The following is a 55,241-nucleotide window of genomic DNA, read 5'->3' as shown; positions in this document are numbered from 1 at the left end:
CAACTTCCCTCGTCGTTGCTCTTTTCGCGATGTTGGAAAAGCACTGCAGGACTAGTTTTTCAAAACTGGCCCCACAGTATAGGACGTTATACAGTTGAAGAGTCAGACTCCGCCGAGACCGCGGCGGGCGAGCAGCGGCTCGATCTCCGGGTCGCGGCCGCGGAACGCCCGGAAGGCGTCCATCGGGTCGATGCTGCCGCCCCGGCCCAGCAGGGTGCGGCGGAAGTGGTCGCCGTTCTCGCGGGTCAGTCCCCCGCTCTCGCGGAACCACTGGACGGTGTCGGCGTCGAGGACTTCGCTCCAGATGTAGGAGTAGTACCCGGCGCTGTAGCCGCCGCTGAAGATGTGCGCGAAGTAGGTCGTGCGGTAGCGCGGCGGGATCGCCTCGACGGCCACGCCGGCCTTCACGAGCGCGTCGGTCTCGAACCGCTGCACCTCCCCCACCCGGTCGTCGACGCCGAGGCCGTGCCAGGCCTGGTCGAGCAGCGACGCCGCGAGGTACTCGGTGGTGGCGAAGCCTTCGCCGTACTGCTGGGCGGCGAGGAGCTTGTCGACCTGCTCCTGCGGCAGGGCTTCGCCCGTCTCGTGGTGCTTGGCGTAGTTGGCCAGCACCTCCGGCCACAGCATCCACATCTCGTTGACCTGGGACGGGTATTCGACGAAGTCGCGCGGGACGTTGGTGCCGGAGAACGTCGGGTAGCGGACCGACGAGACCAGCGCGTGCAGGGCGTGGCCGAACTCGTGGAACGCCGTGACGACCTCGTCGAAGGTCAGCAGGGTCGGCTCCCCCGCCGGCGGCTTGCCGACGTTGAGGACGTTCACCACGACCGTCTTGCGGTCCAGCAGCTGCGACTGGTCGACGAAGGTGTTCATCCAGGCGCCGCCGCGCTTGGCGTCGCGGGCGTAGAGGTCGAGCAGGTACAGGCCGAGCGCGGTGCCGTCGGCGTCGAAGACCTCGAAGGTCCGGACCTCCGGGTGGTACTTCGGGAGGTCGTGCCGCTCGGTGATGGTCAGGCCATAGAGCTTGCTCGCGGCGAAGAAGACACCGTCGAGGTAGACGCGGTCGGCCTCGAAGTACGGCCGCAGGGCCTCGGTGTCGACGTCGAAGCGCTCACGGCGGACCTGGGCGGCGTAGAAGGGCCAGTCCGACGGCCGCAGCTTCGCGCCCGGCACGTCGGCTTCCAGCAGCTGCTGCAGCTCCGCGGCTTCGGCGCGGGCGTTCGCGACCGCGGCGGGCGCCAGCCGCTCGAGGAGCCCGGCCGCGGCTTCCGCCGTCTTGGCCGTCTCGTCGGCGATGACGTACGCCGCGTGGTTCGGGTAGCCCAGCAACGCGGCGCGCTCGGCGCGGAGGTGGACGATCTCGGCGACGACGCCGTTGTTGTCGAAGTCGTTGCCGCCGTTGCCCCGCGCCATCGACGCGGCGTGGATCCGCTCGCGGACGTCGCGGTCGCGCAGCGTTTCCAGCGGCGAGGCCTGGCTCGTCGGCAGGGTCAGCGGGATGACGTACTTGCCGTCCTCGCCGCGGGCGGCCGCCGCCTCGGCCGCGGTGGCGATCGCGCCCTCGCCGAACCCGGCCAGCTCCGCCCGGTCCCCGATGACGACGGCGAGCTCGTTGGTGTCCTTCAGCAGGTTCTGCTGGAACTTCGTCTGCAGCGTGGACAGCTGCGCGTTCAGCTCCCGCAGCCGGGCCTGCTCGGTCTCGCCGAGCCCGGCGCCGGCGCGGCTGAAGTCCAGGTGCCGTCGCTCGAGCAGCCGCCGCGACTCCCCGTCCAGGCCGAGCTCGTCCCGCTTCGCGTGCAGGACGTCGATGCGGGCGAACAGCTTCGGGTTCAGGTGGATCGCGTCGTGGTGGGCCGCCAGCTTGGGTGCGAACTCCGCCTGGATGGCCTGGATCTCGTCGGTGCTGTTGGAGCCGGACAGGTTGTAGAACACACTCGCCACGCGGCTCAGCAGCTCGCCCGCGCGCTCGAGGGCGACGACGGTGTTGTCGAACGTCGGCTCGGCGTCCTGCGCCGCGATCTGCTCGATCTCCGCGGCGTGCTCGGCCAGCCCGGCCTCGAACGCGGGCCGGTAGTGCTCGTCGGCAATCCGGTCGAAGGGCGGCAGGGCGTAGGGCAGCTCGCTGGGTGCGGCGAACGGGTTGTCCGGCGAAATCATCGGCGCAGGCTCCTGGTCGGGTGGGGCACTCGGTCCCGCCACCCTACGTGTTCCGCCGTCGCCGATGTCAGCGCTTTCCGGAGGTGGCCAAGCTCACGGCCCGGTGGTACCACCGACGACGGCGTCGCTGCTCGACGCGGCCTTTTTGCCCCGTTTCGGCTTGCGTTCCGGCTTCGGTTCCGGCGGCACGATGCCGCGCAGATCGCCCCCGTGGTCGTTGACCCGCATGACGAACGGCCGCGTCTCGGTGTAGCGCACGACCGAGATGGACGCCGGGTCTACGACGATCCGCTGGAAGGCGTCGAGGTGCTGCCCGAGCGCGTCGGCGAGGATGGACTTGATCACGTCCCCGTGGCTGCACAGGAGCCACACGGCGTGGTCACCGTGCTCGGCGGTGATCCGCCGGTCGTGCGCCCGCACGGCGGCGACCGAGCGCGCCTGCATCTGCGCTAGGCCCTCACCACCGGGGAAGACCGCGGCCGAAGCGTGCGCCTGCACGACCCGCCACAGCGGTTCCTTCGCCAGGTGCTTGAGCTCCTTGCCGGTCCAGTCGCCGTAGTCCACTTCGGATAGCCCGGGCTCGACGGTCTTCCCGAGGCTCCGGGCGGCGGCGAGCGGGCCGACGGTCTGCTTGCACCGCAGCATCGGCGAGACGACGAGCGCGGAAAGCGGCACCCCGTCGAGCCGTTCGACGAGCTTCTCCGCCTGGGCGCGGCCGGTGTCGTCGAGGTTCACCTTCGGGGAGCGCCCGGCGAGGATGCCGGAACCGTTGGCCGTCGACTTGCCGTGCCGGAGGAGGATCACCGTACTCACGGGACCCACCCTACGTGGGGGCCGATCACCCGGCCCCCACGCGGGCGCCGCTCAGTGGCCGACCGGGCCCGCGTTCGGGTCCAAGGCGCCGGTGAAGATCAGCACGAACAGCAGCACGCCCAGCGCCAGCCGGTACACCACGAACGGCACGAAGCTGCGCTTCTTGATGTAGGCCATCAGCCACGCGATCACGATGTACCCCACACCGAACGCCACCAGCGTCGCCAGGATCGTCGGGCCCCACTGGGCCGGTACCTCGCCCGAGCCGATGTCCTTCAGCTTGTACACGCCCGACCCGAACACCGCCGGCAGCGCCAGCAGGAACGAGTACTCCGCCGCCTCCGCGCGGGTGTAGCCCAGCAGCAGGCCCGCGCTCGTCGTGCCGCCCGAGCGGGACACGCCCGGGATCAGCGCGAGCGCCTGGGCGAAGCCGAAGCCGAGGCCGTGCGGGACCGTCAGGTGGTCGAGCGTGCGCTCCTGCTTCCCGATCCGGTCGGCGAGCAGCAGGATCAGGCCGAACACGATCAGCACGCTCGCCGTGATCCGCAGGTCGCGGAACGCGCTGTCGATCTGGTCCTGCAGCAGCAGGCCCAGCACCACGATCGGCAGCGAGCCGACGATGATCAGCCAGCCCAGGCGGGCGTCCGGGTCGCGCCGCCACTCCGGCTTGGTCAGCGAGAAGAACCAGGCCCGCAGGATCTTCCCGATCTTCGGACCGAAGTAGATGATCACCGCCAGCTCGGTGCCGATCTGGGTGACCGCCGTGAACGCCGCGCCCGGGTCGTCCCAGCCGGCCAGTGCCGCGACGATGCGCAGGTGCGCGCTCGACGAGATCGGCAGGAACTCGGTCAGGCCCTGGACCAGGCCCAGCACCAGTGCTTCGAACCAGCCCACGTCACGCCACCCCCGCCAGCTCGAGCGCCTCGGCGGCGGTGCGCAGCGCAGCGGCCGGCTCCGGGGTGAACGGCGACACCGACAGGGTCGTCACGCCGGCTTCGGCGTATTGGGTCATCTTCTCCGCGATCCGTTCCTTCGGTCCCAGCAGCGACGTCGCGTCGAGGAACTCCAGCGGCACCGCCGCCATCGCCCCCGCCCGGTCGCCGTCCAGGTACTTGTCCTGCACCTCCGCGGCTTCGGCCGCGAAGCCCATCCGGCAAGCCAGCCGGTTGTAGAAGTTCTTCTCCTTGCTCCCCATCCCGCCCAGGTAGAGGGCCGCGTAGCCGCGCACGGCGTCCGCGCACACCCGCCAGTCCTCGCCCGGCACCAGCGGCACCGTCGGGACGACGTCGAAACCCTCCAGCCTGCGCCCGGCCCGCTCGGCGCCGGCCCGGATCCGGTCCAGCTGCTCCCCCGCGTGCGCCGGCGAGAAGAACACCGGCAGCCAGCCGTCGGCGAGCTCGCCGGTCAGCTCCAGGTTCTTCGGGCCGATCGCGGCCAGGTAGAGCGGGAGGTGCTTGCGCGCCGGGCGGACGGTCAGCCGCAGCGCCTTCCCCGGACCGTCCGGCAGCGGCAGCGTGAAGTGCTCGCCCTCGAACTTCAGGCGCTCACGCCGCAGCGCCGACCGCACGATCGCCGTGTACTCCCGGGTGCGCTCCAGCGGCGAATCGAACCGCACGCCGTGCCAGCCCTCCGACACCTGCGGGCCGGACACGCCGAGGCCGAGCCGGAACCGGCCGCCCGAGAGCGTGTCCAGTGTCGCGGCCGTCATCGCGGTCATCGCCGGCGTCCGCGCCGGGATCTGCAGCACGGCGGCGCCGACGTCGATCCGGGACGTCCGCGCCGCGATCCACGTGAGCACCGTCACCGCGTCCGAGCCGTAGGCCTCCGCCGCCCACACGACGGCGTAGCCGAGGTCGTCCGCCTGTTTCGCCAGGGCCAGGTTCGCGGGGTCGTTCCCCGCTCCCCAGTAGCCGAGATTGAGTCCGAGTCGCACGGGGCCGAACCCTAACGGGGGCCCTCCGCCGCGACACGACTCACCTTGGTCAGGTTCGCCGGGGCCCGCCCACTAGGCTCGGCGGTCGTGGAAAAGCGACTGCTCGGCCGCTCGGGACTGCGTGTCTCGCGGATGGCGCTCGGCACCATGACCTGGGGTGGCGACACCGACGCGGAGGAAGCGGCCAGCCAGCTGGTCGCCTTCGTCGACGCCGGCGGCACCCTGGTGGACACCGCCGACATCTACGGCGAAGGCGAAAGCGAGCGGGTGCTCGGCTCCCTGCTCGGCGACCTCGTCCCCCGCGAAGACGTCGTCATCGCGACGAAGGCGGTCGCCAAGCGCACCGACGGCCCGTTCGGCGGCGGCGCCTCCCGCGGCGCCCTGCTCACCGCGCTCGACGGCTCGCTCAAGCGGCTCGGCACCGACCACATCGACCTGTGGCAGCTGCACGCCTGGGACGGCTGCGTGCCCCTCGCCGAGACCCTCTCCGCCCTCGAATACGCCGTGACCAGCGGAAAGGTCCGCTACGTCGGCGTCTCGAACTACGCGGGCTGGCAGCTGGCCACGGCCGCCGCGACCGCATCGGCGGTCGCCCCGATCGTCTCCACCCAGGTCGAGTACTCGCTGCTGGAACGCGGCGTCGACCGCGAAGTCGTCCCCGCCGCCGACCACCACGGCATCGGGCTGCTGCCCTGGGCGCCGCTCGGCCGCGGCGTGCTGACCGGCAAGTACCGCACCGGCACCCCCGCCGACTCGCGCGGCGCGAACAGCGCGTACGCCGGCTACGTCGAGCACCACCGCACCGACCGCGCCGCCCGGATCGTGCAGGCGGTCGCCACCGCCGCCGACGGGCTGGGCACCTCGCCGCTGGCCGTCGCGCTGGCCTGGGTCCGCGACCGGCCGGGTGTCGTCGCCCCGGTCGTCGGCGCGCGGGACACCGGTCAGCTCACCGGTTCGCTGACCGCCGAAGCCATCACCCTGCCGCCCGCCATCCGGTCCGCGCTCGACGACGTCAGCGCGATCGAAGCCGGCTACCCCGAGCGCTGGCCGCGGTAGGTGTCTGTTGGGTGACACGGACGTGACGGCAAGGGGATCGAGGAGCATGCTGGTGAAGACCATCCGCCGAGGAACAACCGGAGGCCACAGCGTGGGTCGGCTCACCGCCGTGTCGTGGATCGCGCTGCCGCTCGCCGGTGCCCTGGTGCTCTCGGGGTGTTCGTCGGCGCAGTCGACCGGTGACGAGCTGCAGATCGTGGCGAACCCGCAGGCCGCGCGCCCGGCCGTGTCCCCCGCGGTGAGCGTGAAGCCCGCCGGGCAGGTGCTGCCCGGCGGCGCTGTTTCCGCCTTGGCCGTCGACGCGAAGACCTCGACCCTCGTCGTGGCGCTTTCCGAGCCGCCGTCCTTGCGGCTCTACGACCTGAACGCGCTCGCGTCCGCCCCGGTGAATATGCCGTTATACGGCAAGGCGGAGAAGCTGACCGTGACGCCGGGCCGGGTGGAGATCGCCGAGCCGGGTGCGGGCGTGGTGCAGCAGCTGACCCTGCCCGACCGGAAGCTGACCGAGACGAAGACCGGCGGGAAACCGGCGTCGAGCATCGCGTTCGGCGCGGACCGGCTGGTCGCGATGGGCGACGGCAAGGACATCCGGGTGCTCCCCGCGAGCGGCCCGGCGCGGACGATCGGCGGGCAGCTCTACAGCGCCGACGACGTCGTCGACACCGGCGACGGCGTGGTGGTGCTGGACCGGCTGCGGACGGCGGTGTTCTCGGTCGACGTCGCGGCGGGCAAGGTCGACGAGGGCCTGCGGGCGGGCGACGGTGCCGCGAACGCCGTGGCGGACTCCTACGGGCGGGTGCTGGTGACGGACGTGCGGGCGGGTGCCCTGCTGGCGTTCTCGGCGGGCCCGCTGATCCTGCGGCAGCGCTACCCGGTGCCGGGCGGCGCGTACGGGATCGCCTACGACGCGAAGCGGAGCCTGGCCTGGGTGACGCTGACCGAACGCAACGAAGTGGCCGGGTTCGACGTCCGCGGCGGCGAACCCGTGGAGAAGTACCGGTTCCCCACCGTGCGCCAGCCGGACTCGGTCGGGGTGGACGAGAGCAGCGGCCGCGTGCTCGTCGGCTCGGCCGCCGGAGAAGGGACCCAGGTGATCCAGCCATGACGACGGTCAGCGAGGCGGTGGTCGAAGGGGATTGGGAGTACCGCCGCCTGCACCTCCCCCCGGGCGTGTCCCGGCGCGCGGCGGCGATCCAGCTCTCCATCCACGCGGAGTTCGCGGGCTGGGAACTGCGCACCGTGCGGCTCTACGCCGACGGGACGCGCAGGGTCTGGTTGCGCCGGAAGAAGACCAAGGAAAGCTTGCCGGGCGGGCTCCCGACCTAGCCGAACACCCGGTTCAGCCACGCGGTCCAGGTCTTCTCCTCCACCTCGGCGTCCGCGCCCGGGGTGAAGACGTGGTGCGCCGCGACCATGGGGCCGTGGAAGCCCTTCATGAAGCGGAGCATCGCGTCCGGGGTCCGGATCCCGACCGTCTGGTCGTTGGCCACGTAGACGACACCGCCGAGGGAGACCCGGTCGCCCACCGCGGGTCGTGCGGACAGCCCCAGCGCCCGGCCGAGCCGGGTCCACGCCTCGGCCCAGTCCCCCACCGGCGGGCCGAACGCCGTCACCGGGACCGCCGTGCGGCCGGCGAAGTGCGTGACGTACTCGACCAGCGTGCGGAAGAAGAGCGCGCCGCCCGCGCTCATCGCCTCGAACTCGTCCTCCCAGTCGTCGCCCGGCAGGAAGCCGCTGGTGACGCAGCGGACGACCGAACTCCCGCCGTCGCGGCCTTCGACCAGGAACTCGTAGGCGATCTTCCGCCCGTCCGGCGCCGGGTCGCTGCCGTAGACGAGCTTCTCCAGCGGGTCCCATTCGCGGATCCGGTACTCGGGCCGGTACCCGCCGAACGCGCCGCGGACCACGCCGCCGGTGCCGCCCTCGACCTCGTTGCGGCCCATGAACCACGAGTCGATGCCCGGGCCGGTGGCGATCGCGTCCCACACCTGCTCCGGCGTCGCGTCGACCTCGGCGACGTCGGTCAGCTCGAACTCACGCCCCACTGGCGGTCTCCTCCGGGATGCTCGGGTGGACGGCGACGACCACCCGGTAACCGCGGCCCTTCTCGGCCGCCTCGTCGTGGTACTTCCCCACCAGCGTGGTGATCGCCGTGGTCAGCTCCTCGGCGAACGCGGCCCGGTCGGCGGGCGAGGCGAAGCGCACCTCGCCGTCGAGCGCGAAGGTCGCGACCCGTTGCTTCGCCTTGGCCGCGCCGGTGATGAGCAGGCCGACGTCGCGCACCAGGCGCCCGGCCACCGCGAGCAGCCACCGGGCCGAGAGCCGGTCGGGTGACTGCGCGGGGTCGGGCTGCACCGCGGCGAGCGCGGCCGGCGAGATCACGTAGGACGCCGCCGTCGCCCGCATCATCCGCTCGGTGACGTTGCCCTTGCGCCGCTCCTCGACCAGCTCCACCAGGCCGTGCGACTCCAGCGCCCGCAGGTGGTAGTTGACCTTCTGGCGCGGCAGGTCCACGCGCGCGGCGAGCATCGTCGCGGACGCGGGTTCGGCCAGCTCGGCCAGCAGCCGCGCGCGGATCGGGTCCAGCGACACCTCGGCCGCGGCCGGGTCTTCGATCACCGCCACGGAGAACATGCGCCCAGCATCGCGGCCGAACAGAGAAGTTGTCAAGAAATCTCGTCTTGTCGGTGGACGGCGTTGACGAGGGCGACCACCCGCGGCAGCACCTGCGCCGCCGCTTCCAAGGGGACGACGTGCCCGACGCCCGGCAGCACCACGGCGGTCCCGTCGTCGAGCCCGCCGGCCCACTGCTCGACGTCGGACGCCCGCACGATCCGGTCCCGCTCCCCCACGATCGCCGTCACCGGCACGCCGCCGACATGCGCCAGCGCCGCGTCGCGCGCGTAGGCGTCGAGGGCCGGGCGGAAGAGCGACACGGTGTGCGGCCAGTTGCCGCGGATCATCTTCACGGTCAGCTCGACCAGCTCCGGGTCGGGGTCGTCGCCGAAGAGCCACCAGCGCAGGCCCGCGCTGACCGCCCGGCTGGTGCGCTCGCGCACGACCCCGAACAGCTTCGAACCGAGCACCGCTTCGAGGTCGCGCGCCAGTTTCCCCAGCGCGCTGGGCCAGGCCGCCGACACCTCGGTGGCCAGTGTCCCCGACGACGTCGCCAGCAGCACCAGGCCGGACACGCGGGCGGCGAACAGCGCCGGGTGCCGCTGCGACAGCGACATGATCGCCAGGCCGCCCATGTCGTGCCCGACGAGCACCACCCGGCCGCCGGGCACTTCGCGCCTGAGCAGCTCGGCGAGGTCGTCGCCCAGCTGCGCCATGGTCGCGGTGCCGCGCCGCGCCCGCCCCGAACCGCCGTGGCCGCGCTGGTCGTAGGTCAGCACGGCCACCGGCCCCTCGGCCGCGTCCGGGACGAGCGGTGCGATCCGGCCCCAGCTGCGCTGGTCGAGCGCGTAGCCGTGGACGAACACCGCGGTCACCGGCGCGGCCGGGTCGCCCCTGCGGATGACCTGCAGTGGCGTACCGTCGGCGAGCGCGAAGCCGGTCATCAGGACGTGCGCAGGAACCGGTCCAGCACGCGGGTGCCGAACTTCAGCGCCTCGACCGGGACCCGCTCGTCGACGCCGTGGAAGAGCGCCGAGAAGTCGAGGTCCGCGGGCAGCTTCAGCGGCGCGAAGCCGAAGTTGCGGATGCCGAGCTGCTGGAACGACTTGGCGTCGGTGCCGCCGGAGAGCATGTACGGCAGCGTCTTCGCACCCGGGTCCTCGGCCAGCACCGCGGCGGTCATCGCGTCGACGAGCGCGCCGTCGAACGTCGTCTCGACCGGCGGCAGCTCCATCCACTCCTTCTCGATGTCCGGGCCGAGCAGCTCGTCGAGCTCCCGGTCGAAGGCGTCGAGCCGGCCCGGCAGGATCCGGCAGTCGACCGCGGCTTCGGCGACCGACGGGATGACGTTCGACTTGTACCCGGCGGTGAGCATGGTCGGGTTGGCGGTGTCGCGCAGGGTCGCGCCGATCATCCGCGAGATGTTGCCCAGCTTGGCGACCGAACCTTCGAGGTCGTCCTCCGGGAAGTCCCAGCCGGTGATCTCGGTGACGCCGGCGAGGAACTCCTTCACCGAGTCGGTCAGCACGAGCGGGAAGCGGTGGTTGCCAAGCTTCGCGACGGCCTCGGCGAGCTTGGTGACGGCGTTGTCGCGGTGGATCATCGAGCCGTGCCCGGCGGTGCCGCGCACGCGCAGCTTCATCCAGCGGATGCCCTTCTCCGCCGTCTCGATCAGGTAGGCGCGGACGTCGTCCTTGAGCGTGATCGAGAAGCCGCCGACCTCGCTGATCGCCTCGGTGACGCCTTCGAACAGCTCGGGCCGGTTCTCGACCAGCCACTGCGCGCCGTACTTGCCGCCGGCTTCTTCGTCGGCGAGGAAGGCGAAGACGAGGTCGCGCGGCGGCACGACGCCGTTCATCTTGTAGTGCCGGGCCAGCGCGAGCGCCATCCCGCACATGTCCTTCATGTCGACCGCGCCGCGGCCCCAGACGTAGTCGTCCTGGATCGCGCCGGAGAAGGGGTGGACCGACCACTCCGACGGGTCCGCGGGGACCGCGTCGAGGTGCCCGTGGATCAGCAACGCGCCCCGGCCCGGGTCGGCGCCTTCGAGCCGGACGAAGACGTTGTGCCGGTTCTTCCCGCCCGATTCGACGTAGGTGATCTCGTAGCCGGCGTCGGTGAGCTTCTCCGCGACGTACTCGGCCGCCGTCCGCTCGCCGACCAGCGTGTCGGGGTCCCCGGTGTTGGTGGTGTCGATGCGGATGAGTTCGCTGGTCAGCGTGACGGCTTCGGCCGCGGCGGCTTCGATGGTGTTCGGTTCGGTCACCGGCCATTCCTATCACCCGGCTGACCGGGTGCGCTGGCTGCGCGCCGAGGTCACACGTCCGGCGAGATGCTTCCACGTGCTGGAGCCGGAGCCCGCGCCGCTGGCTTGCCCGAAACTCCCGCATCTCTGCCCGCAAGACGGTAATACGTATTACTGCCTTGTCCTCGCGGCCGTCGCGTGCCACCGTCACGGCACACTTCGACGACGAAGGAGCGGCCATGACCCTCACCCGCCGCGGCCTGCTGGCCGGGACCGCCGCGCTCGGCGCGGCCGCACTCCTGCCCGGTGCCGCCACCGCCGCGCCCGCCGGGTTCCCGGACTACCGCTACCAGCGCCTCGCCCTCATGAAGAGCAAACTGCGCTACAACCCGACCGGCGAGCTGATCTTCCCCTGCGTCCGCGGCACCAAGGGCCGCATCCCGGGCGCGCTCGGCGCGTACTACCTCTACTACGCGCCGCACGACGCGCCCGGCGGGATCTGCCTGGCGTACGCGGATTCCCTCGACGAGGAGTTCACCGAGTACGCGGGCAACCCGATCATCGAGAACTCCTGGCCCGGCGAGTACTCGGTCAGCCACGTCTCCTCCCCGCACGCGCTGTGGAACGACGACGTCAACCGGCTCTACCTCTACTTCCACGGCGAGAACACGGTGACCCGGCTGGCCAGTTCGGCCGACGGCATCCACTTCACCTACGAGAAGGAAGTCCTCTCGACGCGGCTGCAGCCCGCGGGCACGACCGAGACGTCGTACGCTCGCGTGTTCCGCCACGACCTGCCCGCGAAGAACGCGCGGTACGTCATGGTCTTCATGCTCAACAACACCACCAACCACCGTGACATCGGCTGGGGCTGGTCGGCCGACGCGCGGACATGGACGTTCTCCCAGACGCCGCTGGTCCGCCACACCGACGTCGGCGCGTCCGACATCGGCGGCCCGCACCTGCTGGAGCGCAACGGGAGCACGTACGTCGTCTACAACACCGACATCGCGCACGGCGGGAAGCTGATGATCACCGAGGTCGGGACCGATTTCTCGAAGCGCGACCACCTCGGGGTGTTCCACGCCCCGCTGGCCGGCGTCCCGGACAACGGGCGCTGCGCGGCGCCGAGCTTCGGCACCTACCAGGGCCGGGAGTACATGATCTACGAGGCCGGCGCGCGGCTGGCCGGGAACATCGCCATCGCCCGCGCCGGCTGAGGTCCGGTGGCAGGATGCGGCCATGTCTTCGTTGCCCCTCGACGGCGTCACGGTCGTGTCCTGCGAGCAGGCGGTCGCCGCGCCACTGGCCACCCGGCACCTGGCCGACCTCGGCGCCCGCGTGCTCAAGATCGAACGGCCGGGCAGCGGCGACTTCGCCCGCGCGTACGACGAAACCGTGCACGGCCTGTCCAGCCACTTCGTCTGGCTCAACCGGTCGAAGGAGAGCATCACGCTCGACCTGAAGAGCGAGGCCGCGGGTGGGGTGATGGCCGCGCTGCTGGACCGGGCCGACGTCTTCGTGCAGAACTTCGCCCCCGGCGTCGCCGAGCGGCTCGGCTTGGGCGCGGCGGACATCCGCGCGTCCCGGCCGCGGCTGATCACGTGCTCGGTGTCGGGGTACGGCTCGAGCGGGCCCTACCGCGACGCGAAGGCGTACGACCTGCTCATCCAGTCCGAGGCCGGCCTGGTTTCGGTGACCGGGTCCGAGGCGGAGCCGGCGAAGAGCGGCATCCCGGCCGCCGACATCGGCGCCGGGATGTACGCGTTCTCCGGCATCCTGTCCGCGCTCTACGACCGGGAGCGCACCGGGCGGGGCACGGACCTGGAGGTCAGCCTGTTCGACTCGCTCGTCGAGTGGATGGGATTTCCGTTGTACTACGCGGGTTACGGCGGGACGCCACCCCCGCGGACGGGCACGAGCCACCCCGCGATCGCGCCGTACGGCACGTTCGCCGCGGGGGACGGCACCGAGCTGGTGCTGGCGGTGCAGAACGACCGCGAGTGGGCGGCGTTCTGCGAGCACGCGGTCGAGCGGCCGGAGTGGGTGACGGACGAGCGGTTCGCGACCGGCAGCGCCCGCGTCGCCAACCGGGCGCTGCTCGAGGGCGAAATCGAGGCGATCTTCGCCGGGTTGAGCGGCGGTGAGCTGGAGTCCCGGCTGACGGCGGGCCGGATCGCGCACGCGCGTCGCCGCGAGCTGCCCGATGTCCTGAGCCACCCGCAGCTGACGGCACGCGACCGCTTCGCCGACGTGGCGACGCCGGCCGGGCCGATCCGGGCGACGCTGCCGCCGATCACCGTCCCGGGCCGGGCGCCGCGGATGGACGCCGTACCGGACGTGGGCGAGCACACCGACGCGGTGCTGACGGAGTTCGGCTTCGACGCGGAGGCGTTGCGGCGTCAGGGAGCCGTGTAGCGCATCGGGATCTTGTGGTACCGCGGGTCCGGCCGGCCTCACTCCCCCAGGATCCGCCGGGCGCGGGTGAGCACCGGCTTGTCCACCATCTTCCCGTCCACAGTGGACACCGAATCGCCCGCCGTGACGACACGTCGTGCCCAGGCGCGTTCCGCTTCCGTGGGCTCGAAACCCGCTCGGACCAGGGCGATCTGCCGCGGGTGGACGCACAGCTTCCCGCCGAACCCCAGCCGCCGCGCGTAGCGGACATCGGCGGACAGCCGTTCTTCGTCGCTCAGGTCCGTCGTCACGCCGTCCACCGGCGGGGCCAGACCCGCCGCCGCGGAGGCGATCACCAGCCGCGAACGGGCGTAGGCGAACGGCTCCGGGTCGTCCGGGTCGACGCCGAGTTCCGCCGCCAGGTCGACGCTGCCGAAGGCCAGCCGTGACACCGACGGCACGGCCGCCAGTTCACCGGCGCCTTCGACGCCCCGCGCGGTTTCGACCAGGGCCACGACCTCGCGGAACCCGGCGAGCACACCCGGCGTCTCCGCCTTCGGCACCATGACCGGCACCCCGCGCGCCGCCACGAGCGCGGCGTCGGCCTCGAACCACGGCGTGCCCGGGGCGTTGATCCGGACCATCGCCGTGCCGCCGCCCGCCAGCCACTCGCCGACCGCCGCGCGGGCGGTGTCCTTGTCCGCCGGGGCCACGGCGTCTTCGAGGTCTGCGATCACGACGTCGGCGCCGCTCGCCACCGCCTTGGCGAAGCGGTCGGGCCGGTCGCCGGGCACGAACAGGAACGTCGTCGCGGTCATGGTGCCCCGAAGGTATCAAAGGCGACGGGAAGGGTCTTGGACGCGGCGGCGGGGTCCGGCCGAGAGTGGAGGGCGAACCACCACGACCACGAAGGGTTGGCAATGAAGGTCTTCCTCACCGGCGGCTCCGGGTACGTCGGCCGCGCGACCGTCCGGGCACTCGTGCGGGACGGGCACGAGGTGAGCGCGCTGGCCCGCAGCGAAGCCGCGGCGCGGACGCTCACCCGACTGGGTGCGCGACCGGTCACGGGCGGGCTGACGCACACCGGCGTCCTGCGCCAGGCCGCGGCTTCGGCCGACGGCGTCATCCACCTCGGCCAGCACTACGGCGCCGACACCGCCGAAGTCGACCGCGCGGCCGCCGACGCCCTGCAGGACGGCCTCGGCGACCGCGGGCCGTACGTGCACACCGGCGGCGTCTGGGTCTACGGGAACACCGACGGCGTGGTCGACGAGGACGCGCCCCAGTTCCCGCCCGCGATCACGGCGTGGCGCCGCGCGAACGAGTACCGGGTCCTCTCGCGCGGCGGCCATCCGGTGCTCGTGATGCCCGGCCTGGTCTACGGCCTCGGCGGCGGGCTCGTCGAGGCGTTCTTCGCCGAGCCCGGGCGCGAGGCGGGTTCGGTCCCGATGATCGGCGACGGCGGCAACCACTGGGCCGTCGTGCACGTCGAGGACGTCGCCGAGCTGTACGTGCTCGCCCTGAACGCGCCGGCGAAGGCGGTGTACGCGGGGGTGAGCCAGAACGTGCCGGTGCGGGACGTCGTCGAAGCCCTTACCCACGCCGCCGGCTGTCCCGGCCGTGTCACTTCGCTGTCGTCCGAGGAGGCGGCGGACCGGATGGGGCCGATCGCCGAAGCGTTCGCGCTGGACCAGCGCCTGACGGCGGCCCGGGCCAGGCGCGAACTCGGCTGGGCGCCGCGGCACCTGGACGCGGTGGCCGAACTCCGGGGGTAAGGGCCCGGCCCGGCCGGAGTGCGTGTTCGCCCGATGCGGGCGGGGCGGCCTCAGCACGATCGTGGACTCCGTCGGCAACGTTCGACAGCGTTCGGCATCGTTCGACGGAGTGAGGGATCGGTATGCGAGGCGACTGGATCTACGACTGGGCCAAGGTGGAGATGGAGTACCGGGCCGGCCCCGCCCCGGCGGCGGTGGCCCGGCGCCGGCCGTCGAAGGTGTGGCGGAGCCTGCGCGCGGGCCTGTTCCCGGTGCGGCGAGCGGAGTTGCGGGTGGCGGCCGAGCGTTAGCGGGCCGCCGCGTGCACCCGCTCGACCACCGGCGGCAGCCCGGCCAAACCCGGCAGGACGGCGTCCGCCACCGCCGGGTCGTGCGGGTCCGCGTGCCGGTTGATCCACACGCGCGGGATGCCCAGCGCCCGCGCCGGCACCATGTCGTGGAAGTGGCTCTGCGCGACGTGCACCCAGTTCTCCGCGGTGGCGCCGAACGTCTCGGCGAAGCGCCGGAAGTGGCCGTGGGCGGGTTTGTACTCGCCGACGTCCTCCGCGGTGACGATCGCGTCGACCGGGACCACCAGCCGGCGCTGGGTCTCGCCGATCAGGTCGCGGTCGCAGTTGGTCAGCAGCGCGATCCGCCAGCCCGCTTCCCGTAGCCCGGCCAGCGCCGCGCGGGTGTCCGGGAAGACCGGCCAGTGCGGCAGCCCGGCGCCGAGCACGGACGCGTCGTCGGGCACCAGCTCCAGCCCGGCTTCGGCCGCGGTCCGGCGCAGGGACTCGGCGAGCACCTCGCGGTAGCGCCGCCCCGGTTCTTCCGCCTGCACCTGGGGTTCGAAGCGGTTGTAGACCTCGAGCAGCTCCGCGCCGCGGCCGGGGAACAGCAGCTCGATCCCGGCGGCGATGCCGTGGCGCCAGTCCACCAACGTGCCGAAACAGTCGAAGGTCGCCCAGCGGATCATCGCTCTCCCGTGCTCGTCGTCCGGTCTTCCCCGGCGATGATCTCCGCGAACTCGGAGATCAGCCGCGATCGCCGGGTGGCCACCCAGGCGAGGCAGACCTCGTTGGGCGGCAGGTCCTCGACCGGCACGTGCGCGACGTCCGGCCGGGTGTAGTACGCCGACGTCGACCGCGGCACCACCGCGATCCCGCGCCCGGCGGCGACGTGCTCCAGCTTCTCCTCGACGCTGCGGAACTCGCGCCGCCGCGGGGCCGTGCCGTCGCGCAGCTCGACCGCGACGTCCCGCCATTCCGGGACCGCGTCCGGGTCGTTGAGCACGTGCTCGTCGGCCAGGTCGGCGACGCGGACCGACTCCTTGCCCGCCAGCCGGTGCCCGGCCCGCACCACCGCCACGCGCGGTTCGGCGAACCACGGCCGGACGGTCAGCCCGCGCCGGTCCACCGGGAGGCGGATCAGGCTGACGTCGGCGCGGCCGTCGTGCAGCACCTCGGTCTGGTCCTCCCACGTCGTGCGCAGCAGCTCGACCGCGACGCCGGGGTGGCGCGCGGACAGCGCCTGGACCGCGTCGGTGACCGTGAGACCCGGCATGAACGCCACGGTGAACGTGGCGCGAGCGGCCGTCGCGACCCGGCGGCGCAGGGCTTCGGCCGAGGCCAGCAGCGGACGCGCGTCCGCGAGCAGCTGGCGGCCCGCGTCGGTGAGCTCGGTGGACCGCTTGTCCCGCCGGAACAGCTGCGCCCGCAGCTCGGCCTCCAGCGCCCGGATCTGCCGCGACAGCACCGGCTGCGCGATGTGCAGCCGCGCGGCGGCGCGGCCGAAGTTCAGCTCCTCGGCGACCGCGACGAAGTAGCGCAGCTTGCGCAGGTCGACGTCCGTCACGCGTGCGCCCCGAGGAACGTCCGCAGGGGCGGGTCCACCGCTGCCGCGTGGGTGAAGCTCAGGAAGTGGGCACCACCCTCGACGACGACCAGCGGCTCGGCGGCGGGCAGCGCGGCTGCCAGCTCCGACGCGCGCTCGACCGGGTAGGCGAGGTCCGCGGAGCCGTGCAGGACCAGCGCCGGGCACGAGATCTCGCTCGCGCGCGGCAGGACGGCGTCCCGGTCGACGAGCGCGTTCATGGCCGGCGTCAGCTGCGCGGGCGGTACCGAGCGCCAGCGCTCCTTCCACTCCGGAGCGTCGAAGTCGCCGAAGCAGATCTTCGCGACGCCGTCGAGCACCTCGGCCGGGGCCCCGCCGGCCACCCACGCGTCCAGCACGGCCCGGTAGCCGGCCGCGACGGCTGGGTCTTCCGCGGCCGCCGAGGTGCCCAGCACCGCGAGGGCGCTGATCCGCGACGGGGCCAGCAGCGCCAGCCGCAGCGCGACGAACCCGCCCTGGCTCGTCCCGACGACCGCCGCGCGCTCGACGCCGAGGTGGTCGAGCACGCCGAGGACGTCCCGGGCGACGTCCCAGTAGTCGAACGGGCCGCCGGCGGGGGTGCCGCCGTGCCCGCGCTCGTCGACGGTGACGCACCGGAAGCCCTCGAAGGCCGCCAGCTGCGCGGCGAACATCCGGCCGTCCATCAGGAAGCTGTGCAGGAGCACGACCACCGGGCCCGGTCCGCCGTGGTCGGTCCAGGCCACTTCCCGCCCGCCGATGAGCGTCATCGCACCCTCCGGATCCTCGGCCGGCGAACCGGCCGATCGCCACGAACGCCGCCGGCACCAGCAGCACGGCGTTGATCGGCAGCGCCTTCGTTTCCTCGCGCCGTGCGTGCACGATGATCGCACCGATCCGGATCGCCGCCAGTCCGGTGGCGGCGAGCTGCCCTTCACCGCCGCGTCGGAGAAGTCCGCCGTCCAGCCCGTGTCCGGGTTCTCAAGCAGCGCCTCAACTCGGCTGGACCGTGACCGATCCGCCCGGGCGCAGGGTGATCGTGCGCTTCCAGGCCCCGGCGCGGACCTCGGTGCGGGTGCCGCCGACGCTGCGGATCACCGCCTTCGTCACCTTCCCCGCGCGCCAGGACAGGTCGACCTCGAACCCGCCACGTGCGCCGATGCCGGTCACCCGGCCCGAGGCCGCCCACGCCGTGGGCAGGGCCGGCAGCAGTTCCAGCACTCCCGGCCGCGAGTACACGAGCATCTCCACCATCGCCGCCGGCGCGCCGAGGTTCGCGTCGATCTGGAAGATCGTGTAGCTGCCCTGGCTGTACATGTCGAAGAAGTTGGCCGCGGTCCCGTTGCCGTTGGCCACCGACGGCCGCAGCACCGTGAGCAGCAGCTGGTACGCGCGGTCGGCGTCCTTGAGCCGGGCCCAGCACGCCGAGCGCCACGCGGTCGCCCAGCCGTAGCTGTCCATCCCGCGCGCGACGAGCAGCGCGCGCACGCCGTCGAGCAGGGCCTTCGGGGACGTGTCGGCCGCGATCCGGTCGCCGGGGAAGAAGCCGATCAGCGGCGAGAGGTGCCGGTGCGTGGTCTCGCCGAGGTTGTCCGGCGACATCCACTCCTCGAGCCAGCCGGTCGCCGGGCTGACTTCGGGCAGGTAGAGCTTCCGCTGCAGGCCGCCGATCCGGTCGCCGTACGCGCGGTCCCGCCCGAGCACCGCGACGGCTTCGCGGTAGTGCTCGAACAGGTCCCAGACGATCTCCTGGGCGTAGGTGTTGCCGCGGGTGTCCTGCGGCCCGTGCTCGGGCGACCAGTCGTGGTCGTCGACGAGCACCTCCCGCCCGCCGAGCGTCATCGGCACCAGCCGCGCCTCCCAGAACTCGCACGCGCCCTCGAGCAGCGGGTAGATCCGCGCGAGGTACGCCTTGTCCTGGGTGAACGCGTAGTGGTCCCACAGCGAGTTGCACAGCCAGGCGTTGCCGGCCGGGTGCCACCACCAGCCGGAGCCGCCGTAGATGTTGGTGGAGAACGCGATCGCCCAGCCGCCGATCTTGCCGCTGGTGTTGCGGAAGCGGTTCCTCGGGTCGTTGAACAGGCGGTTCGTGCTGTCCGTCCACACGGGAAGCTGCGCGAGGCAGTAGTCAGCCAAGGCAGTGAAGCTCCCGGGCAGCGCCGCCCGGTCCGCCAGCCAGTAGTTCATCTGCAGGTTGATGTCGGTGTGGTAGTCGCTCATCCAGTCCGGTGTGTTGGTGTTCTGCCAGAGGCCCTGCAGCCCCATCGGCAGGCCGCCGCGCGATCCGGTGATGGTCAGGTAGCGCCCGAACTGCAGGTAGCTCGCCTCCAGCTCCGGGTCGGCGGTCGCCGGGTCGTCGTGCCGGGCCAGCAGCCGCGACCAGGTGTCCAGCGCCCGCTTCGCCGGCGGTGACTGGCCCAGGTCGACGGCCATCCGGTCGTAGAGCCGCCGGTAGTCGGCGACGTGCGTGGCCAGCAGCGCGCCACCCCCGGCGTGCACGGCCTTCGCCGCCTTCTGCTTCGCGAGCGCCAAGGGGTCGAGGGCGGCGTCGAGGAACTTCCGGGCCGCGTCGGGCACGTAGTTCGTGCCGCCGCTGAAGACGATGACGACGTCCCGGCTCCCGCTGAAGGTCACCCCGCCGGCCACGGTGCACGCGTACTCCAGGCCGTTGGCGAACGAGCCGGCGAACGCCGCCGGGCCGGACATCGTTTCGCCGCGGGTGGGTTCCAGCGAGACCGAGCCGGTCACCGGGCCGCCGGTGAGCCGGACGACCACGACGTCGTCGGGGTGGCTCGCGAAGTACTCGCGGCGGTAGCGCACGCCCTGGTGCCGGTAGGTGATCACGACGACGCCGTTGCTGAGGTCGAGCGTGCGGCGGTAGTCGGTGACGCCGGTGTGCGCGGGCACCGAGATCCGCAGCTTGGCCAGCAGGCCGAGGGTGCCGAACTTCTCGCGTTCGTAGGGGAACTGGCCGTCGTCTTCGAGGACGTCGTTGGCGCCGCCGGTCCACAGCGACGCGTCGGCGAGGTACAGGAAGTCGGCGGCCGGGTCACCGCCGACCAGGGCACCGATCCGACCATTACCGATCGGCAAGCCCTGCTCGATGATCTTGTCCTCGGCCGCGGGGGCCGGGTACCACAGCGTCGTCGCCCGCGCGTCCGGCACGAGGCCGGCCTCGGCCGGACGCAGAACATCCGCACTGGCAGCGAAAGGCGGGATGCCGCTGAAGGCGAGACCGGCGCCGACCGCGCCACCGAGCTTGAAGAAGGTACGGCGAGAGGGAGGGTTCGACATGTCGGATCCGTTCGGCGTTGAAGGCGGGACCGGCGTGCAGCCCGCCAAACATATGACCTATCCGGGTCCAAGGTCAAGAATCTTCGTAATTAATCCGAATACATCCGCGCGTGCTCGGTCAGGTACTCCCGGAACGTGATCTCGCCTTCGCGGTGCTCCGGGGCCAGGTGGCCACCGCCGGCGTAGGCGCGGAACGTCTCCCCCGGGACCTTCAGCGGCACGATCCGCCGGACCCGCCCGCTCACCTCGCCGACCGCCCCGGCCAGCTCCGCCGCCGTCAGGATCTCCGGGCCGCCGAAGTCGGCCACCCGGCCCGCCGGCTCATCGGACACGAGTGAGATGAGCCGCCCGGCGACGTCGCGGACGTCCACCGGCTGGAACGAGATCCGCGGCACCGGTACCACCGGCAGCCGGGCCGCACCCGCGAGCAGGGTCCGGACCAGGCCGTGGAACTGCGTGGCCCGCTGGATCGTGTACGGCAGCCCGGACGCGGCGAGCAGCTGCTCGGTCTCGTGCTTGGCCCGGTAGTAGCCCAGCGGCACGCGGTCGACGCCGACGATCGAGACGTACACCAGGTGCGGGGCGCCGGCCCAGCGCGCGGCCTCGACCAGCGTCCGCGCCAGCGTCGTCTCGTGCAGGAAGTCCGTGGCGCAGTGGACCACGACGTCCGCTCCGGCCACAGCGCTGTCGATGCCCCGACCGGTCCGCAGATCACCCCGGACGACGTCCGGCGCGGCCCGCCGGCTGAGCACGCGGACCTCCTCCCCCGCCGCCCGCAGGCCCGCCACGACCGCCGAGCCGAGCTGCCCGGTGCCGCCGGTGACCAGGATCCGCACGTCGACCACCTCCGGCGCCATCCTGGCACGGCGGCGCCCGCCGGGAAACGGTTTCCCGGCGGGCACCTGTGCGTGCTTTCAGTTGCGGGTGATGGTGAACGTGCTGGTCGTGTTGCGGATGTCCTGGGCGTTGTCGCTCAGGGTGAGCCCGGTGAACGTCGCCGAGCCGACGGCCGGGCCCTGCCCCGGTTCCGGCAGCTCGTTGGCCCAGATCCCGATCCCCGACTTGGCGTCGAAGGCATCCCCGCTGCGGTGCGCCCCGGTGATCGACACGTTCGTCAGCACGGTGTCCTCGACCGGGTGCTCCGGCGTGGTGCCGTCGTACTTGGTCTGGAACATGATGCCGCTGTAGGTTGGGCTCTCGATGTCCACATCGGACACCCGGATGCCCCGGAACTCCTTGGACGCCGAGAACAACCAGATCGCCGGGAAGGTCTGCTGGCCCCAGAAGTGGCCACCGTCCCGGACCAGGGAGGCGTTCTGGACCGTCGTCGGCTGCGGCCCGAACCCGAGGAACGGGTAGCCGAAGTCGAGCGAGCTGATCGTGATCGCCGAGTAGGTCAGCGTGTCCGCGATGTAGAGGTTCCGGAAGGTGTTGCTGTACCCGCCGTAGACCGCCAGCCCGGCCGCGCGCCACGGGGTGAGCGAGGTCAGGTTCTCGAACACGTTGTCGTACTGGTTGCCCGGGTTGAGGTCCGTGGCGGCGAACAGCGCGAAGCTGTCGTCGCCGGTGGACCGGGCTTCGATGTTGGTGACGTGGTTGCCGGTGCTCCCGTTCGTCAGGTTGACGCCGTCGGCGAAGGTGTCGCGGATCCGGGAGTTCTTGATCGTGGTGTTGTCCACGTTCGTGCCCCAGACCATCACCACCTGGTGCTCGACCCAGATGTTGTCGATCGTCAGGTTGGCGACGTTGGTCAGGTTGAACACCTTGCCGGGGCCGTCGATGCGGGAGGTGTAGTTCCCGAACACCGCGAACCCGCTGAACGTCGACCCGTTCGCACTCGCCTGCACGTCGATGCCGATGTCGGTGTTCTCCTGACCCGAAGGCGCGGAGAACTTCGTGAACCACGGCCCGGCGCCGGTGACCGTCACGGCCTTGCCGTAGACGTTCAGCTTGCTCGACATCGCGTAGTTCCCGGCCGGCAGGTAGACGCCGGTCAGTGTCGTGTCCTGGCGGACCTTGTCGAGGGCGCTCTGCACGTCCTGCTGCGTGAAGCCGGTGGGCACGGCGAAGTGTGCCGGGTCCGGGTTGGCGGTCGCGGTGGCCTGCTCGAAGTTCACGAAGTCGATCGCGTAGTTCGTGCTGTTGGCCGCGTCCTTCTGCAGCTTGATCTTGTGCCCGGCGGGCACGGTCGTGCCGAGCATCGCGCCGGCCTCGTCGTAGATGTGCCGCGGCCCGGCGCCCGGCGAGTTGCCCGGGCCGGTTTCGGCGCCGTAGAGCCAGGCGTAGTGCGAGGTCAGGTCGATGGCTTTCAGGAACGTGCCGTCGACGTAGACGTTCAGCGTCGAGTTCTGCCCGCCGCCGCCCGCCGAGTCCGGGATGGAGAACCGGGTGACGAGGGTGTTGGTCGACGCGCGGGTGGTGAACTCCACCGACGAGCCGGTCGAGTTCAGCGTGACGGCCTTGCGGCCCGAAGCTTCACCGGCCAGGTCGCCGATGGTGCGGTTGGGACCGACCACCGAAGCACCGCCCGCGACGACGCCGTCCTCGGCCTCGTACATGTCGTAGGGCATGTTCGCGCCCCGGCCGACGAACAGCGCCTGGGTGCTGGTGTTGTTGGCCTGCTTGACCGGCAGCTCGTTGGCGTCGTTCGCGACGACCGTCTTGACCGTGTACCGGCCGTTGGCGGCGGTCCAGGTCCCGACGGTGACCGGCGCCGCGGTGGCACCCGCGGCGATCGCGCCGGTGTAGCTGCCGCTGAGGGTCTTCACCACGGTGCCGTTCTGGTCGGTGACGGTCACCGTGATGCCGTGGGCCCCGGCCGCCGACGCGACCGTGCCCTGGTTGCGCAGGGTCGTGCTGAACGTGACGTTGTTGCCCGCGGACGGGTTGCCGGGCGACCACGCCGTCGCCGCGACGAGGTCGGAGCTCTGCACCGGGCTGACTACCAGCGCCGTCGACGCGGTGTAGGAGTTGTTGGCCTCGTTCTGCTCGATGACGGCGTTGGCCTCGTCGACCTTCGCGGTCAGCTGGTAGCTGCCGGCGTCGCGGGTACCGATGTTCGCCGACACGGTCGCCGACGCACCAGCCGCGAGCGCGCCGACGTTCGCGGTGCCGACCTTGGTGGTGCCCAGGTAGAGGTTGACGTTCGTCGCGCCCGAGGCCGCCGTCCCGGCGTTGCGGACGGTCGCCGACGCGGTGATCGCGTCGGTCTCCACGGGGTTCTGCGGCGACCAGGACACGGCCGACACGGTCAGGTCCGGGTTGGGCGCGGGGACGCCGAAGACCTGGAACTCCGCGGCCTGCCCGCCGCCGGCGTCGGAGTTGGCGGTGACGCGCAGCCGGACGTCGGCGGCCCGGCCGCTGAGCGGGATCGTGACGGTGTTGCCGCTGCCCGGGCTGAAGCTGTAGGTCTGCGCGGCGGCCAGCGTGGTGAACGCGGTGCCGCTCTGCTCCCGGCCTTCGACGGCGATCGTCTGGGTGCGCGGGCCCCATGAGGCGTCGGGGTTGAGCTTGACGACGACCTGGTTCAGGTCGGCGTTCGAGCCGAGCGCGACGGTCAGCAGGTTCGGGTAGGTCCCGCCGCCGCCCTCCCAGTACGTGCTGGTCGAGTTGTCGTTGGCGTTGGCGGCGACGAAGGTGAACTCGGTCGACGACGCCGTGATCGGCTTGCCCACGGCGAGGTTCGTCCCGGCCTGGGTGCCGGTGCGGGTGACGGTGTTGCTGGTGCCCGACTGGTTGCCCGCGGCGTCCTTCGCGCGCACGAAGTACGAGACGGTGGTGCCGTCGGGCTGGCTGTCGGTGTAGGTCAGGACGTTCCCGGCGACGCTGCCGCGCAGCTGGTTGTTCGCGTAGACGTCGTAGCCGGCGACCCCGGTGTTGTCGGTCGAGGCCGACCAGGTCAGCCGGATCTGGCCGCTCGCGGGCTGGGTGTAGGCGAGGTTGCCGGGCGTGGACGGCGGCTGCGTGTCCCCGCCGGCCGGGCCGTGCACCTCGAACTCCGACAGCTGCGCGGCGGGCCAGCCGGTGTTGGCGCTGACGTTCAGCCGGACGTACCGGGTGCTGCCGGTGACGTCGACGGTGACGGTGTTGCCGGTGGCCGGGTCGAACCGGTAGCCGGCGGCGGGCTTGAGGTCGCTGAAGCTGGTGCCGTTGGTGCTGCCCTGGACGTTGAAGGTCTCGGTGCGGGCCTCCCAGTTCGCCGGCAGTTTCAGCACCACCTGGGCGACGGTGGTGGCCGCACCGAGGTCCGCCTGGACCCACTGCGGGAACTGGTTGTTGGCGCTCTCCCAGTAGGTGGCCTGGTTGCCGTCGCCGACGTTCGAGGCGGGATAGCCGGCGAGCTGGCTGCTCGCGGTGTAGGTCGCGGCCGCCGCTTCCGCGGCAACAGCGGCGGGTGCGGGTGCGGGCACGTTGCCGGCAGCCACGGCGGGTGCGGCCAGGAGGAGGGACAGGGCGGCGTAGGTCGCCGCGCGCGACAGGAGTCGCTTCGTTCTCATGGGGTTCCTCGGATCCGGGGAGGAGGGGAGACGCGTCGGGACGGCACAACCAGGGAACGGACACGCGCGGAACCGGGCCGGCGGCGCACGCGGGCAGCACGTCATGGGCACCTCTTCGTCGAGGGCTTCCTGACGGCTGCTGCGATTTCTCGCGTTGCTGTCAGGTTCTTGCACTGATTCGTTCAAGAGTTACCGTGACGGGGGTCTCAAGTCAACGCCCGGGCCGCAAAAAGGCCTCCTCGCGGGGGATGCGAGGAGGCCTTTTTGCGGTGTGGATCAGGAGTGGACGGCCCCGAGCCGGATCGCGTGGGTGCCCGGCGCGTTGACCGGCTCGCCGCAGTGCACGCAGACGGTGACCGGAAGCAGCTCTTCGCCACAGGCGTGACGCCAGAGGGTGGGCGGTTCGCCCTGGTGGACGTACTTGTCACCCCAGGCCATCAGCCCGAGCAGGATCGGCTGCAACGCCCGCCCGGCTTCGGTCGGGTAGTACTCGTGCCGCGGCGGGTGGGCCTCGTACTGGACCTTTTCGAGCACCCCGGCGTCGACGAGCTTCCGCAGCCGCGTGGCGAGGATGTCCCGGCTGGCACCGGTGTTCTCGGCGATCTGGTTGAACCGCCGTTCGCCGAGCATGATCTCGCGCAACGCCAGGAGGCTCCACCGTTCACCGACGACCTCGAGGGCCTCGGCGACCGAGCACTCACGACCACGCCGGACCATGCCACCTCCATCGGGTTGAAAATCCAACCTAGCACTTCGGTCGGGAAGCGGCCGTCGATCACCCACGGGCCCACTCCCCTCTGTGACGTGCCGGACAGGTGAGTTGTGTAATCCAACTTACCCGGCGTATACCGAACACATCCCCGATCTGCGAGGAGGCAGACGCCATGACGGACGCGGTGATCGTCGACGCGGTACGGACCCCCATCGGCAAGGGCAAGCCGAACGGAACGCTCGCCGGGGTGCACCCGGTCGACCTGCATGCCCACGTCTTGCGCGAGCTCGTCCAGCGCACCGGCATCGACCCGGCCCGGATCGACGACGTCATCTCCGGGACCGTCGGCCAGATCGGTGAGCAGAGCATGAACACCGCCCGCTGGGCCGCGCTGGCCGCTGGCCTCCCGGAGTCGGTGCCCGCCGTGACCGTGGACCGGCAGTGCGGGAGCAGCCAGCAGGCCGTCCACTTCGCCGCGCAGGGCGTCATCGCCGGTGCGTACGACGCCGTCATCGCCTCCGGGGTCGAGTCCATGAGCCGGGTGCCGATGGGCAGCCAGGTCGCCGGGCGGGATCCGTTCGGGCCGCAGGTCGCCGCCCGCTACCCCGACGGGCTCGTGCCGCAGGGCATCAGCGCCGAGCTCATCGCCGCCAAGTGGGGCTTCAGCCGCGCTCAGCTCGACGAGTTCAGCGCCGAAAGCCACCAGCGGGCCGCGAAGGCGTGGGCGGACGGGAAGTTCGCCGGCGAGGTCGCGCCGCTCAAGGCGCCCGGGCCGGACGGGGTGCTCGTCGACGTCACGACCGACGAGACCGTGCGGCCGGGCACCACGCCGGAGATCCTCGCCGGGCTCAGGCCCGCGTTCCGCGCCGACGTCTGGGAGCAGCGGTTCCCGGAGCTCGGCTGGCACGTCACCGCCGGGAACTCGTCGCCGATCAACGACGGTGCCGCCGCACTGATGATCACCAGCGCCGAGACGGCGAAGGCGCTCGGGCTGCGGCCGCGTGCCCGGCTCCACAGCTTCGCCGTCGCCGGCGACGACCCGCTGTACATGCTCACCGGCGTCATCCCGGCCACCCGCAAGGTCCTCGACCAGGCCGGGCTGAGCGTCTCGGACATCGACGCGTTCGAGGTCAACGAAGCGTTCGCGAGCGTCGTGCTGGCCTGGCAGGCCGAGATCGGCGCGGACCTGGCCAAGGTCAACGTCAACGGCGGCGCGATCGCCATCGGGCACCCGCTCGGCGGCAGCGGCGCCCGGCTGATGACGACGCTGCTGTCGGTGCTGGAGCAGACCGGCGGCCGCTACGGCCTGCAGACGATGTGCGAGGCGGGCGGCCTCGCCAACGCGACGATCGTCGAACGCCTGGACTGACGTGCCAGGTACGCCCGCAGCGCCGCCACGGCTCCCCCGGGATCCGCGGCGGCGACCGGGAACACGTCGTCGAAGCCGAGCGCGAGCAGGTCCGCGCGCGTGTTCCGCAGCCGGCCGCCGAGCACCACCGGCAGCTCGCCCAGGCCGGGGTCGGCGCGCACGCGGCGAAGCACGTCCACCCCCGAAGCACCGCGCACAGTGGACAGCACCAGGCAGTCCGGCCGCTCCCGGCGGCAGGCTTTCAGCACGTCGGCCGCCACCGACACTTCGTGACCCTCGCGCTCGAGGACCACCCGCAACGCGACCAGGCTCCACGCGCCCGCGTCCAAACCCGACAGTACGACCTTCACCCCGGGCAGAGCCGCGGGCGGGCGCGGAAAATACGTCAGTCCGGGTCGGGTGGTTCCTCGACGCCGTCGCGGTCGGCCCACTCCAGCAAGGGGTCGAGGGAGAACACGGCGTCGTCGATGCCCGCGTGGAGGTCGCCCAGCTCGGCGAAGCGGGCCGGGACGGTCGCGATGGTGCAGTCGCCCGGCTCGACGTCGTCGATCTCGTCCCACCGGATCGGCGTCGACACCGTGCCCTCGGGGTTGCCGCGCACCGAGTAGGCGGCGGCGATGGTGTGGTCGCGGGCGTTCTGGTTGTAGTCGACGAAGAGCAGCCGCGGGTCGCGATCCTTGCGCCACCAGGTCGTGGTGACGTCGTCGGGGGCGCGCCGCTCGACTTCGCGGGCGAACGCGAGCGCCGCGCGCCGGACGTCGGTGAAGCCCCAGCGGGGTTCGATCCGGACGTAGACGTGCAGGCCGCGGCCGCCGGAGGTCTTCGGCCAGCCGACCGCGCCGAGCTCGTCGAGGACCTCGTGCGCGACGTGGGCGACGCGGCGCACGCGGTCGAAACCGCAGTCGGGCATGGGGTCCAGGTCGATGCGCCACTCGTCCGGCTTTTCGGTGTCGGCGCGCCGGGAGTTCCACGGGTGGAACTCCACTGTGGACATCTGCACGGCCCAGGCGACGTGCGCCAGCTCCGTGACGCACAGCTCGTAGGCGTGCCTGCCGTAGCGCGGGAAGTCGACGCGCACCGTTTCCAGCCACGGCGGCGCGCCGTTCGGCACGCGCTTCTGGTGCACCTTCTCCCCCGCGACGCCGGACGGGAAGCGGTGCAGCATGCACGGCCGCTCGCGCAGGGCGTTGACGATGCCGTCGCCCACCGAGAGGTAGTAGTTGACCAGGTCGAGCTTCGTCTCGCCGCGGGCCGGGAAGTAGACCCGGTCCGGGTTGGAGACCCGCACGGTCCGGTGCCCGACTTCGAGCTCCACCGCCGCCGACTTCTGCGCCATGAGCCAGACGGTAGCCCAAAAACCGCGTTACGGTGGGTCGGTGAGCCTGCCGCCGGACGGTCACGTCCACACCGAATGGTCATGGGACACGGTCACCGGGTCGATGATCGGCTCGTGCGAGCGGGCCCTCGAGCTCGGTCTGCCCTCGGTGGCGTTCACCGAGCACGCGGACCTGACGCCGTGGCTGATCCCCGAGCCGGTCCGCCCGCTGCTGCCGGACCACTTCCGGGTGCGGCTGCGCCCGGACGGCGTCCTCGAACCGCCGGCCCTCGACGTCGAGGGCTACCTGGCGACGGTCGCCGAGTGCCGCGACCGGTTCCCGGCGCTGCGGATCCTGTCCGGCGTCGAGCTGAGCGAACCGCACTGGCACCGCCCGCGGGCCGACGCGCTGCTGGCGGCCCACGACTTCGACCGCGTCCTCGGCTCGGTGCACTCGCTCCCGGACGGTGACCACTACCACGAGCTGACCGTGGTTTCCGGGCGGCCGCCCGGCGACATCCTGCGGGCGTACCTGACGGAGGTGCTCGGCCTGGTCGAGTCGACGGCGGACTTCGCGGTGCTCGCGCACATCGACTACGCGCTGCGCTCGTGGCCCGCCGAGGGGCCGCCGTTCGCGGCGGCGGACTACGAGGAGGAGTTCCGGACGGTGCTGCGCGCGCTCAAGGCGAGCGGGCGGGCTCTGGAGGTCAACACGCAGGTGCCGCTGCCGGGCGAGGTGGTCCGCTGGTGGTTCGAGGACGGCGGCGACGCGGTCACCTTCGGCAGCGACGCCCACGAGCCCGGCCTGGTCGGCCGGGGGTTCATCGAGGCCGCGGCACTGGTCGAGTCCTGCGGCTTCCGCCCGGGCCGCACCCCCCACGACTTCTGGCGCCGCTGACCCGCGCACTTTCACGTGAAAGTGCGGCCCCCAGGTGCGCACTTTCACGTGAAAGTGCGGGGGTCAGGTCGTCACTTTCATAGGGAAAGTGCGGGCTCAGGCCAGTGCGTGGCGGCCGTGGGCACGGGTCTCCGCGCTCTGGTCCAGGAGGCGGGCCGCCACGCGGCCGATCGCCGCGTCCAGCTCGGCCCGGTTGGTCGTTCCCCAGTCGCCGAGGCGGTCGGCCAGCCAGTCGTGCCAGGCCGCGACCACCTTCGCGAACTCCGCTCGGCCGGCGTCGGTCAGCTCCCAGCCCTCACGCGCGTACCGCAGGTGACCCGTCAGCTCCAGGCGGTTGAACGCCGGTTCGAGCACCGGGGCCGGGACGCCGAAGTGGTCGCCGATCGCCTTGAGCGTCGCCGGTTCGCCGCGGCGGTCGCGCAGGTGGACCTGCAGGAGGCACCAGATGCCGCCTTCGTCGAGGTCGCTGCCGGCGCGCTCGACGATCGCCGGGGCCACCTCGCGCCGCTCGCGGAAGAAGAGGGTCGCGACCGCGCGCTCCAGCTCGCGGTCGTCCGTCCGCGCTTCCGGCATCGCGAAGCCGTCGCCGAGGTCCGGGGCCGCCGCGCGGGCGGTGTCGCGCAGCGGGACCTCCTTGAGGAAGAACGCCAGCGCGAACGCGACCAGGCCGACCGGCGCCGCCGCCAGGAACACCACGTGCAACGAGTCGCTGTACGCCTTGATCACCGGCGCGGAGACCGCGTCCGGCAGCGCGTGCAAGGCCGTGGGCACCTGCAGCGCCCGCGGGTCGACACCCGGCGGCAACGAGGCCACCGCCGTGGCCAGGTTCGGCGTCAGCTGGTTCGCGTACACCGTGCCGAAGATCGCCGCGCCGAACGAGCTGCCGATCGACCGCAGGAACGTCACGCCCGAGGTGGCCACGCCGAGGTCGGCGTAGTCGACGGTGTTCTGCACCGCGATGGTCAGCACCTGCATGCCCAGCCCGATCCCGAGGCCGAGCACGGCCATGTACGCCGACGCCTCCCAGAAGCCCGTGTCGGTGTCGAGCCGGGACAGCAGGTAGAGCCCGATCGTCATGCCCGCCGCGCCGGCCAGCGGGAAGATCTTGTACCGCCCGGTCTTGCTCACCGCGTTGCCGGCCGCGATCGAGGCCACGAGCAGCGCCAGCACCATCGGCAGCAGCCGGACGCCGGACGAAGTCGCCGACGTGCCCTGGACGTACTGCATGTACGTCGGCAGGTAGGACAACGCGCCGAGCATGGCGAAGCCGACGACGAAGCTCATGATCCCGGCGACGGTGAACACCGGGTTGCGGAACAGCCGCATCGGCAGCATCGGTTCCTTCGCCCGCAGTTCGGCGAAGACGAACGCGGCGAGCAGCACCACCGAGCCGATCGCCATCCCGACGATCGTCGGCGAGCCCCACGCGTACTGCGTGCCGCCCCAGCTCGTCACCAGGGTCAGGCCGGTCGCGGCGAGGCCGATCAGCAGGATGCCGAGGTAGTCGATGACCGGCTTGACCGCGGCGCGGGCGTTCGGCATCGCCGAGGACGCCACGACCAGCACCACGACGACCAGCGGGATGTTGACGTAGAACGCCCAGCGCCAGGACAGGTGGTCGACGAAGAAGCCGCCGAGCATCGGGCCCGCGACGGTCACCACGCCGAACACCGAGCCGAGCACGCCCTGGTACTTGCCGCGCTCGCGCAGCGGGACGACGTCGGCGATGAGCGCGGTCGAGGTGACCATCAGCCCGCCGCCGCCGAGGCCCTGCACCGCGCGCCAGACGATCAGCCACACCATGCTGTCGGCGAACCCGGCGAAGAACGAGCCGATGCCGAACACGACCACGGACAGCTGGAACATCAGCTTGCGGCCGAAGAGGTCGCCGAGCTTGCCGACGACGACGGTCATGATGGTTTCGGCGAGCAGGTAGGACGTGACGACCCAGGACAGGTGCCCGGCGCCGCCGAGGTCGCCGACGATGGTGGGCAGCGCGGTCCCGACGATGGTCTGGTCCAGCGCGGCGAGCAGCATGCCGAGCAGCACGGCCCCGAAGACGGCGTTGACCCGCCCCTTGCTCAGCGGCGCGGGCGCCGGCTCGTGGGCGACCTCGGCGGTGGCCGTCATCCGCACCCTCCTCGCTCGGCCTCCGAGGCTAGTGCGCGAGGTCCACTGTGGATAGCCACCCGTTCCGGTGACGCAGCACCACTTCGAACGGCTCGAAGCCCTGTGCCCGGTAGAACTCCAGCGCACCGTGGTTGGCCGCGTAGGCCGCGACGGTGACGTCGTTCGCGCCGTTCTCCCTTGCCCAGCCGAGGAAAGCGGCGACCAGCTCGGCGCCGGCGCCGGACCGGCGGTGCTCCGGGGCGACCCGCATGCTCTCCAGCACCGCGCGGACCGCGGTGGGGCGCAGCGGGTCCGGCGGCCGCAGCCGCCCGATCAGGTGCCCGCCGGCGGCGAGCAGGCACAGGCAAGCCGGGTTTTCGACGAGGCTCGCGTAGTAGGCGTGGCCTTCGCGGGCGGGCCAGCCGGTGTCCATGAACGGATCACGGCGGCCGCCGTCCTCGGCGAACAGGGCCGCGGCCGACGCCACGAGCGCGGGGACGTCTCTCGGAGCACACACGGAAACAGTCATCCCGGCACCGTAACCCGGACGATTTTCCCGGTGAACCTCAAGTTTTCGGCAGCAGGCTCTCCAGCGCGAGCTGTTCCAGGTGCCCGGCGGCCGCGGCGCTCCCGCCCGCCGCGTGGAACGACGCCGCCACCGCCTCGGCCGCCCGGCGGTAGGACGGCTCCGTCAGCACTTCCTCGAGCGCCGACGCGATCCGGTCGCGGTCCGCGCGGCCGAAGCGCAGCCGGATACCCGCGCCCGCGGCGACCACCTGGGCTGCCACGATCGGCTGGTCGTCGCGGATCGGGGCGACCACCAGCGGCAGGCCGTGCCACAGCGCTTCGCACACCGTGTTGTGCCCGGCGTGGCACAGCACCGCGTCCACCCGCGGCAGCAGCGGCAGCTGCGGGACCGAGGGCCGCACGAGGACGTTCGGCGGCACCGCGCCGAGCACGCCGCCCGGGTCGGCGATCACCGCGCGGACCGGCATCCCGGCGAACGCTTCGGCCGTCGCGGCCAGGAATCCCGCGCCCGCGCCGGTGTTCGCGGTGCCCAGGGAGACGAGCACGGCCGGGCGGAGCGGGTCGAGCCACTCCCACGGGAAGTCGCTTGTGGACGGCCGGGTGCCGAGAGCCGGTCCGACCAGCCGGACCCGCGGCGGCAGCACGGCCGTGCCCAGCAGTTCGCGGGTGGTGAAGGCGAGCACGCCGTGCGGGGAGAACCGGGGGTCGGCCGTGCCGCGGCCGCCGGCGATCCGGGCGCGCAGGCCGTCGAGCAGCCCGCCGACCCAGTCCGCGACCTTCGGCATGCCGGCGAGCGGGTCGACCAGCTCGGCCGACGTCGTCGCCGAGGTGACCCACGGCAGGCCGTGGGCTTCGGCGAGCAGCCCGCCGGCGAGCGCCTGCTGGTCGGCGACGACGACGTGCGGCTCGAAGGCGTCGAGGGCGGTGGCCACACCGGGCGCCATCGCGTCGGCGAGCGGGACGAGGAAGTCCTGCCAGAGGAACCGCAGCGCGGCGGGCCCCTTGAGGTCCGGCGGGCGCTCCGGCAGCTCGGCGGGCACCGCGCAGGGGAACACGAGCGCGTCCGGGCCGGCCAGCTGCCACAGCAGCTCGTCGTGGCCCGCCCAGGCGACTTCGTGGCCGCGCGCGGTGAGCTCGGCCGCCACGCCCGCCGCCGGGTTGACGTGCCCGACCAGCGGCGGGACGACGAACAGGAACCGCGCCACTACCGCGCCCGGGCCGGGGCGCGCGAGGTGTCGCGGACCCACTCGAAGACCAGGTCGATCACTTCGGCGGTCCGCTCCACCAGCACCGAGTGGCCCTGGTCGGGCAGCACGGCGCACCGGCAGCGGTCCAGGTTCGCTTCGAAGTCCGGGACCTGGGCGGCGAGGCCCGAGTCGCCGCCGAAGATCGCGAACACCGGGCAGCGCACGGCCGAGAGGTCCGCCGCGATGGTCGCGCTGCGCGGGACGTCCTCGGCGATGGTGGTGGTCTCCAGGATCCGGTGCGCGGCCTTCGACAGCCGCGCGGTGTGCGCGCCGTGGTTCTCCGCGATCCAGCCGATGACCTCGTCGATGGCCAGCCGGGTCTTGGCGTCCGCGAGCCCGTCGGCCATGTGCCGGGTCCACGCCTCGGTCGGCGGTTCGCCCTCGATCGCGATGACGCTCGCGACCCGGTCCGGGCGGGCGGCGGCCAGGCCGAACGCCACCGACGATCCGAAGGAGTTGCCGACGACGTGCACCGGCCGGGTCGCCCCGCAGGCGTCGAGGACCGCGACGAGGTCGTCGACGAACTCCTCCAGCCGGTACCCCGACGCGGGACGGGTGGTGCGGCCGTGGCCCCGCAGGTCGTACATCAGCACGTCGAGCCCGCGCGCGGCGAGGGCCGGGCCGAGCGTGAAGTAGTAGCTGGCCAGGCTGTCGGTGAGCAGGCCGTGGACGCACACCACGAGCGGCGCGTCCCCGTCGAGCGGCGCTTCGGCCGCGAGCCGCTGGACGTGCACGTCCAGCTCGCCCGCCCGGACGCGGCTCACGCGGTGGCCCGCAGCGAGGCGACGGTGTAGCGGACGAGCTCGCCGACGGTCAGCGCGATGATCTCGTCCAGGTCGCGCTCGGCGATGAAGGTCGCGAAGTTGACGCGGTCGCCGTAGTGCTCGCGCAGCTGCCCGGACAGCGCCACCAGGTCGACGCTCTCCAGTTCGAGGTCGTCGTGGAAGGTCGTGTCCATGGTGATCTCGGTGTCGTCGAGGCCGTACTCCTCGAGCAGCTCCCGCAGCATCCCGGCCAGCTGCGCGAGGACGGCGGCCTCGTCCGTTGCGGTGGTCTCGATGCTCATTCCGCGGTCTCCTTCGGGTCTTCGGTCCAGGCGACGACGTAGCGGCGCGGCGGGTGCGCGAGGTCGGCGCAGTGCACGAGGTGGTCCCGCCCGGCGGCGCGGACGGTGAGCTCGGTCGTTCCCGCCGCGACGACCTCGAAGTCGCGGGGCTCGCCGCGCAGGCCGGTGCCGAGCAGCTTCGCGACGGCCTCCTTCGCCGTCCAGAACCGGGCGAACCAGCGTTCCGGGTCACCGGGCAGGCCGGCGAACAGCGCCTGCTCGGCCGCACCCAGCGCGGCGTCCACAGTGGACTCCCGGAGCTTGCCGACCTGCTCGACGTCGATGCCGCACGGCCAGGGCCGGGCGATCGCCACCCCCGCCTCGGCCCGGTGCGCCACCGAGATCGTCAACGGCGGGAGCTCCCGGCCGTAGGCACCGGTGACGAACGGGCGCCCGGCGTCGTCGTTGCCGATCCGCAGCTCGGCCGGGAACATCTCGGGCTCGCCGCGCGCCCAGAGGTACTGGCGGACGGCGTCCTTCGCGGCGATGCGGCCGAGCAGCCACTGACGGCGTCCTCGCGGTGGCCGGCTTTCGTAGGCGTCGCGCTCGGCGCCGGCGAGGTAGTTGCGCATGATCAGCTCGCGGGTGGCCAGGTCCGGCCACTGCTCGTGCACCAGCGCCCAGCCGCCGGGCTGCTCGATCGACAGCGTCGAGCGCTCGGGGGTCCGGTCGGCCTGCCGGATGTGCGGGGTGCTGTCGAACCGGCGGTCGCGCCAGCCGGTGAACTCGGCCCACACCTGTCCGTGGTGGACGAGCTGCATGTCGGCTTCGAGGAATTCGCCGGTCAGCCCGGTGATCTTGACCAGGCACTCCAGCCGCTCTCCCGGCGCCGGGTGCGGGCCGTGGAACCGGATTTCGCGCACGGCGACCGGGAAGACGGTGGTGCGTTCGGCCAGCCGGGACATGATCCAGTAGCCGAGCACCTGGCCGACGTTGTCGAGCAGCGCGCCGGGCGCGGCGGGCGTGGTCAGCACCGCGCGGACGTGCCGCTCGCCGACGGCGGTCAGCTCGGTGACGCCCTGGAAGCCCGGGCCGTGGAACATCCAGCGGTCGGCGTACAGCTCGGCGGCCGTCGTTCGCGGAACCTGCTCCGCCGACGCGGGGAAGCGCCACGGCGCCGGCGCGTCGGCCGGGTACGCGAGGGCGAGTTCCACGACGGCCTGGGAATAGCCGTCCAGCGCGGCGAGCACCCGGCCGGTGCCGTGCGGGCGGATCCGGACCCCCACGGTGACGGCCGGGACCGCGGTGATCCACTGCGTGAGCCGGACGTCGTGCACCGCGACCGCGCGGCGGCCGGGCGCGGCCTGCTCGGCGAAGCCCATCAGGTGGTCGATCACCGTGGTCGCCGGGACGACCGGCCAGCGGTCACCGGGGTCGGCCTGCGGCGGCTGCTTGAAGAAGCAGTGGTCGAGCAGGTACGGCATCGCCTCGACCGACACCACGAGCGTCGCGTCCAGCTCCCCCAGTGGCGGCACTTTCACGTGAAAGTGCGGCCCCTGGTCCGCACTTTCACGTGAAAGTGCGGACGCGGCGAGGGCGGTGGACGCCAGCTGGGCCGTGTCGGTCAGCAGGGCGGCGAGTTCCGCGGCGAGCGGGCCTTTGCCGGCCAGGTCGTCCACTGTGGACCGGTGAGCCGGGAGGGCGATGCGCGCGCGGACGCCTTCGTCGAGGGAGATGAGGTGGCCGCCCAGGTCCAGCTTGACCGCCTTCGACGGCGTCCCGCGTTCGCCCGGCAGCCGCGTGAAGTCGATGTCCGCACCGTCGGCCCACAACGCGGTCGCGACCCGCCGCAGCTGCGCGAGGCCGGGCCGGTGTACCGAGTGCGCCGCCACGGCCAAGTGCTCCTCGCCGTGCAGGGTGTCGCCGACCAGGGAGCCGAGCTGGCCCGCGCCGACCTGGACGAACGCGCGGAACCCGGCGGCGTGCAGGGCCCGCACGAGCGGGCGGAACCGGACCGGTTCCAGCAGGTGCCGCACGAACAGCTCGCGGACGTCCGCTTCGGCGGCCGGGTACTCCGCCACCGTCGTCGCCGACCAGATCGGCAGCCGCGGCGGGTGCAGGGTGAACCGGGCGGCCGCGTCGCGGATCGGGTCCAGGTAGGGCCGGAGCATCGGCGTGTGGAACCCGGACCGGAACGGCAGCACCTGCGCGACGATCCCCGCGTCCCGGAACCGCGTGACGAGCGCGGCCACGGCGGCGGCCGGGCCGCAGACCATGGCCTGGTTGGGCGAGTTGTCGTGGGAGAGGACGACGTCCGTGCGCCCGGCCAGCTCCTCGGTCACCTGCGGCGCGGGCGCGCCGATCGCGGCGAAGGCGAGGCCGGGGACGACGAGCGCGTCGGGGTCGAAGCCGGCGAGGAACGCGTCGACCTCGGCCTCGGCGTGCAGGCCGGCGACGGCCATCGCCGTCCACTCCCCCAGGCTGTGCCCGGCGACGGCGTCCGGGACGACGCCGAGGCGCCCGAGCGCGGTGTTGAGCAGGCGGCCCAGCTCGAAGACCGCGGTGCCCTGGCGGCCGACGTCGCCGACCTCGACGTCCGCGTGCTGCCACGGGAGCCCGAAGTGGCGGGCGACGTCACCGCAGTTCAGCGTCAGTTCCGATTCCAGGCCCGGGAAGAGGAAGGCGACCTTGCCGCCGCCCGGCCCGAGCAGCGGGCGGTCGGCGAACCAGACGTCGTTGCGGCCCCGCCAGGCCCGGCCGCGGGCGACCGCCTTGCGGGCGAGTGCCAGGCGTTTCTCCGTCGGGTCGACGACGCCGAGCCGGACCGGGCCGTCGCCGGCCACCGGCGTCGCGGGCCGGTCGAGCAGGTCCCGCAGTTCGCCGACCGTCCGGGCGGCCAGGCGCAGCACGCGTTCCGGCTCCCGGACGACCACCGGCGCCGCCCGGCCCGGCGCCTGCTCCAGCACGACGTGGGCGTTGATCCCGCCGAACCCGAACGCGTTGACGCCGGCCCGGCGTACGGCCGCGTCCCAGTCCTTCGCGGTGTCCAAAGGGGAGAAACGAGTGCGCGCGAGAGCGGGGTGCGGGTCGTCGCAGTGCAGGGTGGGCAGCAGGACGCCGTGGTGCACGGCCAGCGCGGCCTTGACGAGCCCGGCGATGCCGGCGGCGGGCATCGTGTGCCCGATCATGGACTTCACCGAGCCGAGGACCGCTTCGCCGCGCGCGCCGAACACCTCCGCGAGGGTGGCGAGTTCGGCGGCGTCCCCGGCCGGGGTCGCGGTGCCGTGGGCCTCCAGCAGGCCGATCGACTGCGGGTCGGCGGGGTCGAGCCCGGCCGCGGCCCACGCCTGGCGGACCGCGCGGACCTGGCCGCCGGAGTCGGGGTTGGCGAGGCTCGCGGTCCGCCCGTCGGAGGCGACGCCGGTGCCGGTGACCACGGCGTACACGCGGTCGCCGTCGCGCTCGGCGTCGGCGAGGCGCTTGAGCACGACGATGCCGGTGCCCTCGCCGATGAGCACGCCGTCGGCGTCGCGGTGGAACGGCCGGATCCGCTCGGTCGGCGACAACGCGCCGAGCTGGGTGAACACGCTCCAGAACGTGATGTCGTGGCAGTGGTGCACACCGCCGGCGAGGACGACGTCGCAGCGGCCGGTGGCGAGCTCGCGCACCGCGTGGTCGACGGCGATCAGGGAGGACGCGCACGCGGCGTCCACGGTGTACGCCGGGCCGCGCAGGTCGAGGCGGTTGGCCAGCCGCGACGCCGCGAGGTTCGGCACCAGCCCGATCGCGGACTCCGGCGCCTCGGGGCCGAGCTGGTCGGTGAAGGCCTGCCGGACGGCGTCGAGCTTGTCCGCGCCGAGTTCGGGCATCAGCTCGCCGAGCGTGCGGACGAGCTGCGTCGCGGTCCGGACGCGCTGGTCGAGCCGGACGAGTCCCGGCGTCAGGTAGCCGCCGCGGCCGAGCACCACGCCGACCTTGGCCCGGTCCGCGGGGAGGCGGTCCGGGCCGCCCGCGTCCGCGACGGCCTGTGCGGCGACGCGGAGCGCGATCAGCTGGTCGGGTTCGGTGGACGGCACCGACGTCGGCATGATCCCGAACCCGGCGACGTCCACTTCGGCCAGTTCGTCGACGAAGCCGCCGCGGCGGCAGTAGACGCGGTCGGCGCGCCGCTCGTCCGGCGCGTAGTGCGTGCCGTCCCACTTCTCCGGCGGCACTTCGGTGATGGCGTCGACGCCGCCGACGAGGTTGCGCCAGTACGCCGCCAGGTCCGGGGCGCCGGGCAGGAGCACCGACATCCCGACGATCGCAACACTCATCCCGGTCACCACCCGGAGGCGGTGTGGACGACGGCGGCGGAGCCGGGGCGGCCCCAGGCCAGCTCTCGCAGCAGGCCGAGGGTGCCTTCCTCGGGGTCGATCAGCGCGATGCCCCGGCGGGCGTAGTCGCGCACCAGCTCCCGCGTGACCATCCCGTCGTGCTCGCCGGCCGGGGCCCACGGTCCCCAGTGGACGGTCACCGCACGTCCGGCAGGCCACCGCCGCCCGAGGGCCTCGAGCGCGTCGTTGGCGGCGGCGTAGTCGGCCTGGCCCCGGTTGCCGAGCGCGGCGGCGATGCTGCCGAAGAGGACGACGAACTTCGGCTCGTCCGGCAGGTCCGCGGTTGCTTCGAGGAGGGTCCTGGCCCCGTCCGCCTTGGTGCTGTAGACGCGGGTGAAGGACTCCGGCGTCTTGTCCGCGACGAGCTTGTCCTCGATGACGCCGGCCGCGTAGACGATCCCGTCGAGCCGGCCGTGCTCGGCGTGGATCTCCTTGACCGCGCGGTGGACGGCTTCGGCGTCGAGCATGTCGACGGACTGGTAGCGCGCCGGGCTGCCGAGGGCTTCGAGTTCCCCGAGCGTCGCCCGGACCTCGCGCTCGCCCATGGTGCGCCGGACGGTCTTCTCGATCTCGGCGGGGTTCCTCAGGCCGTCGCCGATGAGGGCGGCGCGGAGGGCGTCGGCGTCTTTCGCCTGCGGGTGTTCGTCTTCCGCGGTCAGGGCCGTCCGGCCGAGCAGCTCGATCCGGCAGTGCGCCGCCGCGGCCACGGTGGCGGCGAAGCGGGCGGTGATGCCCTTGGCCCCGCCGACGAGGAGGACGACCGACTCGCGGTCGAGCCCGATGGCGGCGGCTTCGGCCACGCCGTCACCCGCGGGTCCGGCGCCGCTGCCGGCGAGGAGACCGAGGCTCTCTTCGACCGGCTCGATGCCGTACCTCGCGGTTCCGGTGTGGACGACGACCGACTCACGGTCCACAGTGGACAGTTCGGCGACGAGGCCGGCGGCGTCCGCGCCTTCGACGACCCGGGTGAGCGTGTCCGGGTACTCGCGGGAGAGGCTGCGGTGGAAGCCGCGGAGCCCCTCCGCGGGCCCGGCGGAGAGCAGCCAGCGGGGGTGGCGGGCGAGGGCGTCCTGGTAGCGCGGGAAGGCGGTGGGCAGGACGGGGTCGAGGAACAGGTACCCGTCGAAGCCCGGTCGGACGTCGTCGCCGTTTTCGGCCTCGGCGCCGTGGCCGGTCAGCGCGGCGCGGACGTCCTCGGCGAACGCGCCGGAACCGACGACCAGGAACCGGCGGCCCGCGATGTCGGGGGTGCCCGCCGGGGCGAGTTCGACGTCGGTCATGACGTACCGCTTCGGCGCGATGATCACAGGCTCGGGCTCGGCGGCCACCGGCCGGGGTTCGTCACGACCGGCTTCGCCCAGCAGGTCCGCGATCCCCGCCGCGGTCCGGGCCCTCGCCAGCTCCTCGACGTCGCCGGTGCCCAGCCGGACGGTCAGCTCCCCGGCGATCTCGGCCCGCTTGATCGAGTCCACGCTGAGATCGGCCTCGAGATCGAGATCCGGCTCGATCATGTCCACCGGATACCCGGTCCGCTCCCCGATCACCGCGACCACGGTCTCCAGCACCGAGGTGCCGGCCTCGGGCTGCTGCGGAGTTCCGACCAGGTCGGCGATCGCGGCCGCCGTACGCGCCTTCGCGAACTCCTCCACATCACCGCCGGTGAGACCGAGCCGGGCCGCCAGCTCACCCGCGATCTCCGCCCGCTTGATCGAGTCCACACTCAAATCGGCTTCCAGATCGAGATCCGGCTCGATCATCTCCACCGGATACCCCGTCCGCTCCCCGATCACCGCGACCACGGTCTCCAGCACCGACCGCTCGGCGGCAGCCACCACCGGCGCCGGGAGCACCTCCGGAACGACTGCGGGAACGACCACCGGTGCGGGCGGCTCGCCGGTGCCGAAGAACCCGAGCAGGACGTCGCGCTGGGCGGCGATCATCTCCCGGCTCGTCCGCAGGAAGTCCGCGACCATCGCCTCCGACGTGGGTGCCTCCGCCGCCGGCAGGCCCAGCGTGATCCGCGACGCCGGCCGCAGCGCGCCCGCCGGGATCGTGCCGTCCGCGGTCCGGACCAGGTGGCCGTCGACCGTCCACCCCGGGCGCTTCGGGCGCGGGGCCGTCGCCGCGTCGAGCGCGTCCCGGCCGCGGAACAGCCAGCTTGTCTCGACCGGGACCCCGGACACCGCCAGCCGCGCCAGCGCGCCGAGGAAGCCCGGCAGGCCGCGGCGGCCCGGCTGCTCGAAACCGACCGTCCGATGGGGACGGTCGCCGAGGATCGCGCCGACCTGCCCGGCCAGCACCGCACCCGGGCCCGCCTCGACGAACACCCGCGCCCCGGCCGCGTACATCGCTTCGATCTGCTCGACGAACCGCACCGGCGCGCCCAGCTGCGCGGCCAGCTCGCCGCGGATCTCGTCCGGCCCGGCCGGGTAGGGCGCCGCCGTCCGGTTGCCGTACACCGGCACCGACGGCCGGACGACGCCGATCGCGCCCAGCGTGCGGCCGAACGCGTCGCCGGCGGCCGCGACCAGCGGGCTGTGGAACGCGCACGCCACCTGGAGCCGTTTCGCGCCCAGCCCGGCTTCGCGCAGCCGCTCGATCGCCGCCGAGACGTCCGCCGTCGCGCCGGAAATCACCGTCTGCTTCGGGGAATTGTGGTTGGCCAGCACCACCGGCGACGAGCCGAGCACCGACTCGACCTCCGCCGCGGCCGCCGACACCGCCGCCATCGCACCCGGGTCCGCCGCCGGCACCGCGTCGAGGATCGCCCCCGCCCGGGCGTGGCTCGCGTGCAGCAGGCCCTCCGGGGTGAACGCGCCGGCCGCCGCCAGCGCGGTCAGCTCGCCGTAGCTGTGCCCGCCGAGCATGGCGGGCCGCACGCCGGCGCGGGTCAGCAGCCGGAACGCCGCCAGGCCGGCGAGGCCGAGCGCGGGCTGGGCGACGCGGGTGTCGGTGACCCGGTCCACCGCGGCCCGGCGCGCGGGCTCGCCGAACACCGCCGGGCCGAAGACGACGCCGGCCGTCGCCGGGTCGAGGCGCAGGTACCGCTGCAGCTCCGGGAACGCGACGAACAGCTCGGCGAACATGCCCGGCCGCTGGCTGCCCTGGCCGGGGAACAGCACCGCCACTTCGCCCGGCGCGGTCCCGTCGCCGCGGAACACCCCGGCCGGCTCCTGCCCGTCGAGTGCCTGGCGCAGCAGGGAAACCAGCTCGTCCACAGTGGACGCGACAATGGCGAGCCGCGCCTGTCGGCCCTCCGCCCGCCGCGACGCGCTCAGTGCCAGGTCCCGCAACCGCCACGGCTCGTGCCCGGCCGGGACGTCCGACGCCAGCGCCAGCAGGTCCCGCACCGCCGCGTCGGTGGCGAAGGTGAACAGCTCCGCCGGCCACTCGTCGGCCGCCTGAGCGGGCGGGACGCTGTCGTGCGCGCCCAGCACCACGTGGAAGTTGGTCCCGCCGAAGCCGAACGCGCTGACCCCGGCGATCCGCTCGGCGGCCGGTGCCGCCCACGGCTGCGCGGCCGACTGGAACACGAACGGGCTGGTCTCGGCCTCCCAGGCCGGGTTCGGCGCCGAGAGGTGCAGCGTCGGCGGTTTGACGCCGGTGTGCAGCGCGAGCGCGGTCTTGATCAGCCCGGCCAGGCCCGCCGCGCACTTGGTGTGCCCGATCTGCGACTTCACCGAGCCGATCGTGCAGCCGCCCGGCGCGGCGCCGGCCTCGGTGAACACCTTCGTCAGCGTGGCCAGCTCGGTCCGGTCGCCGACGACGGTGCCGGTGCCGTGCGCCTCGACCAGCCCGACGCTCGCGGGCGAGACGCCGGCGTTGCGGTACGCCCTGGTCAGCGCGGCGTGCTGGCCCTCCGGCCGGGGCGCGGTCAGCCCGAGCGCCCGCCCGTCGGAAGCCGCGCCGACGCCCTTGATCACCGCGTACACCCGGTCGCCGTCGCGTTCGGCGTCCGCCAGCCGCTTGAGCGCGACGCATGCGACGCCCTCGCCGAGCGCGATGCCGTCCGCCGCGCTGTCGAACGTCGCCGAACGGCCGGTCGGCGAGAGCGCGTGCGCCGAGGCGAACAGGAGGTAGTCGTTGATGCCGTTGTGCAGGTCCGCGCCACCGCAGAGGACCAGGTCGCTGGTGCCCGCGGTCAGCTCCTTGCAGGCGACGTCGACCGCGGTCAGCGACGACGCGCAGGCGGCGTCGACGGTGTAGTTCGCGCCGCCCAGGTCGAGCCGGTTGGCGATCCGGCCCGCGATGACGTTGGCCAGCACCCCCGGGAAGGAGTCCTCGGTGATCCGCGGCAGCCGCTCGTCCAGTTCGGACGGCAGTTCGCCCACGTAGGACGGCAGCACGGTCCGCAGCGACATCGCGTTCGACAGGTCGCTGCCCGCCTCGGCGCCGAACACCACCGACGTGCGCGATCGGTCGAACGCGCGGCGCTCGTACCCGGCGTCCACCAGCGCGCGGTGCGCGGCCTCCAAGGCCAGCAGCTGCACGGGCTCGATGCTCGCCAGCGACGACGGCGGGATGCCGTAGCGCAGCGGGTCGAAGCCGATCTCCGGCAGGAACCCGCCCCAGCGCGACGGCGACTTCCCGCCCCGCCCCTCCGGGTCGTAGTACAGCGACGGGTCCCACCGCTGCGGCGGGACCTCGGTGACGGCGTCCACTCCGGACAGCACGTTCGCCCAGAACGACGCCAGGTCGGGCGCCTGCGGGAACAGGCACGCCATCCCGACGATGGCGATGTCCAGGGGCTCGGGTGCGGCGGGTTCCGTTGACGTGGAACCGAAAGCGGCGGCTCGCTCGCGCAGGAACGCGTCCGCACCTTCGCCCACCGCGCGGTGCAGGTCGGCGATCGTGGTGACGGCCGAGCGCAGCACGGCGACTTCGCCTGCCATGAACATGCCTTCGGCGAGCTGCCGGTCCTCGCCGACGTCCCGCAGTTCGGCGCCGACGCGCTCGATGCCCTTGCTCGCCAGGCGGAGGCGGCCGACGTTGAGCGTCTCCAGCTGTTCCCACGCGTCGCGGCTCGGCACGCCGCGCTCGGCGAGGTCCGCCTTGATCGCCGCGTACTCCTCGGTGAACGGGCTGCGGACGCAGCGGGTGGCGTGTCCCGGCGCGGTTTCCAGCAGGTCGGTGTGCCCGGCGGCCAGCAGCTGCCGCTGGAACCCGGGCAGCACCGCGCCCGCTTTGACGGCTTCGCGCGTGAACAGGTACGCGGTGCCCATCAGCACCCCGATCGCCGCACCCCGCGCCGCCACCGGCCGGGCGAGCGCGGCCACCATCGCGGCCGAGCGCTCGTCGTGGACGCCGCCGGCGAACAGCAGCTGCAGCTGCCCGGCCGCGTCCGGGGTGCCGGCGAGGAAGTCGCCGAGGACGCCGAGCTGCGCTTCCCACAGGGGAAAGCTGGTGCGGGGCCCGACGTGGCCGCCGCATTCCGAGCCTTCGAAGACGAACTTGCGCGCCCCGGCTTCGAGGAACTGCTTCAGCAGCCCGGGCGAAGGCACGTGCAGGAACGTCGAGATGCCGGCGTCCTCGAGTGCCGCGGCCTGCGCCGGACGCCCGCCCGCGATGATCGCGTGGGTCGGCCGCACGGCCCGGATCACCTCGAGCTGCGCGGTTTTGACGTCGTCGGCGGCGAACCCCAGCACGCCGACACCCCAGGGCGCGTCGCCGACCGTGTCGCGGGTGCGTTCCAGGACGTCGCGGGTCTGGTCCGCACCGGACAGGGCCAGCGCGATGAACGGCAGCGCCCCGCCCGCGGCGACCTCGCCGGCGAAGGCGGGCTGGTCGCTGACCCGGGTCATCGGGCCCTGCGCGATCGGCAGCGCCGTGCCGAACGCGCGGCTGCCCGCACTGCCCGGCCCCAGCACCGCCGTTTCCCCGCGCAACGCTTCTTCGACGGCGTCGGCGACGCCGCGCACCGCCGCGGTCACCGTGCCCCAGCGGTCGAGGAACCTCGTGGCGAGGAAGACGTCCTGCCCGGCTTCGAGCGGTTCGGCGCCGCGGCGGGCGAGCACGCGGACGCCGTCGACGACGGTCGTCTCCGACCCGTCGAGCCCGGTCAGCCCGGCGGTCAGCCGCGACGGCAGTTCGGCCTCCGGCAGCAGGGCGAGCTGCGTGTCGAGCACGACGCCGGCGGCACCACCGGCGATCGCGGCCGCGGCGGTGTGCGGCCCGATCCCGCCCGCGGCCCACACTCCGACGTCCAGCGCGTCGTCGGCGAGCAGGGCTTGGAGCAGCACGAACGTGCTCAGTTCGCCGGTCCGGCCGCCGCATTCGTGACCGCGGGCGATCAGGCCGTGCGCGCCGCCCTCGACCGCCCGCGCGGCCGACGCCCGGGACGTGACCTCGGCCAGTACCCGGCGGCCCGGGAAGTCCCGCGCTTCGCACTCGGCGTCTTCGGTCAGCAGGACCGTGGTGACGGCTTCGGGCAGTTCCGCGCCCGGCGGCGGCCCCGCGAGCCGGACCCCGAACCCTCCGATGCCCCATTCGCCCAGCAGCGCCAGCTCTTCCGCGCCGGCGGCGTGCCCGCCGGTCAGGTCGAGCACGCCGAGCCCGCCCCCGCGCGCGACGGCCGCGACCCCGCGCGCCGACGGCCACCGCAGCGGCGACACGGCGACGACCGGCCCGGCCGGCGCGGAGTCGTCTATCGAGAGACGCATGGGAACTCCCGCTCCAACGAAAGGGGGCATGGGCAACGGGGAGTACTTAAGCGGGTTCGGTGCACATCGTCAACAACCCACCACGATTTCATCGCCGCGGTTCAGAAAATTCGGGATGGACCAGGCGGGCGGTGCAAGAATTTAACGCCGCTGTCATGTTACCCGCCGTCCGGGATGCGGGACCCGATTGCCGCGGGCGGCCTCCGGACCGGTTCGCCGGGTGGTCCACCGGAAGCACGCCGCCGGACGGCGCAAGCCATCCCGCCTGGTGGACGCGTGCGATTGCCCACATCGGACCACTCCGACCGGCGGGTCCGGCGTTTCGACCGAGTCACCGCGATGTATCGGAAACGGAATACCGACCGTCCGGTATCCCTTTCTCGACAACCGCACTTCACGTCAATTCCGAAGAGGCCGATCGGCATTCATCGATGCTATTCCTGGTGTCCGCCAGAATGCAGCAAAGAATGCTCGACCCACTTCCGGGCACCCTGGGTAGTCCACTGTGGATTCGGCACCCGGCCGGATTCCCGGTGCTCACGCGATCGCGATCGAACCTCCCGACGCCGTCAGCCGGCCCGACGCCGTCTCCCGGTCGCGCGACCGGCGGTATTCGGGCGAACACCATCGGTGCTCCGCCCGGCACCCACAGGACGGCGGTGATCGCAATCTTCCCCCGTCGCGTTACAAATTTTCCCCGAGAAAAGCTGAAGACATTTCGCATACTCAGCGGTAACAGTGGACACATCGTCTAGACTTGGACGGACTGTTCAGCGATGGAGGTGCTGTGGACTACTGGTACACCGACGACCGCTCGGGAACGCGGTACCCGGGCGACCCGCTGCGGTGGCGCGGGGACGACGGCGTCCCGCTCACCGTCGCCCCGCTGGCCGGGCTCGGCCCCGGCGATGTCGACACCGGGGTCCGGTCGCTCTGGCGGTACCGGGCCGCGCTGCCCGGCGACCTCCGCCCGGTCTCGCTGGGCGAGGGCTGCACCCCGCTCGTCACGCAGGACTGGGACGGCGCCGACGTCCGGTTCAAGCTCGAGTGGTTCAGCCCGACCGGCAGCTTCAAGGACCGCGGCTCCAGCGTCATGGTCTCCGCGCTGGCCGGCGCCGGGGTGAAGGAGCTCCTGGAAGACAGCTCCGGCAACGGCGGCTCGTCGGTCGCGGCCTACAGCGCCGCGGCGGGGATCGCGGCCACGGTCCTCGCCCCCGAGGGCACCTCAGCCGCCAAGGTCCTGCAGACCCGGGCGTACGGCGCGACCGTCGAACTGGTGCCCGGCACCCGGGACGACACCGCCGCCGAAGCCGTCCGGCGCTCGGCCGCCACGACCTACGCCAGCCACAACTGGCACCCCTTCTTCCTGCAGGGCACCAAGACCCTCGCCTACGAACTGTGGGAAGACCTCGGCTTCCGCGCGCCCGACGCCGTCGTCACGGTCGCCGGCGCGGGCAGCATCGTGCTCGGCTGCGACCTGGGGTTCGGCGAGCTCCTGGCCGCCGGTTCGATCGCGAAGCGCCCCCGGCTGCTCGTCGCGCAGCCGCGGAACTGCTCCCCCATCGACGCCGCCGTCCACGACCGGCCGCCGCCGCCGTTCGCTCCGACCGTCGCCGAGGGCACCGCGATCCGGCAGCCGGTGCGCCTGCCGGAGGTGGTCGCGGCGATTCGGCGCTCGGGCGGTGACACGGCCGCGATCGACGAGGACGCCATCGCCGCGGCCGCCCGCCGCCTGGCCTCGCTCGGCCTCTACGCCGAGCCGACCAGCGCGACCGCCGCCGCGGCCGTCGACGTGTTCCGCTACCGCGGCGCGATCCGGCCGGGCGAAACCACCGTCGTCGTGCTCACCGGCTCCGGCTTGAAGGCGCCCGGCAAGCTGCGGGAGCTGATCGGATGACCGAGGACGAACTGCTCCTGCGCGAGGCCGAGAAGATCGCCCACGCGGTCGGCCGGATGTTCCCCGGCCTGTGCGAAGTGGTGCTGCACGACCTGCGCGACCCGGCCCACGCCGTCCGGGCGATCCAGGGCGGGCTGTCCGGACGCGCGGTCGGCGATCCGGCCACCGAGCTGGGCCTGGCGCGGATCGCCGACCCGGGCTTCCCGGACGTCCTCCAGAACTACCCGAACCGCTTCCCCGACGGCCGCCCGGCGAAGAGCACGTCGATCGGCCTCCGCAACTCGGCCGGCGAGTACGTCGCGGCGTTGTGCCTCAACCTCGACGTGTCCCTGCTCGGCTCGGCGGCCCAGGCCCTCACCCGCCTGACCGGCACCGCCGAGCCCGCGCCGCTGACCGAGAGCCTGCGCGCCCGCACGGGCGACGAACTCCGCGCGCTGGTGGAAAACTACGCGGCCGAGCGCGGCCACACCCCGCGCAGCCTCCCGCCGACGGCGAAGAAGGACCTCGTCCGGTCGGTCAAGGAGCGCGGGTTCCTGGAGCTGAAGAACGCGGTGCCGGCGTTGACCGACCTGCTCGGGATCTCGCGAGCCACGGTCTACAACTACCTGCGCTGACTCAGAAGACCGACCAGCCGGTCAGCGTCGTGAACCGGTCCAGCGCCGCCACCCCCGCCACCGAGTTGCCGCGCGCGTCCAGGCCCGGGCTCCACACGCACACCGCGCAGCGGCCCGGGACGATCGCGACGATGCCGCCGCCCACGCCGCTCTTGCCGGGGAGGCCGACGCGGTAGGCGAACTCGCCCGCCGCGTCGTACGTGCCGCACGTCAGCATCACCGCGTTCACGCGCTTGGCCGCGCTCTGGCCGAGCAGGCGGGTGCCGTCGTTGCGGATGCCGTGGCGGGCCAGGAACAACGCCGACCGCGCGACGTCCGCGCAGCTCATCGCGATCGAGCACTGGCGGACGTACTGGTCGAGCACCGACGGCACCGGGTGCCGCATGTTGCCGTAGGAAGCCATGAAGTACGCGAGGGCGCGGTTGCGGTCGGCGTGCCCCGCTTCCGACGCCGCCACTTCGGCGTCGACGTCGATTCCGGGGCGGCCACTCTCCTCGCGCAGGAATGCGAGCAACGCTTCGACCGCGTCGCCGTGCTGCGCGAGTTCGTCGGTCACCACCAGCGCGCCCGCGTTGATGAACGGGTTGCGCGGGATGCCGTCCTCGTGTTCCAGCTGCACCAGCGAATTGAACGGGTCGCCCGACGGTTCGCGGCCGACGCGCGTCCACACGCCGTCGCCGCGGGAAAGCGTCAAAGCGAGCGTGAACACTTTGGACATGCTCTGCACCGAGAACGGGTGCCGCCAGTCGCCGACGCCGTGCAGCGCACCGTCCACTTCGGCCACCGCCATGCCGAACCGACCCGGCTCGACCCTGGCCAGCGCGGGGATGTAGTCCGCGACGGCGCCGCGGCCGACGTCGGACGCGACGTCGCCGGCGATCCGGTCCAGCAGCGCCGCGAGGTCCACCGCCGTAGCGTAGAAGCCCCGCGGTTCGGGGCGCGCGGCACCCCTGTCAAATCGAAACCGGGTAATAGCGGGAAAACCGAGCGGTGATCTCCGGCACACCTTAAGTCTTCCTTAGGCCGCTTGGTGACTTGCCGCACAAGCTCTAGCGTCCGGGAACCATGGATTCCTCGCTCCTCACCGAAAAAGGTGAAAGCTACTCGAAAGCGCTGGGCAACCGCCAAGTGCAGATGATCGCCATCGGCGGCGCGATCGGCGTCGGGCTCTTCCTCGGCGCCGGCGGCAAGCTCCACCAGGTCGGCCCGTCGCTGGTCTTCTCCTACGCGATCTGCGGGGTGGCCGCCTACTTCGTGATGCGCGCGCTCGGCGAGCTGGTCCTGCACGAGCCCAGCTCCGGCAGCTTCGTCACCTACGCGCGGAAGTTCATCGGACCGTGGGCCGGGTTCGTCTCGGGCTGGATGTACTGGGTGAACTGGGCGATGACCGGCATCGCGGAGATCACCGCGGTGGCGATCTACGTGCACAAGTGGCTGCCGGACGTCCCGCAGTGGATCACCGCCCTGGTCGCCCTCGGCGTGCTGATCGCGGTGAACCTGCTTTCGGTGAAGCTGTTCGGCGAGCTGGAGTTCTGGTTCTCGGTGGTCAAGGTGCTGGCCATCGTCGTCTTCCTGATCACCGCGATCGGGCTCGTGCTCACCAGCGCGGACATCGGCGGCACGCCGGCCGGCCCGCACAACCTGACCGGCCACAGTGGACTCTTCCCGGCCGGCGTCGGGATCGCGCTGATGACGTTGCAGGCGGTCATCTTCGCCTACTCGGCCATCGAGGTCGTCGGTATCGCGGCCGGCGAGACCAAGGACGCCCGCAAGGTGCTGCCGAAGGCGATCAACGGCGTCGTGTGGCGGATCGGCGTCTTCTACGTCGGGTCCGTGCTGATGCTGGCGATGTTGCTGCCCTGGCCGTTCTACAACGGCGACGAGAGCCCGTTCGTCACGGTCTTCAGCAGGCTCGGGATCCCGGGCATCGGCGACGTGATGAACGCGGTCGTGCTCACCGCGGCGCTGTCCAGCGTCAACTCCGGGCTCTACTCCACCGGCCGGATCCTGCGGTCGCTGGCCGAGAAGGGCGAGGCGCCGTCGTTCGTCAGCCGGATGAGCGGCCGCCACGTGCCCTACGGCGGCATCCTGTTCACCTCGGTCGCCTACCTGCTCGGCGTGGTGCTGAACTACCTGGTGCCGAAGGACGCGTTCGACATCGCCATCGCGATCGCCTCGCTCGGCGTGATCACGACGTGGGCCACGCTCGTCTTCTGCCAGCTGCGCCTGCGCCAGGCCGCGCTGCGCGGCGAGCTGGAACGGCCGTCGTACCGGATGCCGTGGGCGCCGTACTCGGGATGGGCGACGCTCGGGTTCCTGGTGCTGGTCGTGGTGCTGATGGGCTTCTCCGACGGCGCCGAGAAGATCGCATTCTACTCGATCCCGGTGTTGGCCGTGGTGCTCGCGGTGGGCTGGCGGTTCGTCTCGAAGCGGCGCGAACGCACCCCGGCCGGCTAGCGGCCCGGCCGCGGGCGGGCATACTCGAGCGGTGTCCACGAGCAGCACCGAACCCCGGCGGGTGACGATCCACGACGTCGCCCGCTCGGCCGGGGTCTCCCGGCAGACGGTGTCGCGCGCGCTGAACGACAAGGCCGAGATCGACGGCTCGACCAAGCAGCGCGTCCTCGACGCCGCCCGGGAGCTCGGGTACCGCCCGAGCCGCTTCGCCCGCGGCCTGGTCCGGCAGGACACCACCTCGATCGGCCTGGTGGTGCCGGACCTGCTCAACCCCTTCTTCACCGAGGTCGCCTCCGGCGCGCTCGAGGCCGCTCGCGCCCGCGGCTGGCACGTCGTCGTCTACGACACCGCAGGCGACGCCGAGCAGGAACTCGCCACGCTGCGGGTGATCGGCACGCAGGTGGACGCGGTGGTCGGCTACTTCAGCCGGTCCGACGCGGACCTCGACCGCTTCACCCCCGGCATCCCGGTGGTGCTGCTCGGCCGCGAGCCGCACGTCGCGCGGTTCAGCGGCATCGCGATCGATGGCGAGGACGGCGTCCGGGAAGCCGTCGCCCACCTGGTCGGGCGCGGGCACCGGCGGATCGGGATGCTCGACCACGACGGCCGCCCCGAGCCGAGCGTCCGCCAGCTCTGGTTCCGCCGCGCCGTCGCCGAGCACGGCATCGCGCCGGCGCCCGGGTGGATCGTGCGCACTCCCCAGAGCGTCGACGGCGGGGGTGCCGCGCTCGCCACCCTGCTCGCCGCGCACCCCGACGTCACCGCCGTGTTCGCCTTCAACGACGTCATCGCCATCGGTGCCCTGCGCGAGGCCCGCCGGTTCGGCCTGCGCGTGCCCGCCGACCTCGCGGTGATCGGCTTCGACGGGCTAGCGCTTGGCACGCTCGTCGAGCCGGAGCTCTCCAGCGTCGCCCTCGACACCCGCGCGCTCGGCGCCCTCGCCGTCGAGCAGGCCGCCCGGCTCGTGACCGGTGCCGCACCCTTCGAACCCGGCGAGCTGATCGTCCGCGCCGCCCTCCACCTGCGCGAATCCGCCTGATCCCTTGACACGCCGACGCGGCGCCACGCACACTTCCGACCGTCCCGTGAACGTTCACGGGAGCGTTCACGGACCCGGTGCGAGGGGACTCATGTCGTACGTCGAAGACCCGGGCCCGGGCCGCGGGGCGGTCCCGCCGCGCGCGGCCTTCACCTCCGACGCGCCGTCGTTGCCGCTGAACGGCACCTGGCGGTTCCGGCTCTCGCCGAGCCTGGCGGCCGCTCCCCCGGACGTAGCCGATCCCGAGTTCGACGACGCCGCGTGGGACGAGCTGCCGGTGCCGTCGCTGTGGCAGCTGCACGGCCACGGCGAGCCCGCCTACACGAACGTGCACTACCCGTTCCCGGTCGACCCGCCGCACGTCCCGTCGGACAACCCGACCGGCGACCACCGGCTGCGCTTCGACCCGCCGCACGCCTGGCCGGCCGGGCCCGCGCTGCTGCGCTTCGACGGGATCGACTCGTGCGGCCGGATCTGGCTCAACGGCACCGAACTCGGCGTCACGAAGGGCAGCCGGCTTCCGTCGGAGTTCGAGGTCGGGCCGCTGCTGCGGCCTAGCGGCAACGTCCTGGTGGTGCGCGTGCACCAGTGGTCGGCGGGCAGCTACCTCGAAGACCAGGACATGTGGTGGCTGTCCGGGATCTTCCGGGCGGTCACGCTGCTGTCGCGCCCGCCCGGCGGGATCGGCGACTTCTGGGTCCGCGCGGACTACGACCACACGACCGGGCTGGGCACCGTCCGGGTCGAGACCGCCACCGACGTCGTGCTGGACATCCCGGCCCTCGGCGTCGCCGGGCACCCGGCCGCGGAGCCGCTGGAGCTGCCCGTCGAGCCGTGGAGCGCCGAGTCGCCCCGGTTGTACGCGGGCACGTTGTCCACCGTGGCCGAACGAGTGCCGGTGCGGATCGGCTTCCGGACGGTGTCCGTCGAGGACGGACAGCTCAAGGTCAACGGACGGCGGCTGCTCCTGCGCGGGGTGAACCGGCACGAGCACGACCCCCGCACCGGACGGGTCGTCTCGTCGGAGACGGCGCTGGCCGACGTCCTGCTGATGAAGCGGCACAACGTGAACGCCGTCCGGACCAGCCACTACCCGCCGGACCCGGCGTTCCTCGAGCTGTGCGACGAGTACGGCCTGTGGGTGATCGACGAGTGCGACCTGGAGACCCACGGTTTCGGCCCGCTGGGCTGGGACCGCAACCCCGGCTCCGAGCCGATGTGGGCGGACGCCTGCCTCGACCGGATGCGGCGCACGGTGGAGCGGGACAAGAACCGGCCCAGCGTGATCCTCTGGTCGCTGGGGAACGAAAGCCACACCGGGGACAACCTGGCGCGGATGGCGGAGTGGGTGCGCCACCGCGACCCGACCCGGCCGGTGCACTACGAGGGCGACCACGAGTGCTCCTACGTGGACGTCCACAGCAGGATGTACGCGACACCCGGCGAAGTCGACCGGATCGGCCGCCGCGAAGACGACAACGAGCGGCGCCGGGACCTGCCGTTCCTCCTCTGCGAGTACGCGCACGCGATGGGCAACGGGCCGGGCGGGCTGCTGGAGTACCGCGAGCTGTTCGAGAAGTACCCCAACTGCCAGGGCGGCTTCGTCTGGGAGTGGATCGACCACGGCATCGCCGTCCCGGGCCACTTCGCCTACGGCGGCGACTTCGGCGAGCTCATCCACGACGGCAACTTCGTCATCGACGGCCTGCTCTTCCCGGACCGGACGCCGTCGCCGGGTCTGACGGAGTTCGCGAAGGTCATCGAGCCGGTACGCATCTCGGCCGATCCCGCCGGCATCCGCGTGGCGAACCACTACGACTTCGCCTCGACCGGGCACCTCGACTTCACGTGGCTCCTGGAAGAGGAGGGGACCGCTGTCGCGCAGGGAGTTCTCGCCGTGCCTACTGTCCTTTCCGGACAGATGACATCGGTGCCGCTTCCGTCGCTGCCCGCCACTTCCGGCGAGTCTTGGCTGACGGTCTCGGCAACGCTGGCTTCGGCGACGACGTGGGCGCCGGCCGGGCACGTCGTCGGCTGGGGCCAGCTCCCGGTGTCGGCCGCCCCGGCCCGGCCGGCGCCGCCGGTGCGGGGACCGGTGTTCCGCACGGCCGGGCAGCTCCTCCTCGGCGCCGGCGAGTTCGACGCCGTAACGGGCGTGCTGACCGCGCTGGGCGGGCACTCGCTCCACGGGCCGCGGCTCGACGTCTGGCGCGCGACCACCGACAACGACCGCGGTTCCGCACCCGGGCCGTCGGAAGCTTCGCAGTGGCTCGAGGCGGGGCTGCACCGGATGCAGCACCGGGTCATCGAGGTCGACGCCGACGGGGACGAACTCGTGGTGCGCACCCGGGTCGCCCCGCCGGCGCAGGCGTTCGGGCTGTTCGCGGACTACACGTGGACGGCGTTCGACGGCGGTCTGCGGCTGCGCGTCGACGTGACCCCCGACGGTCCCGTGCCGGCCACACTCCCCCGGCTGGGCCTGGTGATGGCGCTCCCGGGCACGTTCGGCTCGGCGGAGTGGTTCGGCGGCGGCCCCGGCGAGGCGTACCCGGACAGCTGCCAGGCGGTGCGGATCGGGCGGTTTTCGAGCAGCGTCGACGGCCTGCAGACGCCGTACGTCTTCCCCCAGGAGAACGGCAACCGCACGGCGGTGCGCTGGGCGGGTTTCACGGCTCCGGACGGCACGGGCCTGCGCGTCGACGGCGAGCGGGAGTTCGGCTTCACGGCCCGCCGCTGGACGGCCGCGGCCCTGGAAGCGGCGCGGCACACCGACGAGCTGGTGTCCGGTTCGCTGGTGCACCTGACGCTGGACGTGGCCCAGCACGGCCTCGGCACGGCGGCCTGCGGGCCCGGGGTGCTGCCGCGGTACCGGCTCGAGCCGCGGAAGACGTCGTTCGCGCTGACGCTGCGGCCCGTGGCGGGTGGTGTCGCAAATTGAGACCCCGGGACGCGCCCGGATGCGGTGTCGTTGGAGGATGTCCGCTTCCACGACGACCCCTTCGAGCGCCCGCCGGCTGGCCACCCCGGGTGCGCTGGGCCTGGCCGACCTCGTCGCGATCTTCGACGACCTCCAGTTCACCCTCAAGTGCTGCGAACGGCTCGTCGCGGAACTGGCCCATCCCCGCGTCGATCCGGTGCTCGTCGAGGCGCTGTGGGTGTCGGCGCTCAACTCCTACGCCCGCTGCTTCCGCACCGGCGACCGCGGCATGGGCCTGACGGTGGCCGACGTCGAAGCCACGGAGGTGCCGGGCGAGATCGCCGAGTGGCACGCGCTGCTCGGCCGGATCCGGGACTTCTCGCTCGACGGGGCGGTCAACCCGCGCGAGACCTACTCGGTGGGCGTCCCACAATCCCCGGACGGAGCGGCGTCCGGCGTGGTCATCTTGTCGGCCGCGCGGCCGCTGGTGGACGACGTCACGGTCCGCCAGACCGGGCGGCTGGCCTTCGAGCTGAGCCGGCTGGTGGACGAGCGGATCAAGGAACACCAGCGGAAAGTGTTCGAGGCGGCTTCGAAGCTGACCTCCGCACAGCTCGCGGCGTTGCCCGCCATCGAGGTCACGTCTCAATAAGTCTCATTAATGCGTCTCATTATTCGGCGCCGGGCAGGTGCCGGTAGATCGTGGCGCGGGAGACGCCCAGCGCCGTCGCGATGTCGGCCGGAGCGTGCCCGGCGTCGTAGAGGCGCCGGGCCGCCTCGATCGTCTCGGGGCTCATCACCGTCGGCCGGCCGCGACGGCCGCGGGGGCGGTCCTCGGGCCCGGCCACCGCGTACAGCCGGTCGACGCCGTCGAGGACCGCGGCGCGCAGCTCGGCCACCGGGGCGTCGGCGAACAGCACCACCGGGTCGCTGAGCATCGCGATCGCCTGTGCGGCTCGGACCCGCCCCGCGAGGTCCGCGTCCGGGCCCGCCACCAGGTGGTTCGCCTTGAGCATCCCGTCGCGGAAGCGCTCGAACACCGTCTTCGACGCGGTCAGCCCGAGGTCGCGCAGGTTCATCCGCAACAGGTAGCGGTGGCCGAGCCAGACGCCGAGGAGACCTTCGATCGCCGCCGCACGCGGGTCGGCGGCGTCCGCGGCCTTCACCATGGCCGCTTCGAGGTCGTCCAGGAGCGGTTCGGCGAGCGCCGTGACGATGTCGGCCTTGCCGGGGAAGTGGTACAGCACCGCGGTTTTGGTGACGCCGACGCGTTCGGCCAGCTCCCGCACCGACGTCGCGTGGAAGCCGCGCTCGGAGAACTCCTCGAGCGCGGCGCGCAGGATCCGGGCGCGGGTGTCGTCGGTCATCGCCCGAGCCTAGCTCCTTGCCTGACCGCCGGACAGGAGCGTACGGTCGGGACTGACCGATGGTCAGGACCTTGATGGGG

The 55,241-nt window shown here is 72.7% G+C and carries 42 protein-coding genes; 15 read left to right on the top strand and 27 right to left on the bottom strand.

Annotated elements, in window-relative coordinates:
• Window positions 1–102: 102 nt before the first annotated feature.
• The 4 genes from ACLJQM_RS21580 to ACLJQM_RS21565 form a co-directional block, all read right to left on the bottom strand.
• The gene (locus ACLJQM_RS21580) at window positions 103–2,157 is read right to left on the bottom strand and encodes a M3 family metallopeptidase (protein WP_410632547.1); all 2,055 of its coding nucleotides are present in this window, start codon (window positions 2,155–2,157) and stop codon (window positions 103–105) included.
• 93 nt (window positions 2,158–2,250) lie between these two features.
• On the bottom strand, window positions 2,251–2,970 hold the full coding sequence (locus tag ACLJQM_RS21575; RefSeq protein ID WP_360782415.1) for a histidine phosphatase family protein: 720 nt from the start codon (window positions 2,968–2,970) through the stop codon (window positions 2,251–2,253).
• 51 nt (window positions 2,971–3,021) lie between these two features.
• Window positions 3,022–3,864 carry an undecaprenyl-diphosphate phosphatase gene (locus ACLJQM_RS21570; protein ID WP_247023393.1) on the bottom strand — a complete coding sequence of 281 codons (843 nt, stop codon included), beginning with the start codon at window positions 3,862–3,864 and terminating at the stop codon, window positions 3,022–3,024.
• A gap of 1 nt (window position 3,865) precedes the next feature.
• On the bottom strand, window positions 3,866–4,903 hold the full coding sequence (locus tag ACLJQM_RS21565; protein WP_410632546.1) for an LLM class F420-dependent oxidoreductase: 1,038 nt from the start codon (window positions 4,901–4,903) through the stop codon (window positions 3,866–3,868).
• A gap of 87 nt (window positions 4,904–4,990) precedes the next feature.
• Between ACLJQM_RS21565 and ACLJQM_RS21560 the strand changes: the two genes are divergently transcribed.
• The 3 genes from ACLJQM_RS21560 to ACLJQM_RS21550 all read left to right on the top strand — a co-directional run bounded on the left by ACLJQM_RS21560 (window position 4,991) and on the right by ACLJQM_RS21550 (window position 7,285).
• Complete coding sequence (locus ACLJQM_RS21560; protein WP_360782411.1) at window positions 4,991–5,959, top strand: aldo/keto reductase; 969 nt, start codon at window positions 4,991–4,993, stop codon at window positions 5,957–5,959.
• Window positions 5,960–6,050: 91 nt separating this feature from the next.
• Entirely contained in the window at window positions 6,051–7,064 is a 1,014-nt protein-coding gene (locus ACLJQM_RS21555) for a YncE family protein (RefSeq protein ID WP_410632545.1), read from the top strand.
• Window positions 7,061–7,285, top strand: a complete 225-nt coding sequence (locus tag ACLJQM_RS21550) for a DUF5703 family protein (protein WP_247023397.1) — start codon at window positions 7,061–7,063, stop codon at window positions 7,283–7,285. The genes ACLJQM_RS21555 and ACLJQM_RS21550 overlap by 4 nt, the downstream gene beginning before the upstream one ends.
• Here the strand turns inward: ACLJQM_RS21550 and ACLJQM_RS21545 are convergent.
• Genes ACLJQM_RS21545 through ACLJQM_RS21530 form a run of 4 tightly spaced genes read right to left on the bottom strand, consistent with a single transcriptional unit; the run spans window position 7,282 to window position 10,841 of the window.
• Entirely contained in the window at window positions 7,282–8,004 is a 723-nt protein-coding gene (locus ACLJQM_RS21545) for an SRPBCC family protein (RefSeq protein ID WP_410632544.1), read from the bottom strand. The genes ACLJQM_RS21550 and ACLJQM_RS21545 overlap by 4 nt on opposite strands.
• Complete coding sequence (locus ACLJQM_RS21540; RefSeq protein WP_247023399.1) at window positions 7,994–8,593, bottom strand: winged helix-turn-helix domain-containing protein; 600 nt, start codon at window positions 8,591–8,593, stop codon at window positions 7,994–7,996. The genes ACLJQM_RS21545 and ACLJQM_RS21540 overlap by 11 nt, the downstream gene beginning before the upstream one ends.
• A 32-nt stretch (window positions 8,594–8,625) precedes the next feature.
• Window positions 8,626–9,519: an alpha/beta fold hydrolase gene (locus ACLJQM_RS21535; RefSeq protein ID WP_410632543.1), complete on the bottom strand. Its 894-nt coding sequence runs from the start codon at window positions 9,517–9,519 to the stop codon at window positions 8,626–8,628.
• Window positions 9,519–10,841, bottom strand: a complete 1,323-nt coding sequence (locus ACLJQM_RS21530) for a M20/M25/M40 family metallo-hydrolase (protein ID WP_410632542.1) — start codon at window positions 10,839–10,841, stop codon at window positions 9,519–9,521. The genes ACLJQM_RS21535 and ACLJQM_RS21530 overlap by 1 nt, the downstream gene beginning before the upstream one ends.
• 218 nt (window positions 10,842–11,059) lie before the next feature.
• Between ACLJQM_RS21530 and ACLJQM_RS21525 the strand changes: the two genes are divergently transcribed.
• Both ACLJQM_RS21525 and ACLJQM_RS21520 read left to right on the top strand, forming a co-directional pair.
• Complete coding sequence (locus ACLJQM_RS21525) at window positions 11,060–12,040, top strand: hypothetical protein (RefSeq protein WP_410632541.1); 981 nt, start codon at window positions 11,060–11,062, stop codon at window positions 12,038–12,040.
• 22 nt (window positions 12,041–12,062) lie between these two features.
• A complete protein-coding gene (locus ACLJQM_RS21520; protein WP_410632540.1) occupies window positions 12,063–13,238 on the top strand; it encodes a CaiB/BaiF CoA transferase family protein in 1,176 nt (391 codons plus the stop codon).
• Window positions 13,239–13,276: 38 nt separating this feature from the next.
• Here the strand turns inward: ACLJQM_RS21520 and ACLJQM_RS21515 are convergent, their stop codons facing one another.
• Entirely contained in the window at window positions 13,277–14,035 is a 759-nt protein-coding gene (locus ACLJQM_RS21515) for an HpcH/HpaI aldolase/citrate lyase family protein (protein WP_410632539.1), read from the bottom strand.
• Between the two features lie 102 nt (window positions 14,036–14,137).
• Between ACLJQM_RS21515 and ACLJQM_RS21510 the strand changes: the two genes are divergently transcribed.
• Together ACLJQM_RS21510 and ACLJQM_RS21505 are read left to right on the top strand one after the other, a co-directional pair.
• Window positions 14,138–14,992, top strand: coding sequence for an NAD-dependent epimerase/dehydratase family protein (locus ACLJQM_RS21510; protein ID WP_410632538.1), 855 nt, complete (start codon window positions 14,138–14,140; stop codon window positions 14,990–14,992).
• A gap of 122 nt (window positions 14,993–15,114) precedes the next feature.
• A complete protein-coding gene (locus ACLJQM_RS21505; protein WP_247023406.1) occupies window positions 15,115–15,282 on the top strand; it encodes a hypothetical protein in 168 nt (55 codons plus the stop codon).
• On the opposite strand, the gene ACLJQM_RS21500 is transcribed toward ACLJQM_RS21505, so the two are convergent.
• From ACLJQM_RS21500 to ACLJQM_RS21470, 7 genes are all read right to left on the bottom strand, one after another.
• Window positions 15,279–15,947: an HAD family hydrolase gene (locus ACLJQM_RS21500; RefSeq protein ID WP_410632537.1), complete on the bottom strand. Its 669-nt coding sequence runs from the start codon at window positions 15,945–15,947 to the stop codon at window positions 15,279–15,281. The genes ACLJQM_RS21505 and ACLJQM_RS21500 overlap by 4 nt on opposite strands.
• On the bottom strand, window positions 15,944–16,825 hold the full coding sequence (locus ACLJQM_RS21495; protein WP_410632535.1) for a LysR family transcriptional regulator: 882 nt from the start codon (window positions 16,823–16,825) through the stop codon (window positions 15,944–15,946). The genes ACLJQM_RS21500 and ACLJQM_RS21495 overlap by 4 nt, the downstream gene beginning before the upstream one ends.
• Window positions 16,822–17,592: an alpha/beta fold hydrolase gene (locus ACLJQM_RS21490; RefSeq protein WP_410632534.1), complete on the bottom strand. Its 771-nt coding sequence runs from the start codon at window positions 17,590–17,592 to the stop codon at window positions 16,822–16,824. Before ACLJQM_RS21490 ends, ACLJQM_RS21495 begins: the two co-directional genes overlap by 4 nt.
• A 223-nt stretch (window positions 17,593–17,815) precedes the next feature.
• Window positions 17,816–20,116 (bottom strand): glycosyl hydrolase family 95 catalytic domain-containing protein, encoded by a 2,301-nt coding sequence (locus ACLJQM_RS21485; protein WP_410632533.1) that lies wholly within the window; start codon window positions 20,114–20,116, stop codon window positions 17,816–17,818.
• An 89-nt stretch (window positions 20,117–20,205) separates the two neighbouring features.
• Entirely contained in the window at window positions 20,206–20,961 is a 756-nt protein-coding gene (locus ACLJQM_RS21480; RefSeq protein WP_410632556.1) for an SDR family oxidoreductase, read from the bottom strand.
• A gap of 69 nt (window positions 20,962–21,030) precedes the next feature.
• Window positions 21,031–24,612: a discoidin domain-containing protein gene (locus ACLJQM_RS21475; protein ID WP_410632532.1), complete on the bottom strand. Its 3,582-nt coding sequence runs from the start codon at window positions 24,610–24,612 to the stop codon at window positions 21,031–21,033.
• A gap of 276 nt (window positions 24,613–24,888) precedes the next feature.
• Entirely contained in the window at window positions 24,889–25,329 is a 441-nt protein-coding gene (locus tag ACLJQM_RS21470) for a winged helix-turn-helix transcriptional regulator (RefSeq protein ID WP_410632531.1), read from the bottom strand.
• Between the two features lie 167 nt (window positions 25,330–25,496).
• Here ACLJQM_RS21470 and ACLJQM_RS21465 point away from each other — a divergent pair, with 167 nt between their 5' ends.
• Window positions 25,497–26,693 carry a thiolase family protein gene (locus ACLJQM_RS21465; protein WP_410632529.1) on the top strand — a complete coding sequence of 399 codons (1,197 nt, stop codon included), beginning with the start codon at window positions 25,497–25,499 and terminating at the stop codon, window positions 26,691–26,693.
• Here the strand turns inward: ACLJQM_RS21465 and ACLJQM_RS21460 are convergent.
• Window positions 26,624–27,043, bottom strand: coding sequence for a hypothetical protein (locus ACLJQM_RS21460; RefSeq protein WP_410632528.1), 420 nt, complete (start codon window positions 27,041–27,043; stop codon window positions 26,624–26,626). The genes ACLJQM_RS21465 and ACLJQM_RS21460 overlap by 70 nt on opposite strands.
• 35 nt (window positions 27,044–27,078) lie before the next feature.
• Complete coding sequence (ligD, locus tag ACLJQM_RS21455; RefSeq protein WP_247023416.1) at window positions 27,079–28,029, bottom strand: non-homologous end-joining DNA ligase; 951 nt, start codon at window positions 28,027–28,029, stop codon at window positions 27,079–27,081.
• A gap of 40 nt (window positions 28,030–28,069) precedes the next feature.
• Here ligD and ACLJQM_RS21450 point away from each other — a divergent pair, with 40 nt between their 5' ends.
• Window positions 28,070–28,906, top strand: a complete 837-nt coding sequence (locus tag ACLJQM_RS21450; protein WP_410632527.1) for a PHP domain-containing protein — start codon at window positions 28,070–28,072, stop codon at window positions 28,904–28,906.
• Window positions 28,907–29,002: 96 nt separating this feature from the next.
• Here the strand turns inward: ACLJQM_RS21450 and ACLJQM_RS21445 are convergent, their stop codons facing one another.
• From ACLJQM_RS21445 to ACLJQM_RS21415, 7 genes are read right to left on the bottom strand one after another with little or no spacing between them, the layout of a single operon-like run.
• A complete protein-coding gene (locus ACLJQM_RS21445; protein ID WP_410632526.1) occupies window positions 29,003–31,036 on the bottom strand; it encodes a DHA2 family efflux MFS transporter permease subunit in 2,034 nt (677 codons plus the stop codon).
• Window positions 31,037–31,064: 28 nt separating this feature from the next.
• Window positions 31,065–31,544: a GNAT family N-acetyltransferase gene (locus ACLJQM_RS21440; protein WP_410632525.1), complete on the bottom strand. Its 480-nt coding sequence runs from the start codon at window positions 31,542–31,544 to the stop codon at window positions 31,065–31,067.
• 37 nt (window positions 31,545–31,581) lie between these two features.
• A complete protein-coding gene (locus ACLJQM_RS21435; RefSeq protein WP_360768666.1) occupies window positions 31,582–32,748 on the bottom strand; it encodes a glycosyltransferase in 1,167 nt (388 codons plus the stop codon).
• Entirely contained in the window at window positions 32,748–33,554 is an 807-nt protein-coding gene (locus ACLJQM_RS21430; RefSeq protein ID WP_247023420.1) for an alpha/beta fold hydrolase, read from the bottom strand. The genes ACLJQM_RS21435 and ACLJQM_RS21430 overlap by 1 nt, the downstream gene beginning before the upstream one ends.
• Window positions 33,551–33,856: an acyl carrier protein gene (locus tag ACLJQM_RS21425; RefSeq protein WP_247023421.1), complete on the bottom strand. Its 306-nt coding sequence runs from the start codon at window positions 33,854–33,856 to the stop codon at window positions 33,551–33,553. Before ACLJQM_RS21425 ends, ACLJQM_RS21430 begins: the two co-directional genes overlap by 4 nt.
• Window positions 33,853–38,151, bottom strand: coding sequence for a beta-ketoacyl synthase N-terminal-like domain-containing protein (locus ACLJQM_RS21420; protein WP_410632524.1), 4,299 nt, complete (start codon window positions 38,149–38,151; stop codon window positions 33,853–33,855). The genes ACLJQM_RS21425 and ACLJQM_RS21420 overlap by 4 nt, the downstream gene beginning before the upstream one ends.
• A 5-nt stretch (window positions 38,152–38,156) precedes the next feature.
• Window positions 38,157–44,870 (bottom strand): SDR family NAD(P)-dependent oxidoreductase, encoded by a 6,714-nt coding sequence (locus ACLJQM_RS21415; RefSeq protein ID WP_410632523.1) that lies wholly within the window; start codon window positions 44,868–44,870, stop codon window positions 38,157–38,159.
• A gap of 757 nt (window positions 44,871–45,627) precedes the next feature.
• Between ACLJQM_RS21415 and ACLJQM_RS21410 the strand changes: the two genes are divergently transcribed.
• Window positions 45,628–46,767 (top strand): threonine synthase, encoded by a 1,140-nt coding sequence (locus ACLJQM_RS21410; protein WP_410632522.1) that lies wholly within the window; start codon window positions 45,628–45,630, stop codon window positions 46,765–46,767.
• Window positions 46,764–47,381 carry a transcriptional regulator gene (locus ACLJQM_RS21405; RefSeq protein ID WP_410632521.1) on the top strand — a complete coding sequence of 206 codons (618 nt, stop codon included), beginning with the start codon at window positions 46,764–46,766 and terminating at the stop codon, window positions 47,379–47,381. The genes ACLJQM_RS21410 and ACLJQM_RS21405 overlap by 4 nt, the downstream gene beginning before the upstream one ends.
• Before the next feature lies 1 nt (window position 47,382).
• On the opposite strand, the gene ACLJQM_RS21400 is transcribed toward ACLJQM_RS21405, so the two are convergent.
• A complete protein-coding gene (locus tag ACLJQM_RS21400; protein ID WP_247023425.1) occupies window positions 47,383–48,288 on the bottom strand; it encodes a glutaminase in 906 nt (301 codons plus the stop codon).
• A 158-nt stretch (window positions 48,289–48,446) separates the two neighbouring features.
• Between ACLJQM_RS21400 and ACLJQM_RS21395 the strand changes: the two genes are divergently transcribed.
• The 4 genes from ACLJQM_RS21395 (at window position 48,447) to ACLJQM_RS21380 (ending at window position 54,446) form a co-directional block, all read left to right on the top strand.
• Window positions 48,447–49,838: an amino acid permease gene (locus ACLJQM_RS21395; RefSeq protein WP_410632520.1), complete on the top strand. Its 1,392-nt coding sequence runs from the start codon at window positions 48,447–48,449 to the stop codon at window positions 49,836–49,838.
• Between the two features lie 31 nt (window positions 49,839–49,869).
• A complete protein-coding gene (locus tag ACLJQM_RS21390) occupies window positions 49,870–50,877 on the top strand; it encodes a LacI family DNA-binding transcriptional regulator (protein WP_410632519.1) in 1,008 nt (335 codons plus the stop codon).
• Between the two features lie 91 nt (window positions 50,878–50,968).
• Entirely contained in the window at window positions 50,969–53,815 is a 2,847-nt protein-coding gene (locus tag ACLJQM_RS21385; RefSeq protein WP_410632518.1) for a glycoside hydrolase family 2 TIM barrel-domain containing protein, read from the top strand.
• A 37-nt stretch (window positions 53,816–53,852) separates the two neighbouring features.
• Window positions 53,853–54,446, top strand: a complete 594-nt coding sequence (locus tag ACLJQM_RS21380) for a hypothetical protein (protein WP_410632517.1) — start codon at window positions 53,853–53,855, stop codon at window positions 54,444–54,446.
• A gap of 19 nt (window positions 54,447–54,465) precedes the next feature.
• On the opposite strand, the gene ACLJQM_RS21375 is transcribed toward ACLJQM_RS21380, so the two are convergent.
• Window positions 54,466–55,161: a TetR family transcriptional regulator gene (locus ACLJQM_RS21375; RefSeq protein ID WP_410632516.1), complete on the bottom strand. Its 696-nt coding sequence runs from the start codon at window positions 55,159–55,161 to the stop codon at window positions 54,466–54,468.
• Window positions 55,162–55,241: the final 80 nt, after the last annotated feature.

It is taken from the genome of Amycolatopsis sp. cmx-4-83 (assembly GCF_046548815.1).
Lineage (GTDB): Bacteria > Actinomycetota > Actinomycetes > Mycobacteriales > Pseudonocardiaceae > Amycolatopsis > Amycolatopsis pretoriensis_A.
The sequence above is the reverse complement of the archived record's forward strand: the minus strand, read 5'-3'. Positions and strand labels throughout refer to the sequence as shown.

Excerpts from the sequence above, each read along its gene's own strand:
- ACLJQM_RS21580 (WP_410632547.1), bottom strand. The coding sequence starts at position 2,157 with ATGATTTCGCCGGACAACCCGTTCGCCGCACCCAGCGAGCTGCCCTAC.
- ACLJQM_RS21525 (WP_410632541.1), top strand. The coding sequence starts at position 11,060 with ATGACCCTCACCCGCCGCGGCCTGCTGGCCGGGACCGCCGCGCTCGGC.
- ACLJQM_RS21405 (WP_410632521.1), top strand. The coding sequence starts at position 46,764 with ATGACCGAGGACGAACTGCTCCTGCGCGAGGCCGAGAAGATCGCCCAC.
- ACLJQM_RS21445 (WP_410632526.1), bottom strand. The coding sequence starts at position 31,036 with ATGACGGCCACCGCCGAGGTCGCCCACGAGCCGGCGCCCGCGCCGCTG.
- ACLJQM_RS21415 (WP_410632523.1), bottom strand. The coding sequence starts at position 44,870 with ATGCGTCTCTCGATAGACGACTCCGCGCCGGCCGGGCCGGTCGTCGCC.
- ACLJQM_RS21465 (WP_410632529.1), top strand. The coding sequence starts at position 25,497 with ATGACGGACGCGGTGATCGTCGACGCGGTACGGACCCCCATCGGCAAG.
- ACLJQM_RS21540 (WP_247023399.1), bottom strand. The coding sequence starts at position 8,593 with ATGTTCTCCGTGGCGGTGATCGAAGACCCGGCCGCGGCCGAGGTGTCG.
- ACLJQM_RS21470 (WP_410632531.1), bottom strand. The coding sequence starts at position 25,329 with ATGGTCCGGCGTGGTCGTGAGTGCTCGGTCGCCGAGGCCCTCGAGGTC.
- ACLJQM_RS21425 (WP_247023421.1), bottom strand. The coding sequence starts at position 33,856 with ATGAGCATCGAGACCACCGCAACGGACGAGGCCGCCGTCCTCGCGCAG.
- ACLJQM_RS21485 (WP_410632533.1), bottom strand. The coding sequence starts at position 20,116 with ATGTCGAACCCTCCCTCTCGCCGTACCTTCTTCAAGCTCGGTGGCGCG.
- ACLJQM_RS21385 (WP_410632518.1), top strand. The coding sequence starts at position 50,969 with ATGTCGTACGTCGAAGACCCGGGCCCGGGCCGCGGGGCGGTCCCGCCG.
- ACLJQM_RS21510 (WP_410632538.1), top strand. The coding sequence starts at position 14,138 with ATGAAGGTCTTCCTCACCGGCGGCTCCGGGTACGTCGGCCGCGCGACC.
- ACLJQM_RS21535 (WP_410632543.1), bottom strand. The coding sequence starts at position 9,519 with ATGACCGGCTTCGCGCTCGCCGACGGTACGCCACTGCAGGTCATCCGC.
- ACLJQM_RS21440 (WP_410632525.1), bottom strand. The coding sequence starts at position 31,544 with ATGACTGTTTCCGTGTGTGCTCCGAGAGACGTCCCCGCGCTCGTGGCG.
- ACLJQM_RS21380 (WP_410632517.1), top strand. The coding sequence starts at position 53,853 with ATGTCCGCTTCCACGACGACCCCTTCGAGCGCCCGCCGGCTGGCCACC.
- ACLJQM_RS21505 (WP_247023406.1), top strand. The coding sequence starts at position 15,115 with ATGCGAGGCGACTGGATCTACGACTGGGCCAAGGTGGAGATGGAGTAC.
- ACLJQM_RS21395 (WP_410632520.1), top strand. The coding sequence starts at position 48,447 with ATGGATTCCTCGCTCCTCACCGAAAAAGGTGAAAGCTACTCGAAAGCG.
- ACLJQM_RS21475 (WP_410632532.1), bottom strand. The coding sequence starts at position 24,612 with ATGAGAACGAAGCGACTCCTGTCGCGCGCGGCGACCTACGCCGCCCTG.
- ACLJQM_RS21515 (WP_410632539.1), bottom strand. The coding sequence starts at position 14,035 with ATGACCGCGACGACGTTCCTGTTCGTGCCCGGCGACCGGCCCGACCGC.
- ACLJQM_RS21375 (WP_410632516.1), bottom strand. The coding sequence starts at position 55,161 with ATGACCGACGACACCCGCGCCCGGATCCTGCGCGCCGCGCTCGAGGAG.
- ACLJQM_RS21500 (WP_410632537.1), bottom strand. The coding sequence starts at position 15,947 with ATGATCCGCTGGGCGACCTTCGACTGTTTCGGCACGTTGGTGGACTGG.
- ligD (WP_247023416.1), bottom strand. The coding sequence starts at position 28,029 with ATGGCGCAGAAGTCGGCGGCGGTGGAGCTCGAAGTCGGGCACCGGACC.
- ACLJQM_RS21490 (WP_410632534.1), bottom strand. The coding sequence starts at position 17,592 with ATGACGCTCATCGGCGGGCGGGAAGTGGCCTGGACCGACCACGGCGGA.
- ACLJQM_RS21520 (WP_410632540.1), top strand. The coding sequence starts at position 12,063 with ATGTCTTCGTTGCCCCTCGACGGCGTCACGGTCGTGTCCTGCGAGCAG.
- ACLJQM_RS21550 (WP_247023397.1), top strand. The coding sequence starts at position 7,061 with ATGACGACGGTCAGCGAGGCGGTGGTCGAAGGGGATTGGGAGTACCGC.
- ACLJQM_RS21420 (WP_410632524.1), bottom strand. The coding sequence starts at position 38,151 with ATGAGTGTTGCGATCGTCGGGATGTCGGTGCTCCTGCCCGGCGCCCCG.